The following is a 57,671-nucleotide window of genomic DNA, read 5'->3' on the forward strand; positions in this document are numbered from 1 at the left end:
GGGCGCGCCGCCGCATGCGGGGCGCCGCGCGGGCCGCCGGGGCCGCCGTGCCGCTCGCCGCCGTCGCCGGCCCCGCGTGGGCGGCGCCGGCCCCGACGGCCCCGACGACCCCGACGGCCGGAGCCCCGGGGCGGCTGACGCTGCCCGAGCCCACCGGGCCGCACCCGGTGGGCCAGGTGCGGCTGCACCTCGTCGACCGGTCGCGCCCGGACGCCATCGCCGGGCCGGGGAAGTTCCGCGAGCTGATGGCCACCGTCTGGTACCCGGCGCGGGACGTCGAGCGGTACCCGGTGGCGCCCTGGATGCCGGCCGGCGCGCTCAAGGCGTTCCTCTCCGACGTCGGGGTCGCCCTCGATCCCGCGCTGGCGCCGCTCACTTCGGGCCACACGGGCGCCCCCGTGCGGCGGTCGGGCCGGCGGCTGCCCGTCGTCGTGTACGCGCACGGCGCGCACAGCCACCAGGGCGACCACACGATCATGGTCCAGGAACTCGCGAGCCACGGGTACGCGGTCATCACGGTCGCCCACGCCTACGACTCGTTCACGGAGTTCCCCGACGGCCGGATCGCCGTCCCCATGGGCGGCCCGAACACGCCCACGGCTCCGGGCGACTTCGCCGCCGACCTGCGCTTCCTCCTCGACTGCGCCGAGCAGCTCGCCGCCGGGTGCAATCCGGACGTCGACGGGCGGGAGCTGCCGAAGGGGCTGCTCGGCTCCCTCGACCCGCAGCGCATGGGCGCGTTCGGCTGGTCGAAGGGCGGCACGGCCACCGCGTGCGCCACCCTCACGGACCGGCGCATCCGGGCCGGGCTGAGCCTCGACGGCCCGATGCAGATGCGCCCGGCGTTGAGCGGCGATCTGGACCGGCCGTTCATGATGATGACCGCCGAGTTCACCCGGGCCACCGATCCCACCGCCGAGCAGTTCTGGGAGCACCTGCGCGGCTGGCGGCTCAACATCCAGGCCCAGGGCGCCCTCCACTCCTCCTACGGCGACAGCCAGGCGCTGTACCCGCAGGTGGCGCAGCTGCTCGGCTGGACCCCGCAGCAGCTCCAGGACGTGATCGGCACCCTCGATCCGGACGAGGCCGTACGGATCCAGCAGGCGTACCCGCTCGCGTTCTTCGACGAGCACCTGCGCCACCGCGGCGGGCACCTGCTCGACGGGCCGTCGCGCGACTTCCCGGCGGTGACGTACCTGCCGTGAGGCGGTGGACGGCGGCGCCCCGGACGGGCGCCGCCGTCCTGCGTGTGGCCGTCCGGTGCATCGCCGTCCGGTGCATGGCCGAAAGCCGTGCCTTGATGGGGTCCTGACACTCGATATGGTTAAATTAAGGTAATTTTACGGGGCCAACCGGGTGAATATCACCGGACCCTCGTGAAGGACTCGTACATGCACCGCCACCGTCCCACCCCTTCCCTCCGCCGGACCGCCGCCTCGGCGCTCGCGCTCACCGTCGCCCTCGGCGTCCTGACCGCGACCCCCGCCGTCGCCGAATCCGCCCCAGCCCCCGCGCCCGCACAGCCCGGCGCCACCCCGTACCTCGACGCCGTCGAGGCGACCCTGCGTCAGGTCTCGCCCGGCCTGGACGGATCCGTCTGGCAGCGCACCGCCGGCAACCGGCTCGACGCCCCGGCCGACGACCCGGGCGCCTGGCTGCTCCAGACCCCCGGCTGCTGGGGCGACCCGTCCTGCACCGACCGGCCCGGCACCCGCCGCCTGCTCGACAAGATGCGCGAGAACATCTCCCGCGCCACCCGCACCGTCGACATATCCACCCTCGCGCCCTTCCCGGACGGCGCCTTCCAGGACGCCATCGCGGCCGGCCTCAAGGCCTCCGTCGCCGCCGGGAACCGGCCGCACGTGCGGGTCCTGGCCGGCGCCGCACCGCTGCTGAACATCGGCGCCCTCCCGTCGAAGTACCGGGACGACCTGGTGGCCAGGCTCGGTGACGCCGCGTCGGCCGTCACGCTCGAAGTCGCCTCGATGACCACATCGAAGACGGCCTTCTCCTGGAACCACTCCAAGCTGCTGGTCGTCGACGGACGGACCGTCATCACCGGTGGCATCAACAACTGGAAGAAGGACTACCTCGACACCGGCCACCCGGTCTCGGACGTCGACCTCGCGCTGAACGGGCCAGCCGCCGCCTCCGCCGGCGCCTACCTGGACACCCTGTGGGACTGGACCTGCCGCAACACCGGCACGTTCTCCGCCGCGTGGTTCGCCTCCACCGGCGGCACCCCGTGCACCCCCGACCTGGAGCAGCGGCTCAACCCGGCCGCCGAGGACGCGCCCGCGACCGGCGGCGTCCCGGTGATCGCCGTCGGCGGCCTCGGCGTCGGCATCCGCGCCTCCGACCCGGCCTCGGCGTACCGGCCCGAGGACCTCCCGAACCCCGCCGACGTGAAGTGCGGCCCGGTCGGCCTGCACGACAACACCAACGGGGACCGCGACTACGAGACCGTCAACCCGGAGGAGAACGCCCTGCGGGCGCTCGTCGGCGCCGCCGGCAGCCACATCGAGATCTCCCAGCAGGACCTCAACGGCACCTGCCCGCCCATGCCCCACTACGACGCCCGCCTCTACGACCTGCTGGCCGCCAAGCTGGCCGACGGCGTCAAGGTGCGCATCGTCGTCAGCGACCCGGCCAACCGCGGCGCGGTCGGCAGCGGAGGCTACTCGCAGATCAAGTCGCTGAACGAGATCAGCGACGTCCTCAAGGCCCGCCTGGCCGCCCGCCTCGGCGACCAGGGACAGGCCCGCACCGCCATGTGCCGCAACCTCCAGCTCGCGAGCTTCCGCGCCACCCCGGCCGCGACCTGGGCCGACGGCCACCCGTACGCCCTGCACCACAAGCTGGTCTCGGTCGACGGCTCGGCGCTCTACATCGGCTCCAAGAACCTCTACCCGGCCTGGCTCCAGGACTTCGGGTACGTCGTCGAGGACCGCGCGGCCGCCGGGCAGTTGGACACGCAGCTCCTGTCGCCGCAGTGGCAGTATTCGCAGGCCACCGCGACGGTCGACTACGCGCGCGGGATCTGCAACGCCTGACACCGGGTCAAGGTGACAGCAGCCGGTGCCCCAGCCCCGTCCGGCTGTGGCGCACGGCCCGGCCGCTGCGGACGGTCGTCACCAGCCCGGCCCGGCGCAGCGCGCGGGCGTGTTCGGAGGCGGAGGCGAGGCTGATGCCGAGCTCCGCGGCGAGCTGGCTGGTGGTGGGCTCGCGGTCGGCCAGGCGCAGGACGGCCGCGCGGGTGCGGCCCAGCAGGGCGGCGATCGGGTCGTCCTGCGGGCCGCCGTCCGGCCCGCTCTCCGGGAGCAGCGGCAGCGGGGTGACGGCCGGGTAGACGAGCAGCGTGCCCAGTGGGTACGGGCCGGCCAGCGGGCCGCCGGTCCACTGCGCTGAGGGCATCAGCACGAGACCGGTGCCGCCCGGCCGGACGTCCACCTCACGCTCGACGGGGATCTCCAGGACGCTGCCGCGCCACCGGCTGCCCGGGTGGAGGCCGGCGAGCATCCCGCGCAGGCCGTGTTCGCGCTGGACGCGGGCGCGCCAGGCGAGATCGGTGTCGAAGCCGGTGCGCAGGCGGGGCCAGACGGCGCCGACGAGGTCCGGGTAGGCGGCGCGCATGGCGCGTTCCAGGTACTGCCAGGCGTCCTGGTCCTGGTCGGCGAGGTGGCGCAGCAGGGTGGTGGCGGGCAGCCCGCCCTTGGTCGTGACGCGGGTCAGCTCGCGGCGCACGAGCGTGCCGGTCGAGCTGCGGACGGTCTCCAGGCCCTGGTCGAGGCCGTCGCTCGGCGGGTCGAGGAAGAGCGGACCGGCGCCGCTGGGCGGCACGAGCTGCCGCAGCGGGGCGACGGCGGCCCGGGCCCGGGGCGTGCTCAGCGAGCGGCGCCATCGGGCGAACCCCGGTCCGCCGTCGTGGCGTTGGAGCATCGCGACGGCGAGGCCGAGTTCCAGGAGCGGCGCCGGTCCGTCGGCGAAGCGGACGCCGAGCAGGTCCTCGGCGGTGAAGTGGATCCGCAGCACCGTGCCCCCTCCGCCGTCGTCGCGGCCTGGTCGGTTTCGGCCTCGGCCGAAAGCATCGCGGGCGACGCGTCCGCCGTTCGACGATAGCCACCGCGCCCCCCGCAGGGGAGGGGGCGCGCACCCCTCTCTCGTCCGTGACACGCCAGGAGGCCCGTCATGTCCCTGCCCGCTTTGTCCCTGCCCGTCATGTTCCTGCGCCGGGCCGCCCGACCGTTGGCCGCCGCCGCGGCGCTGGCCGCCGCACTGCTCACCGTGGCCCCGACCGCTCAGGCCCACACGGGCGGTGACGACGGCTGGCAGCCGTACACGAGCGGCGACGAGGACTTCCCGGCCGGCGCGCTCTGCCCGTTCCACCTGCTCATCGGGGTGCTGGTGGAGGGCGAGGAGACCAAGGTCGCCGCCCGCTACCCCGACGGCTCGCCGGCCGAGGTGCTGTGGCGCGGCCCGCTGGTGCTGCGCTACACCAACGTGGACAGCGGGCGCAGCGTCGACCGCGACCAGAGCGGCAAGGCCACCGAGTACAAGCTGCCCGACCACAGCGTCCTGTGGCTGATCCCGAAGGACTCGCACATCTCCGCCCGCGTCCGCGCCGGGAACCCGTACCACGCCCCCGGCGACTTCCTGTTCAGCGGCGGCGTGACGCTGCTGGTCCACCCGGACGGGCAGCCGCAGGTGCTGGTGCAGCACCGGGTGGAGAACCTCTGCGAGACGCTCGCGTGAGCGGCAAGTGGCCTTTCACAGCAAGCGCTTGATGTCCCCTCGGGCCCGGTAGAAGCCGCCGCCGGCGGACTCGCGGACCTCCGCGACGAGGTAGCGCGCCCCGGCCACCCGGACGTCCTTCGGGAACTGCACGCGCCAGGTCGGGTCGTACCCGGCCGACACGACGCGCACCCGCAGCCGGGCGCCGTCCTGCACGCACTCCACCTCCACGCCGCCGAAGCCCGCGCCCGCCGCGACCGTCTCCAGCGCCCGGCCCGGCAGCACGCGCTCGACGTCGGCGCCGCGCACCTCGGCCGTCCGCGGCAGGGTGCCGGCCTCGGCGGCGCCGATGGCGGCCTCGCTCGCGTCCAGGCAGGCCAGCGAGCCGTCGGTGGTCACCAGGTAGAGCCGGCCGTCGCGGTACTGCATGCTGTAGGCCGATCCGCAGCCGGTGGCGAGCTTCCACAGCCGGGTGCCGTCGGCGGCGAAGCAGTACACCGAGGAGTGGTTGTCGCCGGCGAAGACGTACGCGCCGTCCGGCGAGGCCGCGCAGGAGAACACGGCGGCGTCGCACCGGTAGGCCGCGACCTCGGTGCCGTCCGCCTTGCGCAGCCGGTGCACCCAGCCCCGGGAGGTGCCGGCGAACACGTCGTCGGCCACCTGCCAGCCGAACAGGACGGCGCCCTTGGTGTCGGCGTGCCACAGCTGGTCGCCGCCGCGGGAGGCGTAGCGGGCGACGCCGCGCGAGTGGCCGTGGTAGACGCCGTCGGCGTCGCAGCGCACCATCCAGCCGTCGCGGCCCTCGGCCTTGCGGCGCCACTGGAACTCGTCCTCGTGGTCGACCGTGGTCAGCCCGCCGCGCTCGTCGGCGACGCCGAGCACGCCGTCATGGATGTCCAGCCAGTAGATGTCGACGTCCTCGGCGATCTCGTAGGCGACGCGCGGCACCTTGCCGCCGAGGTCGTAGACCTTGCCGTCGTCGCAGCCCGCGTAGATCCACCAGTCGTCCGCGACGATGCACTTGACGCCGTCGGGCAGGCCGAAGCGGCCCGTCACCTCGCCGTCGTGGGTGAGCGTGTAGACGTCGCCGGCCTCGTTGCCGACCCAGGCGTGCTCCTCGCCGACGAAGATGCCGAAGGCGGGCGAGCCCGAGCGGAAGCGCCACAGCAGCGGCGCCTGGCGGGCGGTGGAACGGCTGCTGACGATCTGCCGCCGGGTGGTGGCGCGCCGCTGGCGCACGCCCTGCACGGCCGGGGCGTAGCCCTTGCGGACCTTCTCCCCCACCTTCTTGGCGGCGGCCGCGGCGGCCTTCTCCGGGCTCGGGTAGCTCGTCGCCTTCACCTGCCCGGCGTCGCCGATCCGCCCGTAGCGCACGGTCACGACGCAGTCGGCGACGCGCACCTCGTAGAACTTGTGCGCGGTGCCGGCGTCCTCCGACAGCTCCATGTACGTGACCTGCTCATCCACGGCGACGGGCACGGCGAACACCCCTTTCGGGCAACGGAGTTGGATTCCGTCGGCGGCCCGGACGCTGCGCCCGCCCGCCGACTCCCCAGAATCTAGGCGCTGCCACTGACAACGGGGCCTGACAGCGGGGCCTGACAACGGGTGGTGAGCCGGGGTCAGGCCCGCGGGGTGAGGCCGTCGAGGAGGGCGCGGACCGTCTCCGTCGCGAACTCCTCCGTCGTCGGCGGGAGCAGCACGCCGGGCGGGGCCTCGTCGGCGTAGAAGACCTCCAGGAACGCCCGGTGGAAGCACGCGCCGATGAGGAGCAGCGCCGCCGCGTGCGGGTCGAGCGCGGCCGGGACGCGGCCGAGGCGCTGTTCGGCGGCCAGGTACTCGGCGAGGTGGACGCCGACCTGGTGCGGGCCGGCGTCGCCGAGCTTGCCGCGGTGGGCGGCGAGCAGTTCGGGGCTGGCGAGCAGGGAGCCGGCCATCGGGAACGACCGGCGGTAGAACGGGACGGCCACCCGGACCAGCGTCTCCAGGTGCTCACGGACGGTGCCCTGCCCGGCCTGGTCCGGCAGCTCGGCGACGGCGTCGGCGAGGCGGGGGGCGCGTTCGCGCAGGACCCGGACGAAGATCTCCTCCTTGTCCCGGAAGTGCTTGTACAGCGCCGCCTCCGAGCAGCCCGCCTCGCGCGCGATCTGCTTCGTCGTGGTGCGGGTGAGACCCACGGTGGCGAGCAGCCGGGCGGCGGCGTCGAGCACCCGGGCCCGGGTGAGCGCCCCTCCGGTCAGGGGCTCGGCGCCCTCGTGCGTGCTCTCCGGCGTTCCCTCGCGCGTCATGGGCCCCAGCGTACCTTGACAGGTGGGTGAGCACTCACCCACCATCGAAGGAGAACGTAAGTGAGCACTCACCCACCCACACTCACCCACCCTCGCGCACCCACCCCTGGGAGGGGTCATGAAACTCACCGTCCTCGGCGCCACCGGAGGCATCGGGCGCCACCTCGTCCGCCTGGCCCTGGCCGACGGGCACCGCGTCACCGCCGCCGTCCGGGACCCGGCGCGCCTCCCCCTGCAGCACGAGCGGCTCACCGTCGTCACCGCGGACGCCCTCGACCCCGCCTCGCTGGAGCCGGTGGTCGAGGGCGCCAACGCCGTGCTCTCCGGCATCGGCCAGGCCGGCCGCACCGACCCACTGAAGCCCGCCTCCACGTCCGCGCGTGCGGCGGTCGCGGCCATGACGGCCACCGGGGTCCGCCGCCTGCTCGTGGTGAGCGCCGGCCCGCTCAACCGCGGCGGCACCGGCCAGCCCCTCCTCGCGTCCAAGGTCTTCACGCCACTGCTGTGGGCGGTGCTCCGCGACCTCTACACCGACCTGGAGACGATGGAGCGCCTGCTGCGCAACACCGACCTCGACTGGACGGCCGTCCGGCCGCCGCGGCTGACCGACGCCCCCGGGCGCGGTCGCACCCGGCGCGACGTCGAATCCGGCCCGGCCGCGACCAGCGTCGCCCGGGAGGACGTCGCCCGCGCGATGATCGACATGGTGGCCGCGCGGGAGACCTTCCGGCACGCCGTCGGGGTCGGCGGCTGACGGACCCGAACCCGCTTGTGACGTACCGCCGGGACGCGGTCGGGTGGTGCCCGTGCCCACCGCCGAACTCACGCCCCGCGGCAGGCTGGTGATCACCGGCTGCGGGACGGACGGCCGCGGGCCCGGGCTCGATGCCGCCGAATGCCGCCGAATGCCGCTGGATGCCGCCGGCCGGACCGCGGTGCCCGGCAGGCGTTCACCACCTGATGCCCGCCGCGACCGGCAGGTGGTCGCTGCCGGTGTCCGGCAGCACCCGGGAGCTCGTCGCCGTCACGCCGCGGACCAGGATCTGGTCGATCCGCACCACCGGGAACGAGGCCGGGTAGCTGAAACCGAAGCCGTCCCCGGCGGTCTCCTGGGCCGAGCGCATCCGGGCGGTGAGGCCGGCGAACGCGCGGTCGTCCAGGCTGCCGTTCAGGTCCCCCAGCAGCAGCGTCCGCTCGCTCGCGTCGGCGGCGACGGCCCGGCCGATCGCCTGCACGCCGATGTCACGCGAGGCCGTCCAGAAGCCCGACGAGGGGAGGACCCGGACGGACCCCAGGTGTGCCACGTACACGGTCAGCGGCCCGCGGTCCGTGGCCACCGTGGTGCGCAGCGCCCGGTTCTCGGCCGCTTTGCCGTCCACCGGCCGGGTGTCCGCCAGCGGCCCGTAGTCCATGACGTCGATCGGCTGGGCGTCGCCCAGCGGCAGCCTGCTCCAGAGGCCGACGGTGCCCCGGACCACGTGGTACGGGTACGCCGCCGCGAGCCCCTTCTCGTACGCGTCCGTGGACTGCGGGGTCAGCTCCACCAGGGCCAGCAGGTCGGCGCCGGAGGCGGCCAGGCGACGTGCGGTGCCGCCCGGGTCGGGGTTGTCGGCGTCCACGTTCTGCTCGGCCACGGTGAGGTCGCCGCCCGGGCGGGACTTGTCGGCGAGCACTCCGCCGAAGAGGGTGAGCCACGCCGTGACCGGCAGCAGCAGCGCCACCACGGCGGCGGCCGATCGGCGCCACAGCGCCGCGACCAGCAGCAGCGGGACGAACAGGCCGAACCACGGCAGGAGGTTCTCCACCAGGCTGCCGAGGTGCCAGACGCCGTTCGGGATCTGCGCGTGCAGCAGCAGGACCAGGCCCAGCAGCAGCGCCAGCGCCGTGAGGACCGGGCCGCGCTTCCACGGCTCCGGCCGGGAGGCGGCGCGGAGCGCCCGGTGCAGCGGCGTGCGCCGTGCGGTCGGCTCCTCCGTTCGCGTGCGCTCACCGGCGGTCGTCGTCACGTCCTGCTTGAGGTTCATTCCGCCAGTCAACGGGCGTCGGCGTTGCCGGGGCGTATGCGATTTCCGATACGCGGACGATATGTGCGGGCTCGTAGCATCGGGGGATGCGCGTGTTGATCGTCGAGGACGAGCTCTACCTGGCCGAGGCCATCAGGGACGGCCTGCGGCTGGAGGCGATCGCGGCCGACATCGCGGGTGACGGCGACACCGCGCTGGAGCTGCTCGGCGTCAACGCCTACGACATCGCCGTCCTCGACCGCGACGTCCCCGGGCCGTCCGGTGACGAGATCGCCAGGCGCATCGTCGCCTCCGGCAGCGGCATGCCGATCCTGATGCTCACCGCGGCCGACCGGCTCGACGACAAGGCCTCCGGGTTCGAACTCGGCGCCGACGACTACCTCACCAAGCCCTTCGAACTCCGGGAGCTCGCCCTCCGGCTCCGGGCCCTGGACCGCAGACGCGGCCACAACCGGCCCCCGGTGCTGGAGCTCGCCGGCCTGCGGGTGGACCCGTTCCGGCGCGAGGTCTACCGGGACGGCCGCTTCGTCGCGCTGACCAGGAAGCAGTTCGCCGTGCTCGAAGTCCTGGTCGCCGCGCAGGGCGGTGCGGTCAGCGCCGAGGAACTGCTGGAACGGGCCTGGGACGAGCACACCGACCCGTTCACGAACGCCGTGCGCATCACCGTCTCCGCCCTGCGCAAGCGCCTCGGCGAGCCGTGGATCATCGCCACCGTGCCGGGCGTCGGCTACCGCATCGACGCCACGGGAAGCACTGGAGCCGACCGTGGTTAGGGCCCCCGGACCGAGCGTCCGCCTGAAACTGGCCCTCAGCTACGCCGGGTTCCTGATGGTCGCCGCCGTCCTGCTGCTCGCCGCGGTCTGGCTCTTCCTGCTGCGGTACGTCCCCGACCGGGCGTTCCTCATCCCCGGCTCCACCGACACCCCGACCAACAACGGGGTGTTCCCCGTCCGGTCGAACCTCCTGCACGTCTTCGCCCCGAGGGCGGCCGTCGTACTGGCGTTCCTGCTGGTGTTCGGCCTGGTCGGCGGCTGGCTCCTGGCCGGCCGGGTGCTCGCCCCGCTGAACCGCGTCACCGAGGCCACCCGGCTGGCCGCGACCGGATCCCTCCGGCACCGGATCCGACTGCCGGGCCGCGCGGACGAGTTCCGGGAACTCGCCGACGCCTTCGACACCATGCTGGCCCGGCTCGAAGCCCACGTCGACGAACAGCGTAGGTTCGCCGCCAACGCCTCGCACGAGCTGCGCACCCCGCTGGCGACCACCAAGGCGCTCCTCGACGTCGCCCGCACCGACCCCGACCCGGACGTCGCCGGGATCGTCGACCGCCTCCACGCCGTCAACACCCGGGCGATCGAGCTCACCGAGGCGCTGCTCCTGCTCAGCCGGGCCGACCAGCGCTCCTTCACCCGGGAGCCCGTCGACCTGTCCCTCCTGGCGGAGGAGGCGGCCGAGACGCTCCTGCCGCTCGCCGAACGGCACGGCATCACCCTGGAAACCTCCGGCACCGTCGCCCCCACGACCGGATCGCCGGCACTGCTGCTACAGCTGACCGTGAACCTCGTGCACAACGCCATCGTCCACAACCTGCCCGAGGGGGGAACGGTACGCATCGACACTCGGACCCGCCCGGGCGTCGTGCTGCTCACCGTCGACAACACCGGCGAGCAGCTCTCCCCGCACCTGGTCGCGACCCTCACCGAGCCGTTCCAGCGCGGCACCGGCCGCGTCCGCACCGACCACGCGGGCGTCGGCCTCGGCCTGGCGATCGTCCACTCCATCACCCGCGCGCACGACGGAACGCTCACCCTCACCCCGCGCCCCGGGGGCGGCCTGCACATCACGGTGGAACTGCCCGCGGCGGCCGCCTGACGGAAACGGCCGGTCGTCATCCAAAGGGATGACACCGCTGATTCGCATAGATGATGGCTCGTCAGAACTTGCATCGGCAGGCGGATTCGGGGGGCCAGGCCCCGAATCTAGTCTCAACGGCATGAACCGATACCGCCGCGCAGCCGCCGTCACCGCCCTCGTCCTCGCTCTTCCGCTCCCGCTGGCCGGGGCCGCCATGGCCTCGCCCGCGCAGCCCGTCGCCACCTCCGCGCCCGCCTCCGCGAGCGCTGCCTTCCACGGTGAACTCCCCCGCCCCACCGGGCCGTTCGCGGCCGGCGAGGAGGTGCTGCACCTGACCGACCCGGACCGCACCGATCCGTGGGTGCCCGCGGCCGGGCCGCGGCAGCTGACGGTGTCGATGTTCTACCCGGCCCGGCCCGGCACCGGGGAGGCCGCCCCGTACATGACCCCCGGCGAGGCGCAGAACTTCCTCGCGACGCGGGTGCCGCCGGGCACCGGTCTGCGGCCGCAGGACCTCGTCGACACCAAGACCTACGCGTACACCGGCGCGAAGGCCGCGGGCGGGAAGCACCCGCTGGTGGTGCTCTCCCCCGGCTTCGAGAACCCCCACGCCACGCTGACCGGCCTGGCGGCCGACCTGGCGAGCCGCGGGTACGTCGTGGCCCTGGTCGGCCACACCTACGAGGACTCCGGCGAGACGCTCGCCGACGGCAGCACCCCGGGGTGCGCGCTGTGCGACAGCGGGGCACCCGACTCGCTCCCCGACAGCCGGGCGAAGGACGTGTCGTTCGTCCTGGACCGGCTCACCGGGCACCACCCGGTCTGGCGCCTCGCGCACCTGATCGACCGCGACCGCATCGGCATGGCCGGGCACTCGATCGGCGGCGCGTCGACGCTGAACGCGATGGCCGCGGACGAGCGGATCCTCGCCGGGGTGAACATGGACGGATCCTTCTTCCCGCCGGTCCCGACCGACAAGCTCGACGGACGCGCGTTCCTCCTGCTCGGCAAGCAGAGCGACCACTCCGCCGGCAGCGGCGACCCGTCGTGGGGGCAGGCCTGGGCGGGCTGGGACGGCTACAAGCCCTGGCTGGCCGTCGCCGGCACCACGCACGCGAGCTTCACGGACGTCCCGGTCCTGGCCGCCGAGGCCGGCCTCCCGCTCCCTCCCGGCACGACCACCTCACCCGAGCGCGGGATGCAGCTGACGCGGGAGTACGTCGGCGCCTTCTTCGACCAGACCCTGAAGGGCCTCCACGAGCCCCTGCTCGACGGCCCGTCGGCGGCGAACCCGGAGGTGTCCTTCCAGCACCCCTGACCGGCACCCCTGACCGGAGGCTGTCTCCGCCCCTCGGCGGAAACAGCCTCCGCTCCGCGCCCCGAGCGTTGCGATCAGGCCAGCGTCGGGCGGACCGCCAGGAAGCGGTCGACCGTGCGCTCCAGGTCCTCCGGCGTGGCGCAGTCCAGGATCGCCCAGCCGATCCGCTCCTGCGAGGAGTGCGGCGGCCCCACCACCGCGCCCGGTTCGGCGTTGACGCCGCCGCGCACCACGCCGGGCCAGGCCAGCCACTCGTGCTCGCCGGCCGACTTCAGCACGCCGGTCCGGTCGGCCGTCACGAAGCAGCTGCCCGCGTGGTGCATGGCGACGTCGGAGGGCGGCTGGAACGTGCCGCCCCGGGCGAGGGTGAGCACGTCGGCGAACAGGTCGGTGCCGGCCACGATCGACGTCGCCTCCATGCAGTGGTCGCCGGGGGCCCGGACCGCGACCTCCATGATCACCAGGTCGGTACCCCTGGTCCGGAACTCGACGAACATGATCCCGGTCCGCATCCGGATCGCGTCCGCCACCGCCTGGCCGAGCGCGTCGGCGGCGCGGCCGAGCTCCGGGTCGGTCCGCTGGTGCCCGGCGAAGTGCGCGAGCTCGACGAAGTCCGGTGCGTTGGTGGTGAGTTTGCGGGTCAGGCTGCCGAAGCAGACCCGGCCGTCGACCGCCAGCCCCTCCCAGTTGTACTCCTGGCCCTCGACGTAGTCCTCCACCAGCAGGGCGCCCTCGGTGTCCCGCCGGGCGACCGCGTCGGCCCACTCCGCCGGGGTCGCGACCCGCTCGACGCCCTCGCTGCCCGCCCGGTCGAGCGCCTTGACCACGACCGGCAGACGGCCGGCCGCCCACTCGGTGGCGGCCGACAGCCGCGGGGTCTTGAGGTGCTCGGGGTTGGCCAGACCGGCGGCCGCGAACCGGAAGCGCTGCTGGCTCTTGTCCCGGGAGATGGCCGCCGCGTCCAGGCCGGGACCGGGCAGGCGGTGCTGTTCCTGGGCCATCGCCGCGGCCAGCACGTGCACCTCGGAGGAGGCCACCACGCCCTCCGGACGCACCCGGCGGACCAGTTCGGCGGTGGGCCGGATCCAGCCGTCGTCCCGTCCGGTCGCCGCCGGGTCGACCTCGGCGGTGGCGGTGATGCAGTCGTACCGCTCGCGCAGTTCGGCGGCCCGCGCGGCGGTCTCCACGAGGGCGATCTCCAGGCCGAGCCGCTCCGCCGCGCGCAGGTAGCCTTCGAGGATCGGGGCGGCCCCGACCAGGACGATGCTCATCGGACACCTTCGGTGAGTGAGGCCGCCAGGGCGCGGCGGTCGGTCTTGCCATTGGGGTTGAGCGGCAGCGCGTCGAGGTGGGTGAAGCCGCGCGGCACCATGTACGGGGGCAGGTCGCCGAGCAGCGAGCGCAGCGCCACCGGATCCTGCTCCCCGCCCGTGTAGCAGGCCTCCAGGCCCAGCTCGTCGTGGGCGTCGGGCAGCGCCAGCACCACCGCGTCGGTGACGCCCGGCAGTGCGCGCAGGGCCGCCTCCACCTCGCCGAGTTCGATGCGGTGGCCGCGGATCTTGACCTGCTGGTCCAGCCGGCCGAGGTGGACCAGGCCGTGGCCGCTCACCGCGACCCGGTCCCCGGTCCGGTAGTAGAGCTCCGGGCCCACCGTCTCCTCCTGGTGGATCACCGCCCGGGTCCCGTCGAAGGAGACGAAGCGCCCGGGGTTGTCGGAGGGCTGGAGGTAGCCGGGAAATCGCTGCGACCCGCGAATGCACAACTCGCCCTCCTGCGCCGGGAGTCCGTCCTCGTCCAGGACCAGGAAGTCCAGGTGGGGGTAGGGCTCGCCGATGGGGACGGTGCCGTTCGCCGGGGACGGCCACTCCTCGGGCCGGGTGGGCAGCCGGTACTCGGTGCAGATCACGGTGGTCTCGGTCGGACCGTACAGGTTCTCCAGCAGGCTGCCGGGCGCGGCCCGGCGCCACAGGTCGATCTGCTGCACGGTCAGCCGCTCGCCGCAGAATCCGCTCCAGCGCAGGCTGGGCATGCTGTCCGGGGCCAGGTCGCGCAGCCGGTGCGCGTAGTTGATGATCGACGGCACCGAGAACCAGTGGGTGATCCGCTGCCGGGCGATGAAGCGGGCGGGGCGCACCAGTTCGCTGCGGGTCGGCACGACCAGGGTCGCGCCGGAGCCCCAGGCCGAGAACATGTCCCACACCGACGGGTCGAAGGTGAGGTCGAAGGTCTGCGACAGCCGGCAGCCGGGGCCCAGTTCGTACCGCGGGATGACGTGGTCCAGCAGCGCCGAGACGTTGCGCTGCAGCACCGGCACCCCCTTGGGCGTGCCGGTCGAGCCGGAGGTGAACAGGATGTAGGCGATGTCGTCCGGCCCGGCCGCCCCCACCGGCGCCTGGTCCGCGGGGTCCGCCGGCGCGTCGGCGAGCACCACCGGCACCGGCAGGCCCGGCGCCGGCGCCTCGCTCAGCACGACGTCCAGCCGGGCCAGTTCGGCGACGGCGGCGAGCCGGTCGGCGGAGAAGCCGGGGTTGAGCGGGACGGCGGTGGCGCCGAGCCGGTGGACCGCCAGGTAGCCGGCGTACGCGGCGACGCTGCGGTTGGCCAGCACGCCGACCCGGCGCGGCGTACGGCCGGCGCACCCGGCCACCAGCCGGACGGCCGCCAGCCGGGCCTGCTCGGCGAGTTCGGCGTAGCCGAGCCGACGGTCGCCGACCTCCAGCGCGCTGAGCTCGGGATGGCGCCGCGCGGTCGCGGTGAACCGCTCGTAGAGCGTGGGCTGGTCGGCCATGTCAGTCCTCCAGGGCGGTGACGTCGGCATGCGTGACATCGGCGTCCGGGACACCGGTGTCGGTGACGTAGGCGTTGTAGTAGACCGGGGTGCCGAGGAAGGAGGAGGTGAACACCCCGCCCACCTGCGAGCCGTGCAGCGCGAGGTGCACGTAGGAGAACAGCGGCACGACCGGCACGTGGTCGCGCATGAGCAGCTCGTCCAGGGCCGCCCACTCGCCGGCGGCCGGTTCGGCGGGCAGCCGGCCGATGCGCTCGATCTCGGCGTCGACCGCCGGATCGGCGAGGTAGCTGGTGTTGTCGTTGCCGCTCGGGCCGATGGTCCGCCCGTCGAAGGCGCCGAGCAGGGTGGAGGCTCCGGGCCAGTCGGCGGCCAGGCACATCATGTAGAGGTCGTACGGGTTGCCGCGGGTCTTCAGGGCGCCGTTGTGCGAGGGCCGGTCGATCTCCACCACTTCGGTGCGGAACCCGGCCCGGTCCAGGCTGTCCGCGAGCGCGCGGCTGCCGGCCAGGAAGTAGTCGCCGTCCCGGCTGAGCAGCCTCAGCTCGGGCGTCCGGCCCGCGAGCAGCTCCGCGGCGGCCGCGGGGTCGCCGTTCGGGCCGCCGGGGTTCGGGTCGGGGTAGTCGCGGTGGCCGATGGTGGCGGCGGGCAGGATGGTGTGCACCGGTTCGCCCTGGGTGTCGCCCACCATGACGGCGCGGACGCCGACGCGGTCCACCGCGCGGGCGACGGCCCGGCGCACGTCGGGGTCGGTGACCCGGGCGGTGTTGATCACCAGGTACCAGATCAGCGGGGTCGGGTCGCGGCGCAGCCGGCCGGCCAGGGACGGGTCGGCGAGCAGCTGCGCACCGACCGCCTGCGGGGCGTTGTTCTCGGCCACCGCCCGGGCGTCGTGGCCCCGTTCGTCCCTGACCCGCAGGTTCTGCTCGCCGCTCCCGACGCCGAGCTCGATCTCGATCCGGTCGGGGTGGTCGTGCCGGACGGGATCGGTGGCCGGGTCCCAGTGCGGGTTGCGCTCCAGGGTGATCCGCTTGTCGGGGACGTGTTCGGCGATCCGGTACGGGCCGCTGGCGACCGGGGCGAGGTCGTAGTCCGCGCCGGTGTCGGCGTCGCGCGGGACGGGCGCGGTGACCGCCTGGGAGGCGGCGAACGGCAGGTCGGGGTGCGGCTCGCGGAAGCGGAACACGAGGGTGTGGGAGTCCGGCGTCTCCAGGCCGGGCACGTCGGCGGGGCCGGCCGCGTACGGGCCCGGGTAGTCGCCGTTCTCGCCGAGCCAGGTGCGCAGGTAGGTCGGGCCGTCGGAGACCTCCGGCGCGAACGAGCGGGCGATCCCGTACGCGACGTCGGCGGCGGTGACCTCGCGGCCGTCCTCGAACCGGACGCCCCGTTTGAGGGTGAACTCCCAGGTGCGGCCGTCGCCGTCGACGTCGCGGCCGGGCGTCTCGGCGAGGTCGCCGACCAGCACCCGGCCGCCGGCGCCGTCCTCGCGGAACATGGTCAGGGTGCGGAAGAGCAGGTGTCCGACGGCCATCGACTGGAGGGTGTAGCTGCGCTGCGGGTCCAGGTGGTCGTAGGCGGCGTCGCGCAGGATGTGCAGGGTGCCGCCGCGGCGGGCGCCGGGCTGGGCGGGGGCCGGGCCCCGGGAGGCGGCCGGGTCGCGGGCGATGGCGTCGGAGGTCATGCGGGTATCTCCAGCGCGGGGGCGGTGGTGTGGAAGGCGCCGCCGGAGAACACCAGCGGCTGCGCGGCGGGCGGGCGGCCGATCGCCTGGACCGCGCCGACGACGATCGCGTGGTCGCCGGCCGGGTGGACGGCGTGGACCGTGCAGTCGAACCAGCCGGCGCCGTCGAGCAGCACCGGGCTGCCGGTGGCCGGCCCCGGCGCCCAGGCGTCGTCGGCGAAGGCGGCCGCGCCGAGCGGCCGCCGGGGGTCGGCGAAGCGGCGCGCGGTGGCCTGCTGCCCGGCGCCGAGCACGGTGACCGCGAAGGCGCCGGTGGCGAGCAGGTGTTCGCGGATCCGGGCCTTGTGGCCGACGCAGACCAGGACGAGCAGCGGGTCGAGCGAGACGGTGGCGAAGGAGTTCGCGGTCATGCCGAACGGCCCGTCGGCCGACCGGGTGGCCACCACGGTCACGCCGGTGGCGAAGCGGCCCGCCACGCTGCGGAACGCGTCCGGGTCCGGCGCGGTCCGGTTCATCCGGCGCTCCGCTGCCGGAGCCGGTCCAGGTGTTCCAGGCCCGCGAGGACGGTCTCGTCCGGGATGCCGAAGTCGATCAGGCAGGCCAGTTCGTCGACGCCGGCGGCCCTGGCCCGCTCCACGACCGCGGACGCCTGCTCGACCGTGCCGAACAGGCCGCTGGAGTCGTAGTAGGTGTCGAAGGAGCGGCGGACCAGGAAGTCCACGTCCGACTCGCGGAGCTTGTCGACGTCGAAGCCCTGGAGCAGGCTGGTCGCGGAGCGGGCGATCAGCCGGAAGGAGCTCTTCAGGTACTGCGTGAACGGCTCGCGGACGGTCTCGCGGACCTGCTCCGGGTCCTCGCCGAGGAAGCTGTGCAGCATCAGCACGACGTGTCCGGGCCGGCCGTCGTGGCCGGGCCGGGCGGCCAGCGCCTTGCGATAGACGGCGATCTTCTCGGCGAGCTGGTCGAAGTCCTGGCCCAGCAGGTGGGTCAGGACGCCCGCACCGGCCCGCCCGGCGGCCTCGAAGGTCTGCGGCCCGCCGGCGCTGGTGACCCAGACCGGCAGTTCGGGCTGGACCGGCCGCGGGAAGGCCCGCACCTCGGCCGGGTTCCCGGCGCCGTCCACCACCGGCAGCGGCTCGCCGCGCCACAGCGCCCGCAGGGCGTCGACGGTGTCCAGCACGGCCTGCTTGCGCTCCGGGTAGCCCTCGGGCCGCAGCGCGAAGTCCACCGCGTTCCAGCCGGAGGCCAGGGAGATGCCGGCCCGGCCGTTCGACAGGTTGTCGACCACCGCCCATTCCTCGGCGATCCGCAGCGGGTGGTGCAGCGGGGCGACGACGCTGCCGGCCCGGACGCCGATCCGCTCGGTCACCGCGGCGACGGCGGCGCCGGTCACCGAGGGGTTCGGGTAGGGCGCGCCGAACGGGTGGAAGTGCCGCTCCGGGGTCCACACGGCCGCGAAGCCGTGGGTGTCGGCGAACCGGGCCCCGTCCAGCAGGAGGCGGTACCTCCCGCGGGACGGGTCGTCCGAGCCGTCGGCGAAGTAGAAGAGACTGAAGTCCATGGGGCTTCCTCGGGGTTGTGCGAACGGCTAGCGGACGGCGAGCGGTCGGAGGTCCGTCCACACCTCGGCCACGTGCGCCAGGCACGCGGCCCGGTCGCCCCGGAAGCCGGTCTCGCGCCAGCCCGCCGGGACGGGGACGAGGACGGGCCAGACCGAGTACTGCTCCTGGTCGTTGACGACGACGGTGTGCACCGGCTGGTACTCCTGCACGGCAATGCCTTTCGGTTGGAACTCAGTGGGAACGGAGTTCGTCGGAGATCGGGTCGGGCAGGCGGTGTTTGATCCGCACCAGCGAGGAGGTGCCGAGCGGGATCAGAGCCAGGCAGAACCCGAGGGTGGTGATCAGGACGGTGGTGCGCAGGCCGAGGAGCGAGCCGAGCCCGCCGCCGACCAGCGCGCCCACCGGGGCGATGCCCATGGCCACGAACCGGTTGGTGGCCGCCACCCGGCCCTGCAGCGAGTCCGGCGTGATGGACTGGCGGATCGTCACCATGGTCACGTTGTTGGCCACGCCGAACGAGGCGAAGACGAAGTTGACGGCCATCAGCGCGCCGGTCTCCACCGGTCCGCTGCCGCGCACCAGGGCGATCAGCGGCATGACGAGGTTGGCCACGCACGCGGTGAGCAGCATGGTCCGGCCGTAGCCGAGCTTCTTCGGCAGCCGGCCGGCGAACACCGCGCCCACCAGGAAGCCGGGGCCGAGCGCCGCCATCACGAGGCCGATCTCGCCCGCGCTCAGCCCCAGGGTGTGCGGCATGTACTGGACGAAGACCACCTCGAAGGCGGTGAAGGACAGGTTGAAGGTGGAGGCCATCAGCGTCATGGTGCGCAGCGGCTCGTTGCGGAACACCAGGCGCAGCCCCTCCCGCACCTGGCGCAGGGTGCCGGCGGCCCCGCCGTCGCCGGTCGGCTCGGCGGGCTGCTCCCGGTGCCGGATCAGCCAGATGTTCAGGACCGACAGCAGGTAGGAGACGGACGCGGCGGCCACCGCGAGCGGTGCGCTCAGCCACTGCACCAGCACGCCGCCGATCGCCGGGCCGCCGATGGTCGCGGCCGACTGGCTGCTGCCCAGCGCCGAGTTGCCGGCCGCCAGGTCCTCGCGGTCGACCAGCCGGGGCAGGTAGGCCTGCGCGGCCACGTCGAACAGGACGGTGCAGCAGCCGGCCAGGAAGCCGAGCACGTACAGCCAGCCGATGCCGAGCCGGTGCATCGCGTACAGCACCGGGACCAGGCCGAGGATCAGGGCCCGGCCCAGGTCGGCGGCGGCCATCAGGTTGCGCCGGCGGACCCGGTCGACCAGCACGCCGGCGAACAGCGAGACCAGCAGGTAGGGCAGTCTGACCGTGGTGGACAGCAGGCCGACCTGCTGGGAGCTCGCGGCCAGCGCGAGCACGGCCGTCAGCGGCAGCGCGAACTCGCTGATCTGGGCGGCGAACAGGGAGGCCGACTGGCCGATCCACAGTTTGGTGAAGTCGGCGTTGCGCCACAGGCTGGGGCGGGGTGCGGCCTCCTCCTCCCCGGAACCGGGTGCGGCCTCGGCGGCGGCGGTCGACATGGTGGGGCTCCTCAGGGTGCGGTGGTGGGTTCGGCGCCCCGGCCGGCCGGACGGGCGCGGACCGGCCGTGCGGCCGGCCGGGGGGCGGGTCAGACGGAGACGTCTCCGGCGGGCTCGCCGGCGAGCGCGGCCTCGATGCGGGCGGCCAGCTTGGGCACGTTGGGCCGCTCCAGCATCGAGAAGTGGTTGCCGGGCGACACGTCGATCAGCAGCCGGCCGTCGACCCGGCGGGTCCAGCCGAAGTCCCAGCCGCTGAACATCTCGTGCTCGGCGCGGATCAGCAGCATGTCGCCGCGGAACGGCTCGCGCGGGGTGTCCCGGTAGCGGATGAGCGCGCGGGCGTGGCGCTGGTACAGCCGGACCAGCCGGCGCAGGTCCTCGACGCTGGCCGCGTCCTCGCGCTCGTCGGCGGTGCCCTTGGTCAGCTTGAGCACGAAGCGCAGCCGGGCCTCCGGGTCCAGCGCCTCCAGCTCGGCTTCGGTGGTGGGCAGTTTGTGGGCGAAGGCACCCATGATGGCGGCCGACTCGGAGACGGTGTAGCGCGGCGGCACCGGGTCGTCGATGCTGGCGCTGACCACCACGAGGGCGGCCACCTCCTGCCCGGCCCGCTGGAGCTGACGGGCCATCTCGTAGGAGACCATGCCGCCCATGCACCAGCCGCCGAGGTGGTACGGCCCCTCGGGCTGGACGGCCCGCAGGTGCTCCAGGTAGAGCGCGGCGATCTCCTCGACGGTGTCCGGGCGCGGCACGTCCGGACCGGCGTACTCCGGGGCCTGCACTCCGTGGAAGGGCTGCGCCTCGTCGAGCTCGTCGACCAGGTCCGCGTAGCTGAACACGGCGCCGCCCAGCGGGTGGACGAAGAACAGCGGCGGCCGGCCGCCGGTGGAGCGGAACGGCACCACCACGCCGCGGTCGGCGGCGAGTTCGCCGTCCACGATCCGGGCGAGCTTCTCCACGGTGCCGCCCTCGAAGAGCGCCGCGACCGGCACGTCGACGTCGGTGATGTCCGGCAGTCGCATCACCACGCGCAGCGCGGAGATCGAGTTGCCGCCCAGGTCGAGGAAGTTGTCGGTGACGCCGACCTTCTCGATCCCGAGCACGTCGGCCCAGATCGCGGCCAGCGCGCGCTCGGTGTCGGTGCGCGGTTCGACGAACTCCCCGGCGGTGGTCTCCTCGCGGCCCGGGGCGGGGAGCCGGTTGCGGTCCACCTTGCCGTTCGGGGTGAGCGGGAAGGCGTCGAGCACCACGAAGGCGCTCGGCACCATGTACTCGGGCAGCGCGGCGGCGACCGCGGCGCGCAGGTCGGCCGTGGCCGGGGCGGCGCCGTCCGCCGCGGTGAGGTAGGCCACGAGCCGCGGGTCGCCCGCGCGGTCCTCGCGGGCGGCCACCACGACCCGGCCGACGCCGGGCTGCCGGGCCAGCACCGTCTCGATCTCGCCCAGCTCGATCCGGAAGCCGCGCAGCTTGACCTGGTGGTCCGAGCGGCCGAGGAACTCCAGTTCGCCGGAGGGCAGTCGACGCACCACGTCGCCGGTGCGGTACATCCGGGCGCCGTCGCCCGCGAACGGGTCCGGCAGGAAGCGGTCGGCGGTCAGGTCCGGCCGGCCGAGGTAGCCGCGGGCCAGGCCGTCGCCGCCGAGGTGGAGGTCGCCCGGCACGCCGTCCGGGACGAGGCCGAGGTGCTCGTCCAGCACGTGCACCCGGGTGTTGGCGATCGGGCGGCCGAGTCCGACCGGCCGGTCCGGGGCCACGCGCTGCAGGCAGGACCAGATGGTGGTCTCGGTCGGGCCGTAGGCGTTCCAGACCACCGGGAAGCGGGCGGTCAGTTCACCGGCCAGGTCGGCGGGCAGGGCCTCGCCGCCGGAGATCACCCGCAGCCCCTCGTCCGGCCGCAGCCCGGCCTCGACCAGGAGGCGCCAGCTGGAGGGGGTGGCCTGCATCAGGGTCGGGCGGGTGCGCTCCAGGTGCTCGCGCAGCCGGGGCCCGTCCACCGCGATGTCCGGGGCGAGGACGAGCTCGGCGCCGGCCAGCAGCGGCAGGTACACCTCCAGGCCCGCGATGTCGAAGGAGAGGGAGGTGACCGCCAGCAGCCGGTCCTGCTCGGTGATCGCGAGGTCCCGCTCGAAGGACTGCAGCAGGTTGAGCAGCGCGCCGTGCGGGATCTGCACGCCCTTGGGCCGGCCGGTGGAGCCGGAGGTGTAGATGACGTACGCGAGGCGGTCCGCGGTGGCCAGCGGCGGCGGGCACTCGGCCGGGTAGCCGTCCCCGGCGGCGGCGTCCACGGCCACCACCCGGGCCCCGGCCGGGTCCAGCGCGTCCTCCAGCCCGGGGTCGCAGAGCAGCACGGCCGCACCGGCGTCGTCGAGCATGTACTCCAGGCGGTCCTGCGGGTAGTTCGGGTCCAGCGGCACGTACGCGCCGCCGGCCTTGAGCACGGCGAGCAGGCTGACGACGAGTTCGGCCGACCGGGCCTGGTGGACGCCGACCAGCACGTCCGGGCCGACGCCGAGTTCGCGCAGCCGCCAGGCGAGCCGGTTGGCGCGGGCCTCCAGTTCGGCGTAGGACAGCTCGGCCCGGTCGGTGCGCAGCGCCACCGCGTCGGCGCGGCGGGCGGCGGTGGCGGACAGCAGCTCCGGCAGGGTGTGTACGGAGCGCTCGGCCGCGGTGTCGTTCAGGGCGCGGACCAGCCGGTCGGTCTGTTCCGGGCCGAGCAGCGCGGCGGACTGGGCCGGGGCGTCCGGGTCCGCCACCAGCGCGGCCAGCGCGGCCGCGTAGTAGCCGCCGATTTCGGCGATCCGGCGCCCGGAGAACTGCGCCTCGTCGAAGTTGATCCGCAGCCGGACCTCCTCGGTGACCGGGTCGGTGCCGAAGTTCGCGGTGAACGGGAAGTTCGTCTGCTCGAAGAACTCGCTCCCGGCGATCTCGATCCGGGTGAGGGCGAGGTCGTAGCCGCGGAAGTTGCGGTGGTCGACGACGGTCTCGAACAGCTCGGGCCGTTCCAGGTCCCGCAGCAGCTGGGCCATCGGGTAGCGGCGGTGCGCGAGCGACTCGCTCTCCTGGCGGTGGATCTGCCGGGCCAGGTCGAGCCAGCTCACGCCGGCCGTCTCGGCGACCAGCGGCAGGGTGTTGAGGAACAGGCCCACCACCTGGTCCCCGTCGGCGGTCTCGGGGCGGCCGTTGCTGACCCGGCCGGTCACCACCCGGGTCCGGCCGGACAGCAGCGCCAGCACGCGGGCGTGCGCGGCGAACATGACCGCCTTGACCGGCACCCTGGCCCGGGCCGCGACCGCGCGCAGCCCGTCCGTGAGCCCGTCCGGCAACGGCACCTCGTGCACCCGGGCCGACCGGCCGGCGGCCAGGCCCGGCTCGTCGAAGCGGGGCAGGCCGGTGAACTCGGTGCCGGCCAGGGTCCGCGTCCAGTGGTCGCGGGCGACGGGGTCGGCCAGCGCCTCCTGTTCGAGCAGGACGAAGTCCCGGAAACGGGTGACCGGCGCGGCCGGGGCGGCAACGTCACCGGCACCGGCACCGGCACCGGCGAGCCTGGCGTCGTACCCGGTCAGCAGCTGCGAGATGACCAGCGACAGGCTCCAGCCGTCCAGGATCGCGTGGTGGAAGCTCAGGTTGAGCCGGAAGTCCCGGTCGGCGAACAGCTGGACGTGCAGCCGCAGCAGCGGGGCGGCGGCCAGGTCGAAGGGCGTGGCCTTCTCCTGCGCGGTCCACTCCGCGACCCGGCGCCGCTGCTCCTCCTCGGCGAGGCCGCGCAGGTCCTCGACGGTGAGGGGGGTCGGCACGGCGGAGTGCACCAACTGCATCGGCTGGCTGAAGTTCGCCAGGTCGATGGCGCTGCGCAGGACGTCGGAGCGCTCGATCACTCCGGCCAGCACCTCGCGCAGGGCGTCCTCGTCGAACGGGCCGGTCAGGCGGATCGCGGAGATGTCGTGGTAGGTGGGACTGTCCCGGTCCCGCATGCTGTGGTACAGCATTCCGGACTGGAGCCTGGTCAGCGGGTAGGCGTCGACGATCTCGCCGGGGTTCGGCATGTCGATCCTTTCGGTAGTTCGGTGAGTGGCCTGTCACTTGGCGCGCAGGCGGGCCAGGTCCTCCGGCGAGAGCAGCCCGAAGGCCGTCGCCCGGCGCTGCGGTCCGCCGGTCTCCGTGCGGGAGTCCAGCCAGCCGGCCACGGCCTCGACGGTCTGGTGGGTGAACAGCTCGGTCAGCGGGATGTCCAGGCCCTGTTCCCGGGCCTGTCCGACCACCCGCACGGCGTGCATCGAGTCGCCGCCGAGCTCGAAGAAGTTGTCCGTGACGCCGATCCGCGCCAGCCGCAGCACCCGCTGCCAGAGTTCGGCGAGCTGCCGCTCCACCGGGGTGCGGGGCGCGACGTACGCCTCCGGGGCCGCGCCGCGGTCCGGAGCGGGCAGGGCGCGGCGGTCCAGCTTGCCGTTCGGGCTGAGCGGCAGGGCGTCCAGCGGGACGAAGGCGCTCGGCAGCATGTGCTCGGGCAGCGTGCGGCCCAGTCCGGCCCGCAGGGCGCTCCGGTCGGGTGCCGGTCCGTCGCCCGGCGTGAGGTAGGCGACGATCCGCCGGTCGCCCGGCTCGTCCTCACGGACGATGACCGCGACCTGGCCGACGCCCGGCTGCGCGGCCAGCGCCGCCTCGATCTCGCCGAGTTCGATGCGGAAGCCGCGCACCTTGACCTGGTGGTCGATCCGGCCCAGGTACTCGACGGTGCCGTCCGGCTGCCAGCGGGCCAGGTCGCCGGTGCGGTAGAGCCGGTCGCCGGGCGCGCCGTACGGGTCGGGGACGAAGCGGTCGGCGGTCAGGTCCGGCCGGCCGCCGTAGGCGCGGGCCAGTTGGACGCCGCCGAGGTACAGCTCGCCGGGCACCCCGAGCGGGGCCGGGGCCAGCCAGCGGTCGAGCACGTACACCCGGGTGTTGGCGATCGGCGCACCGATCGGCAGGCTCGGGCGGTCCCAGTCCGGCCGGCTGGACCAGCGGGTCACGTCGACCGAGGCCTCGGTGGGGCCGTACAGGTTCTCCAGCCTCGTCCCGGGCAGGGCCTGGTGGAAGCGCCGGGCCGTCCCGGCGGGCAGCGCCTCGCCGCTGCACGCCACCATCCGCAGCGACCCGCAGCGCTCGGCGGGCGCGGCGGACAGGAAGGTCTCCAGCATCGGCGGCACGAAGTGGCACACCGTCACCCGCTCGTCCTGGATCAGCCGCGCGAGGTGGTCCGGGTCGCGGTGGCCGCCGGGGCGGGCCAGCACCAGCCGGGCGCCGGTGAACAGTGGCCAGAACAGCTCCCACACGGAGACGTCGAAGCTGATCGGGGTCTTCTGGAGCACGGTGTCGTCCGGGCCGAGCCGGTAGGCGTCCTGCATCCACAGCAGCCGGTTGACGATGCCCCGGTGCGGCACCTGGACGCCCTTGGGGCGGCCGGTGGAGCCCGAGGTGTAGATGACGTACGCCAGGTGGTCGGGGCCGGCCGTCGGCTCGGGCGCGTGGTCGGGCAGGTCGGCGGCGGTGTGCGGGCCGACCGCGACGACGGTGCGGCCCGCGGCGGCGATCGCGGGCGCGCCGGAGTCGGTCAGCAGCACCGGCGCCTGCGCGTCGGCGAGCATGAACTCCAGCCGGTCCGCCGGGTATCCGGGGTCCAGCGGCAGGTAGGCGCCGCCGGCCTTGTGCACCGCGAGCAGGGCGACCATGAGCTCGACCGACCGCTCCATCAGCACGCCGACCACCACGTCCGGGCCGACGCCGTGTCCGCGCAGCAGGCGGGCCAGGCGGTTGGCCCGCCGGTGCAGTTCGGCGTAGCTCAGTTCCCGGCCCTCGCAGCGCACCGCGATCCGCCCGGCGGCCGGGCCGGTGCCCGGTCCGGCCTGCTCGGCGAGCAGCGAGGTGAGGGTCCGCTCCAGCGGCCAGTGGGCGTCGGTGGCGTTCCACTCGTGCAGCACCCGGTGGCGCTCGGCGGGCGGGAGCAGGTCGGCGGTGGCCGTGCACGCGGCGGGGTCGGCGGCCATGGCGGCCAGCGCCGCGGTGAAGCGGCCGGCCAGCCGCTCGACGGTGGCGGCGTCGAACAGGTCGGTGTCGTAGTCGAGCCAGCCGAGGATCTCGCCGCCGGTGTCCAGCATCCGCAGGTTCAGGTCGAACTGGGCGTTCGCCTCGGAGACCTCCACCAGCTCGCTGGTCACGCCCGGGGCCTCGAACGAGCCGAGCCGCACGTTCTGCAGCGCGAACAGCGCCTGCACGAGCGGGCTGCGGGCGAGGTCGCGCTCCGGTGCCAGCTCGCCGACCAGCCGGCCGAAGGGCACGCCCTGGTGGGCGAACGCCGCCAGGGCGTCCTCGGTGACCCGGCCCAGCAGTTCGCCGAAGGACGGCGCGCCGCGCAGGTCGAGCCGGACCGGGACGGTGTTCAGGAAGCAGCCGACCAGGTCCTCGAACTCGGCGCGCTCCCGGTTGGCGACCGGGGTGCCGACCAACAGCCGTTCCTGCCCGCTGTGGCGGGACAGCACCACGGCGAAGGCGGTCAGCAGGGTCAGGTACAGGGTGCTGCCGGACTCCCGGGCGAGCCGGCGCAGCCGGTCGGCGGTGTCCGGGTCGACGGCCAGCCGGTGGCGCGCGCCGCGGTGCGCCTGGACGGCGGGCCGGGGGCGGTCGGTGGGCAGCTCCAGCACGGTCGGGACGTCCGCCAGGTGGTCCGTCCACCAGTCCAAGAGCTCCGTCAGCGGCTCTCCGGCCAGCTCGGCGCGCTGCCAGCGGGCCACGTCGGCGAACTGCAGCCCGTCGCCGAACCCGGCCTCCCGGCCCTCGCACGCGGCCCGGTAGGCCTGCGACAGGCCGTCGAGGAGGACGCCGAACGACCAGCCGTCGAAGGCGATGTGATGGATCGTCAGCACCAGCAGGTGCTCGTCCTCGGCGGTGTGCAGCACCAGGGCCCGCAGCAGCGGACCGGCGGCCAGGTCGAACGGGCGCTTGGTCTCCCGCATCGCCTCCGCGAGGGCCGCCCCGGGGGCGGGCTCCAGGTACCGGACGGTCACCGAGGCGTCGGCCACCGCCTGCTGGACGGGCTCCCCGTCGACGACGGCGACCCGCATCCGCAGCACCGCGTGCCGGCGCAGCACGGCGTCCACCGCCGACTGGAGCGCGGTCCGGTCCAGCGGGCCGCGCACCCGCAGCACCAGCGGCATGTTGTAGGCGGCATCGCCGGGGCGCAGCTGGTCCTCCAGCCACAGCCGCTCCTGGGTCCACGACAGCGGCGCAGGCTCGGACTCCCCGCTCCTGGGGACCGGCCGCTCGGGCCCCGCCCCGGTGTGCCGCCCGACCAGCCGGGCCAGCCCGGCGACCGTCGGGTGGGCGAAGAGCTCGCGCAGCGACAGTCGCACGCCGAACCGCTGCCGCAGGCGCACCAGCACCCGGCTCAGGAGCAGCGAGTGCCCGCCGAGCGCGAAGAAGTCGTCCCGGCTGCCGATCCGCTCCCGGCCCAGGACCTCCCGCCACACTTCGGCGATCCGCTCCTCCCGTTCGCCCGCCGGGGCCACATACGCGGCGACCGCCGCCTCCTCGCGGCCGAGGGCGCGCAGCGCCGCCCGGTCGGCCTTGCGGTTCGCGGTGAGCGGGAGCTCGTCGAGCACCACCCAGCCGGACGGCACCTTGTACTCGGGCAGCCGGGCGGCGAGCGCCGCGCGCAGCCGTCCCAGGTCCGGGCGGGTGCCGCCGGTCGCGAGGTAGGCGGTCAGCCGGTGGCCGCCGCGCTGCTCGGGCGTGGCCAGCACCACGGCCCCGCGCACGCCGTCCTGCCCGGCGAGGGCCGCCTCGATCTCGGCCGGCTCGACCCGGAAGCCGCGCACCTTGACCTGGTGGTCGGCCCGGCCGAGGTGGTCGACCAGCCCGTCCGGGCGCAGCCGGCCGAGGTCGCCGGTGCGGTAGACCGGGTCGGGCCGGTGCCCGCTCAGCGGGTTGTCGCCGTAGCCGTCCGTGGTCAGCGGGTCGGCGTAGCGCGCCAGGTGCGGGGTGCGCACGACCAGCTCGCCCACCTCGCCGAGGCCGGCCGGGCGGTCGCCGGCCAGCACCAGCAGCTGCACCTCGTCGATCCCGGGACCGAGCGGGATCCGGCCCTCCCCCTCCGGGGCGGCCTGTCCGGCCCGCCGGGCCACGTGGACCGACACGGCCTGCGGGGTCTCGGTCGCCCCGTACAGGTTGAGCAGGTCCGCGGCGGGGGCGAGGGCCGCCCACTCCCGGACGGTGCGCCGGGTCAGCGCGTCGCCGCCGAAGCCGACCAGCCGCAGCGCGGGCCAGCCCGGTCCGGCCGCGGCGGCCAGCGCATCGGCCAGTGCGGGGGTCAGGTGGGCGACGGTGATCCGCTCGCGGTGCAGCTCCTCGGCCAGGGCCGGGACGTCCCGCAGGTCCGCCGCCGGGAACACGGCGGTCGCGCCGGCCCACAGCGGCGCCAGCACGTCGCGCAGGAACGGGTCGTGGCCGAGCCCGGAGAGCACCGAGAAGCGGTCGCCCGGGGTGATCGCGTACGCGTCGGCGTACCAGTGCAGGAAGTGGGCCAGCGGGCCGTGGCCGCCGACGATCCGGCGGGGGCGGCCGGTGGTACCGGAGGTGAAGGCGACGTAGGCGGGGTCGTCCGCGGTGGCGGCGCGGCGGGCGGCGGGCGGCGCGTCGGGGTCGTCCGCCACGGCGAGCACGGGAACGGCGCGGGCCTGGTCGGGCAGCTCGCCCGGGCCGGTGGCCAGCCAGGCCTTTGGCTGCAACTCCTCGGCCCGCAGGGCGAGTTCGGCTGCCGGGTAGTCGGCGTCCAGGACCGCGAAGGCGGCTCCGGCCCGCCAGACCGCGAGCAGCGCCACCGCGGTGGCCGGGTCGCGCGTGGCGTGCACGGCCACCACGTCGCCGGCGCCGACGCCGACTCCGGCCAGCCGCCCGGCCAGGCGCTCGACCCGGTCGGCCAGCTCCCGGTAGGTCAGCGCGCCGGAGGGTCCGGCCAGGGCCGTCCGCTCCGGGCTCCGTTCGGCGTGCCCGGCCAGCCGCTCCAGCAGCGGACCGGGGTGGGTCGCCGTCAGCTCAGCCGTCGCGTCGGGGGCGAGGGCCGCGGCCCGGCCGGTGGCGAGCGCGAGCTCCCCGGTGCGGCGGGCCGGGTCGGCCGTGGCCTGCCGCAGCACCAGCGCGATCTGCTCCAGCAGGTCGGCGATCCGCTCGGCCCGGTACAGCCCGGCGTCGTACACCGCCTCCAGGGCCAGCCGCCCGCCCTCGGTGGAGACGTACAGCGTCAGGTCGAACTTGTTGTCGATCTCCGGGAAGGGCAGCTGCTCGACCGCGCACCCGGCCAGGGCGAGCGGGGCGGCCGGCGGGAGGACGTTGAAGAACACCTGGATCAGTTGGGTGCGGCCGAGGTCACGCTCGGGGGCCAGTTCGCCCACCAGCCGCTGGAACGGCACCCGCTGGTGGGCCAGGGCCTCCAGCGCACTGGCGCGGACCCGGCCGAGCAGGTCACCGAACGACGGGCCGCCGGACAGGTCCAGCCGCACCGGCAGGGTGGTCAGGTAGCAGCCCAGCGCGTTGTGGTCGCCGGCCCGGCGGGTGGAGACCGGGGAGCCGACCAGCAGCCGCTCCTGGCCGCTCTGGCGGGCCAGTACCACGCCGAAGGCCGACAGCACCGTCATGTAGAGGGTGGCGCCGTGGGCCCGGCCCAGCTCGCGCACTCCGTCGCTCAGCCCGGCGTCGAGCAGCAGCCGCGCCTGGGCCCCGCTGCGGCCGCGGACGGCGGGCCGCGGCAGGTCCGCGGGCAGCTCCAGCACCCTCGGCGTCTCCGCCAGGTACGCGCGCCACCACTCCAGCAGCCCGTCCACGGTCTCCGGGGTCAGCTGCTCGCGCTCGGCGCGGACGGCGTCGCCGAACCGGCGGCGCAACGGCGGCAGCGCCGGCGCCTCCCCCGCCCGCGCGGCGCCGTACGCCGCCGACAGCTCCTCGAAGAACGGCCCGAACGACCAGCCGTCGAAGACCAGGTGGTGGAAGGTCAGGACGAGCAGGTGCTCCTGCTCGCCGGTCCGCACCGCGAGCGCCCGCAGCAGCGGACCGGCGACCAGGTCGAACGGGCGCTCGGCCTCCCGCTGGGCGAGCCGCAGCCCGGCCGCGGCCGGATCGGGCAGCGCGCGCACGTCCTCGGTGGCGACCGGGACCGGCGCTTCGGGCAGCACCCGCTGGACGGGCGTGCCGTCCGGCTCGGCGAACACCGTCCGCAGCGCCGTGTGCCGGGCCACCACGGCGTCCACGGCGTGCTGCAGCGCGGCCACGTCGAGCGGGCCGGACACCCGCGAGATCACCGGCATGTGATAGGCGGAGCCGCCGGGCCGCAGCTGCTCCTCGAACCAGATCCGCTCCTGGGTGAACGAGAGCGGCAGCGGTCCGGCGGCCTCGGCGGGAGCCGGAGGGAGGAAGGTGTCGGTCATGGGAGGTCCTTGGTGAGGTCCTTGGCGAGCAGCAGGGTCAGCTCGGATTCGAGGAGGTCGGTCAGCAGGCCGAGGACGGCGGGCGGCAGCAGGCCGGCCGGGGCCTGGAGGCTGCCGACGAGGTCGTCGCCGTCCTCCCACAGCTCGCAGACCAGTTCGCCCTGCGCGCCCAGCGGAGGGGCGGGTCGCGGCCGGAGGGTCGAACCCCCGAGCCGTACGGTCGGGTTGACCCGCTGGAACACCAGCATGGTCTGGAACAGCGGACTGCGGCCGCCGGGCGGGCGGGGCACCAGCGCGGCGATCTCGTCGGTGGGCAGCGCGGCGTGCTCGAACACCTCCAGCAGCCGTTCGCCGATCAGCCCGGTCAGTTCGGGCCCGGAGGCGCCCGGCGTCCCGGCGATCCGGACCGGCAGACTGTTGGCCAGGAAGCCGATGGTGCGCTCGTGGGCGGCGGCGCGGTCGGCCACCACGACGCCGACGGCGAAGTCGAGCCGGCCGCTCCAGCCGGACAGCGCCCGCCACCAGGCGGCCAGCGGCACCGCCAGGGCCGGACGGCGCAGCCGGGCCGCCGCCGCGCGCAGCAGGGCGGCCGAACCGGGCGGCAGCACGACCGGGCGCTCGACCACCGGAGCGGTCCACAGCCCCTTCATGGTCACCGGCCTGGCCCCCGGCAGGTCCAGCGGTTCCAGGCCCGCCAGCTCGGCCCGCCAGAAGGCCCGGTGCCGCTCGGCGTCGCCGACCGGGCCGGTCGGCGCGGCCGGGGCGGGCCGCGGCCGGACGCCGGACCAGGCCGCCGCCAGGTCGGCAAGCAGCACCTGCTCCGAGTGCCCGTCGTAGACCGTGTGGTGCACCGCCAGCACCAGCGTGTGCCGCTCGGCGCCGTGCGACAGCAGACCCGCGGCGAGCAGCGGGCCGTTCACCAGGTCGTGCACCCGGGCCGCCAGTTCGGCGGTCAGGGCCGGCAGGGCGGCGGTCTCGTCGCCCGAGCGCCGCAGCAGCGGCGGCAGGGCGGGTTCGGCGGCCACCGCGCGGTGCGGGCGGCCGCGCAGCTGCGGGAAGGTGGTGCGCAGCGCCGGGTGGGCGGCGGCCACGGCGGCCAGCGCCCGTTCCAGCCGGTCGCCGTCGACCGGCCCGGTGATCTCGATCCGGCTCACCGCGACGTGCCCGGGTGCGCCCGGCGCCAGCCGTTCGGCGATCCAGAAGCGGCGCTCCCCGGCGGAGAGTTCGGTCGGCCCGCCGTCGCCGGCCGGTCCGGTGGGCCCGACGGGTCCGGGTGGACGGCGGCGGGCTTCCCGCTCCAGGGCGTCCACCGTGCCGTGCCGGTAGACGTCGCCCGCCGAGAGCTCGGTGTCCAGCAGGCGGGACAGCCGGGCGGCGATCCTCAGCACCTGGAGCGAGTTGACGCCGTCGGCCAGGAGGTCGTCGTCCCCGGCGAGTGCGGGGTCGCCGAGGATCCGTCGCACCTCGCTCAGCGCGGGTGATCCGTCCGCCGCCGGTGCCGGTGCCGCCTCGGGCGGTTCTCCGACGAGCAGCCGCTCCAGGGCCCGCAGGTCGGCCTTGCCGGTCGGGCCCAGCGGCACCGACGCCAGTCGGACGAACCGGTCGGGCCGCAGGTGCGCCGCCAGCACGGCCGCGCTCGCGCCGCGCACCCGCTCGTCGGTGAGCGTCCGGCCCGGCTCGACGGTGTAGCCGCAGACGGTGCTCGTGACCGTCCCCTCCGCCGTCCGGACGGGGACCAGGAAGCACTCCTGCACCCCGGCCACCGCGGCGACCGCGCGCTCTACCTCGCCCGGCTCGATCCGGTACCCGCGCAGCTTGAACTGGCGATCGGCGCGCCCGACGTAGGACAGCCGGCCGTCCGGTGCCATCCGCACCAGGTCCCCGGTCCGGTACACCCGCTCCGGTCCCCGGCCGGGGACGTCGAGGACGCCGAACCGACGGGCCTCCTCCTCCGGACGGTCGAGGTAGCCCAGCGCCAGCCCGTCGCCGCCGACCCACAGTTCACCGACCCGGCCGCGCGGCAGCGGCGCGCCGTCGTCCCCCACCACGGCCAGCAGGGTGTTGCGCACCGCGCGGCCGACCGGAACGCCGTCCGGCTCGGCCAGTTCGGCCGCGGTGACGTCCTGGGCGGTGACGAAGACCATCGACTCCACCGGGCCGTACCCGTTGGTCAGCCGGGCCCGCGGGCAGGCGGCCAGGAACGCGGCCAGGTGCGGCGGCGACACGCGCTCGCCGCCGGTCATCAGGTGCCGGACGCCAGCGAACGCCCCGGGCTCCTCGTCCAGGATCAGGTTGGCCAGCGAGCTGGTCAGCCAGAGCGTGTTGACGCCGTCCTCGCGCACCAGCCGGCGCAGCTCGGCCGGGGTGAGCAGGCCGTCCCTGGCCTCGACCGCGCAACCGCCGTTGAGCAGCGGCCCGAACGTCTCCAGCGCGCCCGCGTCCCAGTACGGAGCGGCCAGCAGCGGCATCACGGTGTCCGGGCCGAAGTCGGCGTAGCCGCCGTCGACGAAGGTGCGGATCATCGCGCGGTGCGGGATCACCACGCCCTTGGGGCGGCCGGTGGAACCCGAGGTGAAGAAGACGCACGCGGGGTCCTCCGCGCCGACCCGGGGCGCCGCGAAGTCCCGCCGTGTGCACGGCGGTTCGCCGTCCGACAGCTTCACGACCGGCAGCGCGAGGGTGCTTCCCTCCCCGGTGGCGTCGAGCACGAAGCGGGCACCCAGGTCCTCGGCCACGTCCGCGAGCCGTCCGGCGGGCCACCGGGGATCGACGGCGGCGAACGCCGCGCCCGCCAGCAGCACGCCGAGCGCCGCGACCGCGAAGGCCTCCCCCGGCCGGGCCGACACCGGCACGAACTCACCGGGCCGCAGGCCGAGTTCGACCAGGCGGGAGGCAACCTCCCGGGCCCGGCCGACCAGGCCCCGGTAGGTGGTGGTCCGGCCGCCGGCCCGCAGCGCGGGGGCGTCCGGCGTCCGGTCCGCCCAGGCCAGCACCGCGCCGTGCGCGGTGCCGTGCGGCGGGACGGCCGCGGCCGGACCGAACGTCAGCGACGGTTCCACGACCGGTCAGCTCTCCGCGCGGGCGGCGTTCACCGCGTCGGCCAGCGAGTCCGGAGTGGAGTCCAGCACGGCGAGGAAGTCCAGCTCGACGCCCCACTCCTCCTCGATCCGGGCGATCAGCGTCACGGCGTGGAAGGAGTCGCCGCCGTGGCCGATGAACGACCCGTCGCCCGGGACGTCGACCCCGAGCGCCTCCGCCACCATCGCCCGAACCGCAGCCGCGTCGACACGGTCGGCCGAAATGTTCGGCTGGGACATCTGAACCTGCCTCCAGAAAATTCCGATTACCACTTGTGGACATGACAGCAAGCCCTTTCCCGGGAATTGGGGAACGGTTATTGCTGCGAAATATTGGAGTGATGCGAGTCAATTTCGGGCGGCGCCCCGGGAGAGGGGGGACGAAACCCGCGTAGAGCCCGCTGGACGGGGCCCGTCCGTATCCGTCGGATCAGGCCGCACGGGCCTATCCCCAGCCGGTGTCGCCGTTGCCACCAGCCTGCGCTACAACGGAAGTCGACGGCTCCCGGCCCGGCAGATGACCGGTCCCGGCGGCCGCCGCGAGGGTCGCGACGAGGGCTGCCGCGACCACGGCCGCGCCGGTCCGGAGGATTCCGCGGATTTTCTTGGAGAACTGCACGATGTGCCCCCGTGGGATGGATGCCTGCGCCGCCGGGGATCGCCCGTCGAACGCCGTTGACATCAGCATCGGGAATTCGGAGCTTGGCAGTCCAGTCACCGAGCCCGCATGATGATGCTTTACATCAAGCTGCACGTGGGAGAAAGAGTGGACAAGGTGTCAAAAACGGACATCGTGACCAGGTTCCAGGCGCTGCAGGCCGAGGAGATCCAGGTCTACGGGTGGGCGGTGGACCGGGGCGTGCTGCGGATCCCGGACGCGGCGGTGGGGCTCGGACTGCCCCAGGAACGCGTCGCCCGGGCGGTCGAGTCGCTGGCGGCCGTCCCCCTGGTCCGGCCGCTCGATCCGCTCGATCCCGCCGGGCCGCTCCGACCACCGGGCGGGCCGGCGGACGGACCCGAGGACGGATCGGAGGACAGACCGGACGGCAGACCGGCGGACAGACCGGCGATGGAGCGAGCCTGGAAGGCCGTCGACCCGCAGCAGGCCAGCGCGGAGGTGGCCGCGGCCGAGTCCCGCTTCCGCCGCGGGCTGTCCGGCGTCCTCTCCGTCTGGGACGTGGTGGACTCGGTGAACGCCATGTACGACGCGGGCGTCGACGACGTCGACCGGGGCGCTCCGCTGCAGCCCGTCGAGGCGCTCGGCGAGGTGATCGCGATGCTCGACGAGGCCGGCGCCACCTGCGAGTCCGAGGTGATGACCGCCCAGCCGGGCGGCGGCCGCCCGCCCGGAGAGCTGGAGCGCTCGATCGCCCGCGACCTCGCCATGATCGGGCGCGGCGTCCGCATGCGCACCCTCTACCAGCACCCCGCGCGCCACAACGCCCCCACCCAGGCCTACGTCGAACGGGTCACGGCGGCGGGCGCCCAGGTCCGCACCCTGCCCGAGCTCCTGGGGCGGATGATCGCCTTCGACCGCCGGGTGGCCTTCATCTCCCACCACCGGACCAGCGGCGGCGCGGTGGTCATCCGGGACCCCTCCACCGTCGGCTTCCTGTGCGACGCCTTCGACCGCAACTGGCAGATGGCGACCCCGTACCATCCGGCCCCGCTGGACGGCGGCCTGCGGGACGACCTCAAGGGCACCATCCTCGGCATGCTCAGCGAGGGCCTGCGGGACGAGACGATCGCCCGGCGGCTCGGCGTCTCGCTGCGCACCTGCCGCAAGTACATCGCGGACATCTTCGCGCAGTTGGGCGCCGAGAGCCGCTTCCAGGCGGGCTACCTCACCGGCGCCCAGCGCCGGCTCGGCACCGGGCCGGACGAGTCCCCCGGCGTCTTCTGAACCGGCTCGGCCGCGCTACCGCAGCGCCTCGCTCATCCTGGCTCATCCAGGTCAATCAACTGTTCGGCCCCGTAGGGGACCACGCGCGCCGTCCACCGCTCGCGCCGCATTGCGGGGGCACGTCGCCCGGCTGATCACTCTCCGCGCCGACGGCCTCCGGCCGGCCACCCGCACCCCCGGCCACGTCCGGCTCGCTGCGCCGGACCGGGTCGACGCCCATCGGCTCACACAGTTCCTCAACGAGGCCAGCCGGCCCCGGGAGCGGGCGCTCGAACCGGCCACCGGGCAGGGGCGGACGACCAAGCAGGTGGACCGGTCAGGGCCGCCGTCAGGCCTGCTTCAGGCGCCCCAGGAGGTCGTGGTCCGTGCGCCCGCCGATCCGGTCGCGGTGGTCGCGGTGGTCGGGCGCGACGGGGCCGCGGGCCGGAGGAAGTCCGAGCCGGCCGTCGAGGTGGTCGTGCGGGCGCCCGTGCCCGGCGTGGTGGCGGCCGGTCCGCCCGCCGTGGTGGGCCGTGCGGCGCCCGCCGGGGCGGCCGTCGGGTCGGCGGTCGCGGTACGACGCGCGGCGGGCAGGCCGGGCGTGGCGGCCGGAGTGCGCCCGCCCGGTTCGATCCGCTCGATCCGCAGCACGAGGTTGCGGTCCTGGCGGTCGCCGGCCCGGTCGCGGTTGCGGCTGTGCACCTGCTGCGTCTGCACGCCCCGGACCTCCTGCCAACGGCCCTGGACCGCGCGGATGTTGGGACTCCACTCGCCCTCGTGGCAGTGCTCCAGGTCCAGCTGCCAGCTCGCGGCGTCGACCACGTGGACGGCGCCGACCGCCGCCGGGACCAGGACCGGCGCGGCGCCCCGCACGGTCACCACCGCCCGCTGCTGCCACGGGCCCTCCACCGCCGTCACCGTGATCCGGCTCGGCCCCTGGTACCAGGCCATGGTCGTCCTCCCGCGTCCGTCCTCGCGCCGGTCGCCGACCGGCCTCAGCAGATACCACGGGCGGCGGGCCCTCCAGGGTTCGACCGGGCTCGACCGGGCTCCGCCGGATTCGACCGGCCGGGGGTCACTCGTCCACCGGCACCTGACGGACCCGGACGTCCCCGCAGACGACGAAACCCGCGGGCACACCACCGCTGAGCAGATGGAGCCGCAGGTAGCGAGCAGACGCCGGGCCCGGCACGTCGACCAGCGCCTCGATCTCCGGGTCGGAATCCGCCTCCCGGATCTCCAGGTCCTGGTAGCCCGACCGCGTCTTCATGGCCAGGACACTGACGAACTCGACCTCCGTGGCCGTGTCCCTCCCCTGCTTCCAGAAGCTGCGGAACAGCAGCGTCCGGTGCGAAACGCGGTACGACCAGACCTGCATGTCCTCGTGCAGGTCCAACGGCAGCGGACTCGTCGTCATGCCGGTTCTCCTCTCCCGGGCGCGGTACTGCGCCGCCGAGTTGCGTACTAGCCGGCGTACTGCCGCCGGAGGGCGTCGAGGTGCTTCGCCCCGCGCTCGGCCTCGTCCAGGTGACCGAGGTCCAGGGCTGCCGTGGCGCGGCCGTAGACGTAGAAGACGTCCTCGCGCTCCTCGGCGGACAGCGTCCGCAGCCGGCGCAGCACGTCGAAGTCGACGTCCAGGGAGAGTTGGACGGCCGCCAGGCGGTCGCGGGCCGTGACGGGCAGCCGGGTGCGCAGCACGTCCTTGAGGTGGTCGCGGATGCGGCGATCCGCTTCCTCGGGCCGGCGGACGGCGGGCCGGTGCGGATGGTCCCCCAGCTCGTCGGCCCAGGTGGCGAGAACGCCGTGGATCGCCTGCAACGCCGCCACGTCCCCGGGGTCGGTGGCGAACACCTCCCCGGCCAGCCTGGCCGCCTCCCGGGCACGCCCCTCGACGTCCGTGCAGGCCGCGACGAATCCGGCGAGCGTTCCGCACCTCCACCGCAACTCGGCGGCCTGCCAGGCTTGTTCCATGTCCACGTCGGCACCCTATCGGGCGGCCGGCCGGGGTTGTCGACCGCTTTTGGGCGGCGGGCCGGCCGGGCCGTCGTCGACGAGCACGAAGGCAACCGAGGGCGCCGCCGGCTCGCCGGTCCGGCCGCGCCATGCCGCGAACGGTCTGCTACCCCGGTATCCGGGCGCCCAATGCCCGGATGAACCAGTCGAAGGCCGGCGCCAGGCTTTCCGGGGCCGACCAGCCGTTGATCACGGCGAGCAGCTGAAGGTACCGCTCCCTGCGAGGGTCGTTCACGGTCTCCAGGCGGGTCGACAGCCGGCGCCGGAGGTCGACGTCGTCGGGGAGCCCCACGGCGTCCGCGTACTGGGCCATGACTGCCGCAACGACCCGATCGGCCTGGGGCGAGCCCGGGTCGATGCCGGCTGCCAGGGCCGGGCCGACCTGGTCGAGGGCCGCTGCGGCAGGGTCACGGCGCGGGCACGTGGTGCCGACCTGGGCGTGATCGGCCACGTAGTGCTCGACCGTGCGCCGCGTGCCGGCGCGGAAGTCCGGGTCCTGGGACAGCTCGGCCAGCTCCACCCACGCCTCGACCTGCTCGGCCTCCGGGTTGTCGGGCAGCTCGGGCGTCATCGACCGCGTGATCCCCGCGAGTCCGGGGTTGGCGTCCAGCAGTCCGCTGAAGGCGGTGTCGAGGAAATCGCCGATCAGCCGTCGACGTTCGTCCTCGGAGAGCTTGGCCAGCTTGTGCATGAAATCCATCTCCTCAGGGGTGGACCCGCGCCTGGCCACCGCCGTCAGCACCGCGCGCCGCAGGCGCAGCGTCCGGATCTGCACCGCCAGTGCTTCGGCGTGCGCCGCGGCGACCTCGGGAAGGGAGATCTCCCGGTCCACGACCTTCCGGATGGCAGGGAGGTCCAGTCCCAGGTCGCGCAGTGTCCGCACGAGGTCCAGACGTGCGACGGCGTCGATGCCGTAGAGGCGGTAGCCGGCCGGGCTACGGTCGGTCGGCGGCACGATCCCGCAGTCGGAGTAGAACCGGATGGCCTTGACCGTCAGACCGGTCCGCCGGGCCAGATCACCGATCGGGTAGAGCGTGTCGCCGTCCATGCCCTCACCCTCCCACCTCCCCCTACAGGAGACTCAAGCCCACCCGCCTGCCGGCGGCAGACCACCCGTCAGTCACACAGAGGCTTCACTCGAAGCGGTGGTTTGCCCTCTCAGAGGAGTGGCCGGGCAGCTCGCTGCGCTGGGGTGGGTACGGACTCGCCGTTCGCACCAGCAGCGGCCCTCTCACCTCAAGGAGTGTGGATGCCCAGTCAGAACCCGCCAGGGGTCTTCGTGACGGAGCTCCCCAGCGGAGTACGCACGATCACCGGGGCGAGCACATCGGTCCCGGCGTTCCTCGGTTACACGAAGGCCTCCGCCAACGACGATCCGAGCGCGGCCCCCGAGCCGTTCACCGACGCCGAGCGTGTCGTCCCGCAGAAGATCCGCAGCTGGCAGGAGTTCGCCGCCCGCTACAGCGTCCAGGGAATCGCCAAGGAGCTCGCGGACGCGACCGAACCGGCCGCGATCCACACGCTGCAACGGTGCCTGCCCCTGGCCGAAGCGGTCTACGGGTTCTTCGCCAACGGCGGGAGCACCTGCTACGTGGTCGGCTTCACCAGCCCGCAGAGCGCCGTCTCACCCGAGGAGCTCAAGGGGAACACGGACGCCCGCACCGGCCTCGCCGCCCTGGAGACCGTTCCCGAGGTCACCATGGTCGCCGTCCCCAGCCTCTGGGACATGACCGCGGACGCCTCCGCCGAGAAGGAGGCGCCGACGCCCGACCATGCCGAGGGCGTCGGCAGGATGGCCCAGGTCGTCAAGCACTGCACCGAGCAGCGCAACCGGCTGGCGATCCTCGACCCGCCGCCCGGCCTGACCCCGGCCGAGGCGGCGGCCTTCGCCGACACGCTCGGCTCGCGCGACTCCGACGACGCCGCCTTCACCGCCCTGTACTACCCGTGGATCACGGTCCCGGGCGTCGACGCCGTCGAGCGCACCGTGCCGCCCTGCGGCCACGTGGCGGGTGTCTGGGCCCGCACCGACGCCGAACGCGGCGTCTTCAAGGCCCCCGCCAACCAGAACCTCCGCGGCGCACTCAAACTCCAGACCGTCCTCACGGACGACCAGCACGGGGAGCTGAACGCGAAGGGCGTCAACTGCCTGCGGCTCTTCCCGGACCGGGGCCTGCTCGTATGGGGCGCTCGTACCAGGTCGACCACACGCGACTGGCGCTACCTCAACGTCCGCCGCCTCGTGTCCTACCTCGCCGACTCCGTCCACCAGTCCTCGACCTGGGCGGTGTTCGAGCCCAATGACGAACGGCTGTGGGCGACACTGCGGCACTCCGTGTCCTCCTTCCTCACCGACCAGTGGCGGCAGGGCGCCCTCGTGGGACGCACGCCGGACGAGGCGTTCTATGTGATCTGCGACGACACCAACAACACACCCAAGACCATCGACGACGGCAAGGTCATCTGCGACATCGGCGTCGCACCCGTGCGCCCCGCCGAGTTCGTCCACTTCACCATCACCCAGATCGCGGGACAGTCCGGAGAGGCCCCCAAGGCCACCTGACGGCACACCTGTCCGCCCCGCCGTTGCGCGGCTCGCGGCTCGCGGCTCCCGGCTCCCGGCTCCCGGCCCGAGCAGGAAGGCGGACCGGCCGACTTCCTGCTCCGGTGGCCGGCCGGAGGCTCCTCGGCGGCCGGGCAGTATGGCGCGCGATCGTGAACGCCGCCGGATTCGGCCGCCGGGCCCGTGGCGGGTACCGTGACTGGATGCCGATTCCCCGTTCGTGGCGAGGGAGTTGGCAGAGCTGATCGCCGAGGCGGGCGCCCGGAGGAAGCCGTGGACCTCCTGGGCCCCGCCCGTTCCTGGCACCGCCGCACCTTGGCGGGGCTACTCCTGGAGCTCGGGCGGATCGACGAAGCGGTGGCCCTGTTCCGGCTGCGGTAACCGGCCGCTCCCGCCCGGCCGCGTGCCCGGACCCGGCGTCGCCGCCGGCGTCCGGCGTCCGCTCTCGGCCTCGGCTTCGACGCCGAGGCCGACGTCGGGACGACGGGCCGGCCGTCGCCACCGGTTCCGGAACGCCCGGAGGACCGCGACGACGGCAGCCGTGGCGAGGCCCGCGAGGAACTCGGGCAACGCGGCTCGCAACAGGTCGCTCATCGGGCCGTCCTCGCGGCCGCGGCGGTGCGCTCGGCGTGGAGGGCGCCCCGGCGCCGGAGCTTTCGGCGCACCCGGTCGCCGTACGAGGGCGGCAGGCCCGCTTCGACGGCCGCCTGGAGCCAGCTCCCGCCGTCCCGCGCGAGCCGGACGGCGACGGCGGCCTCGTCGGCGGTCAGGCCGCGCAGGACCGCTCCGATCCGCTCGTCGTCGAACTCGTGCCGCAGGACCACGTCCTCGGCGCTGCGGTGGTCGGTGAGCGCGTCCTCCAGGGTCACGCCCGCGCCGATCGTGACGCTGGTCAGCCGGGTGGGGCCGTTCCTCGTCCCCCGGTTCCACAACGGCAGCCACCGTTTGCGTTCCTCCTTCGCGCAACGGTCGAGGAGCGCCACCAGCTCGGGATCGCTGCGGCAGTCCCCGAGGCCGTCCACCCAATCGCCCAGGAGCGCGTCGATCACTCCCTCTCGCCACTCCTCCGGCCGCGCCCTGCCGAGCACCCTGCGGGTGAAGTCGTCCACGCCTTCGAGGTCTCCCACGAGGGCCGCGAAGCGGGCGGCCAGGGCCGCGACGAGAGCCGCCCGGGCGGGCGGCGGTGGCGGGGAGCCGAGGTGCCTGATCGACCTGGCCAGACCGATCAGCAGGACAGCGACCGAAGCGGGCGGCACCTCGGCGAGTGCGGTGTCCAGACCGGCCGTCGTCATGGCGTCCGCCACGTCGTCGAACCCGAAGATCCGAAGCATCTGCGCGGGCCGGTTCCTGGTGATGTACAGCAGCTTGATGATCAGGTGCGGGTCTGCCCGGTCCGCGCCGGGCACGACCAGCACCGACTGGCAGCGCTCCCGCCCGCGCCGGTCGGCCCCTCGGTAGTTCACGTCGGTCAGGAACTGCCGGGGCAGCCCCGGGCCCGGCCGGAACTCGATGCACACACCGTCGATGCACACGGCGATGACTCTCCTCTGCGACTCGTACGAGCAGGCTCTACTTCCGGGGACGGGAGCACGGCACAACGGCAAAGAATCCGGAGGATCGGGACGTGATCTGCGTCACGTCGGACGAATGGGCGCCCGCACCCGGCCGGGGCGGCACCGGTCCGCGGCTCCGGCCGGGCGCCGGCGACCGGCCGGTGGTGAACCGCCGGGCGGGCGCGGGCCGTATAGCTGGGCGGGGCACCGACCGGGTGGGTCCCGACGAACGATCAGGGGAGGCGTACGCCGATGGCCGAGGTGGAACCTCACCGGACCTCCGCCCGGGCCGGGCGTACGCACCGGCCGACGGACGTGGTCCGCGCCGTCGCCGGAGCGCCCTTCCCGCCCCACCGGCAGACGGACGCCGGCCGGCGCGCCGCCGGAACGCCGATCACGTGCCGGCGCCCGGCGCCCGCGATACCGCCCGCCGGCCGGGTGGCGCGATGAGTGCGCCGCAGTCCGGGGCCTCGTCCGCACCGGCTCTGCGCCGCCGGTTCGGCCGTCGTGGGGCGCCGTCCGCTCCACCGCCCGTACCGGCCGGGCGGCGGGGGCCGTCGCGGTCGATCCTGCGGCCGTTCGGGCCGCACTACGTCATCGCCCCGCGTGAGGTGGGCGACGACGAGCTGGCGGCGGCGATGGGCAGCCTGCGGCCGGTGCCGGACGCCCTCGTCGTCGTGGCGGCGGCGGCCGACGCCGCGCCGGTGCTGCGCGAGCAGATGGCCGAGCTCGGGCTGATCGCCCGGACCCGGGGCGCTGCCCGGCTGATCCTCGCCGCCTCCGGTCTCGCCGCGCTGGGCCCGGGTGGGCGGCGCCCCGCCGAGGTGGTCGCCGACAAGGCCGGACTGCCGGTCGTGGCCCCGGACGGTCTGGTGTCCATCCAGCCCGACGGCACCCTCAAGGTGACCGCGCCCGAGGGTGCCACCGAGCCCGCCGCGTGGTGGAGTTGCCCGCCGGGCGGCCGTCCGCGGCGGCTGCGGGAGACCGTCGAGGCGGCGACCGCCGTCGGACCCGGCCAGGCGCCGCCCGAACCCGAGCCGACGACGTGGCCGGCGCCGGCCGGTCCGGCGTGGGGCGCCACCGGGCCGGCCGCGTGGCCGCCGCCCGCCGTCCCCGTCCCCACCCCCGTCCCCACCCGTACGGTCGCCGCGGCGCGCCCGACCACGCTGCCCGCCTCGGTCGTCGTCCAGCGCCTCGCCAACGGCTTCTGGCTCAGCCACGCGACGGCCCGCCCGGAGGCCGGGATGCCGTTCCTGGAGCAGCTCGCGACACCGCCCGGCACGACGCCGCTGCTCGTCGGCACGCCCACCCAACCCGTCCTGACCCCCGAGGAGTTCGCCGACGCCGCGCTGTCCCTGCCGACCGGCTCCGACCAGCTCCTCGTGAGCGCGCCGTGGGCGGACCCGGGAGCGCTCGCCGCCCTGTCCGGCACGCTCGCCGAGCGGCTCGGCCGGCCCGTGCACGCCGCGGTCGGCCTCCCGGTCGCGGGCGACGGCGCGTTCACCACCCGGGTGCTCGACCACCGCGGCGCCACCACCTGGGAGCCGTACCTGATCCGGCTGACCTCCGGCAGCCGTCACGACACCGTCAGCACCGCCTGGCGCAACGGCGGCGCCGGGTGGGACACCGTCGGCCCCGGACTGTTCCGCGCCTTCCCGTTCTGGTGCCTGGAGGCCGTGCCGGCCGGGCTCTGGCTGCGCCCCGAGCCGCCGTACGCGTGGGCGCCACGCTTCCTGCGCCCGGACCCGGCCCGCCCGCTGCTCGTGGTGGGCGAGCAGGCCCGACTGATCCCGCACGACGTGTGGGAGCAACTGTCCGCCCTGCTGGACCAGTTGCCCGGTGACGGCGCACGGGGTTTCGGGCTGCTGCTACACGGCCTGGTCGACACGGCGTCCGAGAGCAGCGCCCGGTTCTTCGCACGGATGCACGGCCTGGTGTGGCTCAACCCGCCCGCCCGCACGCAGAACGGTCTCCCGGCTCCGGCTCTCCCCACGACGTACGCGGTGGGCGGCGGCCTCGGCACGCCGAGCGGGCCGAGCAGGCCGGGTACCCCGAGCGCGCCGAACGTTCCGGAACGCTTCGCCCTGCCGGCGCACCGGAACGAGGGGTTCGTGACGGGACGGGTCACACCCGCCGATCCGGAGCTCGCTCCCCCGGCCGCCCCGCCCGCCGGACTCGCCACGAGCAGTGGCGCGGCGCCGGCGAGCCGGCCGGCCACCGCCGCGAGCCCATTGACGGCGGAGGCGACGGCGAGCGCCACCGCTCCGGCCGGGTCTCCCGCCACCGAGCGCCCGGCCGAACGGCCCACCGCCTCCACCGAACCCGCCGCCCCCACCGAGCCCGCCGCAGCCCCGACGCCTGAACCGCCCGTGGCCCCGGAGCCGGAGGAGCCCGCGGAGCCGGAGGTGGCAGAGGCGCCCGAGGTGGCAGGGACGCCCAAGGTGGCAGAGGCCGCAGAGGTGCCGGAGCAGCCCGAAGCACCCGCCCAGCCGATCGCCCTCACGGCCCGCTACTTCACCCCCGCCGACGTCCCGCCGCTCGCCCCCGTGAGCAGCGCCGCCGACCGGGACGCCTTCCGCTCGCTCCTCGGCGACCACTACCAGCGCGGCGCCGGCCGGGTCGAACCGGCCGTCACCCGCCTGCCGGGCCTGCGCTCGACCGGCCGGGACGACCTCAAGCCCGACCTGGTCGCCGTGCTGCTGCACCACGAGGGCGCCGACGTGCCCGCCGGCCCGGCCGCGCTGGTCGCCGGGGCCCGCAGCGGCGCGCCCGGCCCGCTCGCGCCCTACCTCGCCTGCCTGGCGTCGGGCCTGCGCCGCCTGCCGAGCCACCACGGCGCGGTGCTGCTCGGCGCCGACGTCCCGCCCGAGATCCTCGACGCCTACCCTCCGGGACTGGTCCTCGTCGAGCCGGCGCCGGTCACCGGCGTCTCGTCACCCGCGGCCGACCTCGGCACGCCGGTGGAGTTCGCCGTGTGGTCGACAACCGGGCGCCGGACGGCCGTGTTCGCCGCCGACGGCGAGGTACCGCAGGTCGTCTTCTCCCCCGGCACCACCTTCACCGTCCTCGACACCGTCCCCGGCGACGGCACGACCCGCCCCGCCCGCGTCCTGCTGCGCGAGACCACCAGCACGCCCCCGGCCACCGCCGACGCCGCACGCGACCGCAGTGCCCGGGACCGCCTGCGGGCCTGGCTGGAGCGCCGCGACGGCACGGCCCCGGCCGACCGCCGCCCGGTCACCGGACCGGAACGCTTCCGCCTGACGCCCGGCACCGCCCTGCCCGCCCGCCCCGGCGCCGGCCCGTGACCTGCCCGGCTCCGGCGGACGGCCCGGTCCTCGGCCGCCGGGCCCGGCGCTGACGAGCGCCTGGACGCAGGGCAGGTCATCGCCGGTCCCCGTCGAGTTCAGCGCGCAGCAGCGGTGATCACCCCGATATCGCCCCTGGAACGTCTGGAACTCCCCTGGAACGTCCCTCGGGTGGGCGTCACCTGCCCACGGCGTAGCCCTGCATGCCGCGCGGGTTGGCGGCCGCCGACAGGACGCCGGTCTCGGGGTCGCGGGCGACGGCGCACAGGCGGCCCTCCGACCACGGGCCCCCGACGGTGACGTCGTGGCCGCGCCGGCGCAGGCCCTCGATGACGTCCGGGCCGAGGCGGGACTCGACGAAGAGGCTGCCGGGCCGGCCGGCGCGCGGATAGAAGGAGCTCGGGAAGCTCTCGGTGTGCCAGTTCGGCTCGTCGATCGCGCCCTGGAGGTCGAGCCCGCCGCGCATCGGCGGGCGCAGGGCGAGGGCGAGGAGGAAGTGCAGGCTCCACTGGTCCTGCTGGTCGCCGCCCGGTGTGCCGAAAGCGAGGACGGGCCGGTCGCCGCGCAGGGCGAGGGACGGCGAGAGGGTGGTGCGCGGACGGCGGCCGGGGGTGAGGGAGTTGGGCAGTCCGGGGGTGAGGGCGGCCATCTGGAGGCGGGTGCCGAGCGGGAAGCCGAGTCCCGGGACGACGGGGTTGGACTGGAGCCAGCCGCCGCTCGGGGTGGCGGAGACGAGGTTGCCCCAGCGGTCCACGACGTCCACGTGGCAGGTGTCGCCGCGGGTGCCGCCGTCCCTGGCGACGGTGGGCTCGCCGGAGCCGGGCGCCGCCTCGGCGGGGGCGTACTCGGCGAGCCTGGGCGCACGGCCCTCGGGGCTGCCGGGCCGCAGGTCGTAGGACGCCCGGCCGCCGATCAGGGCACGGCGGTCGTCGTTGTACCCGGGCGACAGGAGCGCCTTGAGCGGCACCTCGGCGGCGTCGCCGAACGCGTCGCCGTACCAGGCCTCGCGGTCGGCCATGGCGAGCTTGGTGCCCTCCACGAGTGTGTGGACGTACTCGGCCCCGTCCAGCGTCCCGAAGTCGTCCGGCAGCAGGGCGAGTTGCTGGAGGAACACCGGGCCCTGGCTCCACGGTCCCGGCTTGGCGACCGTCCACCCGTTCCAGGTGTGCGTGACCGGCTCCTCGTAGTGCGCTTCGAAGGCCGCGAGGTCGTCGCCGGTCAGGGTGCCCGCGTGGCGCTCTCCGGAGGTGTCCAGCGCGGGACGGGCCGCGAAGCCGGCCAGTGCCTCGGCGATGAAGCCCTCCCGCCAGACCCGGCGCGCCGCGTCGATCTGCGCCTCGCGCCCGCTCCCGGCGGCCTCGGCCTCGGCGACCAGGCGCCGCCAGGTCGCGGCGAGCGGCGGGTTGGTGAGCAGCGCGCCGGGGCGCGGCGCGTGCCCGCCGGGCAGGTAGAGCTCCGCCGAGCTCGTCCACTCCCGTTCGAAGAGCTCCCGGACGGTCTCGACGGTCGCCCCGATCCGCTCGACCGCCGGGTGCCCGTGCTCGGCGTACCCGATGGCGAACCGCAGGACCTCCGCCAGCCGCTTGGTGCCGTGGTCGCGCAGCAGGAGCAGCCAGGCGTCGAACGCCCCGGGCACGGCGGCCGCCAGCGGTCCCGTCCCCGGGACGAGGGACAGGCCGAGCGAGCGGTAGTGCCCGATGCTCGCCCCGGCGGGCGCGGGCCCCTGCCCGCACAGCACCCGCACCGGCCCGTCCGCGGGCGCGAGGATGATCGGCACCTCGCCCGCGGGCCCGTTCAGGTGCGGTTCGACGACGTGCAGCGTGAACGCGGCGGCCACGGCCGCGTCGAACGCGTTCCCGCCGTCCTCCAGCACCGCCTGGCCGGCCGCCGACGCCAGCCAGTGCGTCGACGAGACCATCCCGAACGTCCCCTGCAAGGTCGGTCGAGTCGTGAACACCGGTACCCCTCCCATCCTGAAGCCCCCGCCGTCTCCGGTTGGCACCCATCGTGTCCACTGCCGACCGTCCTGTCACCACCGCCACCGCCCGGAGCCGCGCTGCTCCGGAGGGTGAGGATCGTCACTGGTTCGCTCCATGGGCCCGCAGGGTGGGTAGGTGTACGTTCCAGCGACCACCGGGCGGGGATCCCGACTCCCCCTCGATCGCAGTTGCTCCGGTCCGCAGCGCCTCCGGCGAAGAGAGGTACCAGACATGTCTGCACAGGTGCCGGTCCACCACCATCCACCCCAGCGCGTCGGTGTGGTCGCCGAGTCGAGCGTCGGGGAGACCCGCGTCGCGGCGACGCCACCGACGGTGCGGCAGTTGCTCGGGCTCGGCTACGAGGTCGTCGTCGAGTCGGGGGCCGGGACGGCCTCCGGCTTCACCGACGCGGCGTACGCCGAGGCCGGCGCGCGCATCGGCGACGCCTGGGCGGCCGAGGTCGTCCTGAAGGTCAACCCGCCGTCGGGCGACGAGATCGCCCGGTTGGGTGAGGACGCGACCCTCGTCGCCCTGCTCGCACCGGCGCAGCGCCCCGAACTGCTGAAGGCGCTGTCGGCACGCGGCGTCACCGCGCTGGCGCTGGACGCGGTCCCGCGGATCTCCCGGGCGCAGTCGATGGACGTGCTCAGCTCGATGGCCAACATCGCCGGGTACCGGGCGGTGATCGAGGCGGCCCACGTGTTCGGGCGGTTCTTCACCGGGCAGGTCACCGCCGCGGGCAAGGTGCCGCCGGCCAAGGTCCTGGTGGCGGGCGCCGGTGTGGCCGGGCTGGCCGCGATCGGTGCGGCGTCCAGCCTCGGCGCGATCGTCCGGGCGACCGATCCGCGGCCCGAAGTCGCCGACCAGGTTAGGTCGTTGGGCGGCGAGTACCTGGCCGTGGAGGTCGCCCAGGAGGCGGGCTCGGACGGCTACGCCAGGGCGACGTCGGCCGAGTACGACCGGGCCGCCGCCGCGCTCTACCACGAGCAGGCGCGGGACGTGGACATCGTCGTCACGACCGCGCTGATCCCCGGCAGGCCGGCGCCCCGGCTGCTCACGGCCGAGGACGTGGCGGCGATGCGGCCGGGCAGCGTCATCGTCGACATGGCCGCGGCGCAGGGCGGCAACGTCGAGGGCACCGTGCCCGGACGCGCCGTGGTCACCGACAACGGGGTCACCATCATCGGCTACACCGACCTGACGGCCCGGCTGCCCGCCCAGGCCTCGCAGCTGTTCGGCACCAACCTGGTGAACCTGCTGAAGCTGCTGACGCCGGGCGGGGACGGGCGGCTGGCCGTCGACTTCGACGACGTGGTGCAGCGGGCGGTGACGGTCGTCCGGGCGGGCGAGGTCACCTGGCCGCCGCCGCCCGTGGCCGTGTCGGCCGCCACCGTCGGCACAGCCACCACCGCCGCTGCCACCGGCCAAGCGGCTGCCGCGCAGATCGGCCCGAAGCCGTCCCGGCTCACCCCGCCGCTGCGCTTCGGGCTGATCGGCCTCGGGATGCTGGCGACCTTCCTCCTGATCGCCTTCGCGCCGGCCCAACTGGCCCGGAACTTCACGGTGTTCGCACTTGCCGTGGTCATCGGCTACTACGTCATCGGCAAGGTCCACCACGCCCTGCACACCCCACTGATGTCGGTGACGAACGCGATCTCCGGGATCGTGGTGATCGGTGCCCTGCTCCAGATCGGGCACGAGAGCCGGCTCGTGACGGCGCTGTCCTTCGTGGCGGTCCTGCTGACGAGCGTGAACGTCTTCGGCGGCTTCGCCGTCACCCGCCGCATGCTGTCGATGTTCTCGATCTCCCCCACCTCCCAGCCGTCCCAGTCGTCCCCGTCGTCCCAGCCGTCCTCCGAAAGGCGTTGAGTCCGATGACTTCCACGACGGCCTCCCACGCCGCGGACCTGGTCGCCGCGCTGCTGTTCGTCCTCAGCCTGGCCGGGCTGTCCCAGCACCGGACCTCCCGGGCAGGCGTCGTCTACGGCATCGCCGGCATGGCCCTCGCCCTGGTCGCCACCGTCGTGCTGGCGGCGCGGGACGTCTCCGCCGGCGCGGTCGCGCTGATCGTCCTCGCGATGGTGCTCGGCGGGGCGGCGGGCCTGTGGCGGGCGCGGCGGGTCGAGATGACGCAGATGCCCGAGCTCATCGCCGTGCTGCACAGCTTCGTCGGCCTCGCCGCCGTCCTGGTCGGCTGGAACGGCTACCTGGAGGTCGAGTCCCACGGGTCCGCCCAGACCCGGGTGGCCGGGGACCTGCTGGGCATCCACCACGCCGAGGTCTTCATCGGCGTGTTCATCGGCGCGGTCACGTTCACCGGCTCGATCGTGGCCTTCCTGAAGCTGTCCGCCAGGATCGCCTCGCGCCCGCTGGTGCTGCCGGGCAAGAACGCGCTCAACGTGGGCGCGCTGGCCGCGTTCGCGGTGCTGACGGCCTGGTTCACGGCCAGCCCGGGTCTCGGCCTCATGATCGCGGTCACCGTCCTGGCGCTCGCCCTGGGCTGGCACCTCGTCGCCTCGATCGGCGGCGGCGACATGCCCGTCGTCGTCTCCATGCTGAACAGCTACTCGGGCTGGGCAGCGGCGGCGGCCGGGTTCCTGCTCGACAACGACCTGCTGATCGTCACCGGGGCCCTGGTCGGGTCCTCCGGCGCCTACCTGTCGTACATCATGTGCAAGGCCATGAACCGCTCGTTCCTGTCGGTCATCGCGGGCGGGTTCGGCATCGAGGCTCCGTCGGGCTCCGCGCAGGAGCAGGGCGAGCACCGCGAGATCCGCGCGGAGGAGGCCGCCGGGCTGCTCGCCGCGGCCCGGTCCGTGGTCATCACGCCCGGCTACGGCATGGCGGTGGCCCAGGCGCAGCACCCGGTGGCGGAGCTGACCCGGCGGCTGCGCGAGCGCGGGATCGGGGTGCGGTTCGGCGTGCACCCGGTGGCGGGCCGTCTGCCCGGGCACATGAACGTCCTGCTGGCCGAGGCGAAGGTGCCGTACGACATCGTCCTGGAGATGGACGAGATCAACGACGACCTCGCCGCGACCTCGGTCGTCCTCGTCATCGGCGCCAACGACACCGTCAACCCGGCCGCCACCGACGATCCGTCCAGCCCGATCGCCGGCATGCCCGTGCTGCGGGTGTGGGAGGCGGAGCAGGTGATCGTCTTCAAGCGGTCGATGGCCTCCGGCTACGCCGGCGTGCAGAACCCGCTGTTCTTCCGGGAGAACACCGGCATGCTGTTCGGCGACGCCCGGCAGAGCGTGGAGGCGATCCTCCGGGCCCTGCCCGAGGGCCACGGCGGTCCGGCCGCCGCCGTCCGCCAGACGACGGCGGCGGGTTAGCGAACGGCGGGTCGGCGGACGCGGCCGGTCGACGGACGCGACGGACCGCCCGGGCACCGGGCCCGGACGGTCCGCCCACCGGCCCACCGGCCCGCCCTCGGGCCCGCCCGCCCACCGCACGAACCGCCCGCTCAGCCCTTCGTCAGCAGCCGCCGGACGTTCTCGGCCTTCGGGGAGCCGAGTTCCTCGTAGAGGGCGAGGCTGCGGCGCCACGCCTCGGCGGCGGCCGCGGCCTGGCCGAGGTGCCGGCGGATGATGCCGAGCTGTTCCAGCGCGGACGCGGTGCCGTCGCGGTCGCCGATGTCCTCGCGGATCGCCACGGCCTGCCCGGCCAGGTCCAGGGCCCTCGCGAAGTCGCCGGTGTCCTGGAGGACTTGGGCGGTGACGTGCAGGGCGTGGCCCTCGCCGTAGCGGGAGCCGAGCGCCTGGAAGGCGGCCAGCGCGAGGCGGCAGTTGACGAGTGCGGGGTCGGACCGGCCGAGGACACGGTAGGCGGGGATCAGGTTGAGGAGGCAGACGGCCTCGCCGTAGCGGTCGCCGGCGGTGCGGAAGGCGTCGGCGGCGCGGGTGAGGTGGCCGATGGCCGTCTCGTAGTCCTGGAGCTGGCGGTGGCTGACGCCCAGGTTGGCCTCGATCATGGCGGTGGCCTCCGGGTCGCCGTCGCCGAGGAGGCCGTCGGCGTGCCGGTAGCGGGTGATGGCCTCGCGGTAGTCGCCCTGGGCGTGGGCGAGGGTGCCGGCCTGGACGAGCATGAGGGCCTCGCCGGTGCGGTCCGCCGAGCGGCGGGCGTGGTCGAGGGCGAGCCCGGTGGCGTTGTTCCAGTCCCCCCAGTACTTGCGCAGGGTGAAGAACGGCCAGAGGCTGTGGGCGAGTTGCCAGCACAGCGGGTCGTCGTCCCGGCCGGCGGCGTGCCGCACGAGGTCGACGAGGTTGGCGCGTTCGGTCTCGTACCAGGCCATGGCCGCCTCGGCGCCGTCGAAGTCCGGCTGCGGCAGGCCGGGCGGGGGCGGTGCGGCGGGGGCGAGGCGGGCGTGCGGCACGAGGAGCATCCCGGCCCGGCGGGAGGCGTGCAGGTACCAGAGCGCGAGGCGCCGTTCGGCGGCGAGGCGCCCGGCCGGGGCGTCCTCATTGCGGGCGCGCTCCTGGGCGTAGAGCCGGATGAGGTCGTGGAAGCCGTAGCGGCCGGACTCGGGCGCCTGGAGCAGGTGGTGGGCGGTCAGTTCGGCGAGGAGCCGTTCGCTGGGCGCCGGGTCGCGGTCCAGCAGCGCGGCGGCGGCCGGCACCCCGACCGACCGGCCGGGCACCAGGGCCAGCAGCCGGAACGCGGCGGCCTGGTCGGGGGCGAGGTGGGCGTAGCTGGCCTCGAAACTGACCCGCACCGCGCGGTCGCCGACCCGGAGTTCGTCCAGCCGTCCGCGCGCGTCGGCGAGCCGCTCGGCCAGCATCCGCACCGTGCGGCCGGGTTCGGTGACGAGCCGGCTGCCCGTGATGCGCAGCGCGAGCGGCAGGCCGGCGCAGTGGGCGAGCAGTTCGGTGGTCGCGTCCGGTTCCGAGGACAGCACGGCGGGGTCGGCGATGCGGCCGAGCAGGTCCCTGGCCTCGGTGTCGGTGAACGCGGCGAGCTCGATCCGCTCCACGCAGTCGAGTTCGGGCAGCCGGCTGCGGCTGGTGAGCAGCACCGCGCAGCCGCTGCTGGCCGGGAGCACGGGCCGGATCTGGGCGCCGTCGAGCACGTCGTCGAGCACGATCAGGACGCGCCGGCCGGTCAGCAGGCTCCGGTAGAGGGCGGCGCGTTCGTCGAGTACCGGGGGGACGTCGGTGGGGCTCACGCCGAGCGCCCGCAGGAGGCGCGCGGCGACCTCGGCGGCGGGTACGGGCGCCTGGTCGGCGCCGCGCAGGTTGGCGAACAGCTGGCCGTCGGGGTAGCGGTCCCGGTGCGCGTGTGCGGCGTGCACGGCGAGGCTGGTCTTGCCGATCCCGCCGGGGCCGGTGACCACGAGCACCGGGGTCCGCCCGGCGGTGCCGTCGCGGCCGAGCGCGTGCCGGACGGCTTCCAGTGCTGCCGTGCGGCTGGTGAAGTCCGCTAGGTCCGCCGGGAGTTGAGCGGGAGCCCGGACGGCTGCCGGGCGTGGCGCGCCGGTCTCGACGTCGGCACCGGCGTTGGCGCCGGCGTTGGCGCCGGCGTTGGCGCCGGCGTTGGCGCCGGCGTCCGTCCGGGGCCCGGCCGGCTCCGCACGGGCCGGCTCCGCCCGGGCCGCGGCGATCAGTTCGGCCCGGTCGCCGTCTGCCAGCCCCAGCGCGTCGGCGAGCGCGGCGACCGACTTCAGCCGGGGGTTGCGCCGGCCCGCCTCCAGCATGCCGATCGCGTGCGTGGAGACGCCCGACCGTTCGGCGAGGCCCTCCTGGGTCCACCCGAGGCGCAGCCGGTATTCGCGCACCATGTCCCCGAAACGCACGACAACCCCCATCGCCCCCGCCGAGATGCCGCCGCCAACTATGGCATGTTCCATGCCAGGGCGTGGCGCGGGGAACGCAGGCCGAACGCAGGGGTTACGCCATGGACCGCCGACCCCGCCGGGCCAAGACTCGTGTCCGCCCGGATGCCGGTACCCGGCGGTACGCGAAGGATCCCAAGGACCCCTCGGGCCCGCAAGACCTGCGGCACCCGCCGTGCCCGTGGCGTCCGGGGCAGCACCGCACACCGAGGACCAGGAAGACCAGGAAGTCCAGGAGATCCAGGAAGACCAGGGGGAATCGTGAAACGCATCAAGTCCGCGCTGGCGGCGGGTGTCGCCGGCGTGGTCGGGCTCGCGGGCCTCGCGCTGGCCCAGCCGGCCGGCGCGGCGACGCCGGCCACGCAGCGGGTGCTCGCCGAACTCGGGCGCGTCCAGGGCCTGTTGCCCGCCACCGGGCACGCTTCGGCCAGGGCCGAGGCGGCGGCCGAGCAGTCACGGGCAGCCGAGCAGTCACGGGCGGCCGGGCAGTCGCAGGCGCCCGCCCGGATCGCACTGAAGGGCGCCAAGGGCGCGGCCTCGCAGGTCCGTTCGCAGGTGGCGGTGTCGCCCGACGCGCTGCCGGACACCGACAGCGCCGTCATCACCGACACCACCGCCGTCTCGCACGTCTTCGTGCTCCGCACCGCGCGCGCCGCGACCGACGTGAGCTTCACCGTCGACGGCTTCGACGGCCGGCTGGTCGCCGATCCGCTCGGCGGCGTCCTGCTGGTCGACCGGACGACCGGCCGGGCCGACAGCCGGATCAGCGCGCCGTGGGCGTACGACGCCAACGGCCGTGCGCTGCCGACCAGTTATACGGTCGACGGTGACACCGTCACCCAGCACGTCGACACCCGCGGCGCCGCGTTCCCGGTCGTGGCCGACCCGCACTACACCTGGGGCTGGATCACCGGCACGGTGTACTTCAACCGCAACGAGACCTCGCACATGGCCTCCGACGCGGGCTTCACCGCGGCCATGTTCGCGTTCGCCCCGCCGCCGTTCAACCTGATCGGCGCCATGGTCGCCGGGAACATCTCCCGGGTGGCGTGGAACGCCGACAGCGACCACAAGTGCGTGAAGGTCAAGTCCCTGGCGCCGGTCTTCCCGGCGTCCGAGTACTCCGGGGGGTACTGCCGGTGATCACCAGGACGAAAGCACCGAACTCCCTCGCACGGAGGGCACTCCGGGCAGCAGTGGTCGCCGTCTCGATGCTGCTGACGCTGGCCTTCGCCGGGATCGCGACCCCCGCGACGGCGGTCACCGGCGGCGGACCGGCCACGACGGGGCAGTACCCGTGGATGGTCCACTTCCAGGACACCAGCAAGTACCCGCTCTTCAGCTACAGCTGCGGCGGCGTCCTGATCGCGCCGGACAAGGTCCTGACGGCCGGGCACTGCGGCCGGGAGTACCAGAGCAAGATCGACCACTCCGCGGTCGTGCAGGGGCAGACGAACATCCTCCAGGGCGGCACCGCCTACCGCATCGCCCGGATCGACATCAGCCCCCAGTTCTACCCCGACCAGGAGACCGGTCCCTGGAAGACGTACGACATCCACCAGGGCGACGTCGCCGTGGTGACGCTGCAGAACTCGATGGTCGGCGTGCCGACGATCCCGTTCGCGCACATCCCGGCCGACGAGACCCTCAGCGGGCAGGGCCTGATCCTCGGCTGGTCACTGGAGAACGTCGACAGCCACGGCGACCCCCGGGAGCGGCTCCGCTCGTCGATGGTCCCGATCCTGCCGGACTCGGCCTGCACCCGCCCCTACGGCGGCATGTACCGGGTCGGCCAGATGATCTGCGCCGGCGACGCCAAGCACGACGCCTGCAACGGCGACAGCGGCGGTCCGCTGATCCGCAACGGCTGGGTCATCGGGATCATCTCCGGCGGCGGCAACAACGGCTGCGACCAGGCCGGCTACCCCGGCACCTACACCCGGGTCGCCGCGTTCTCCAACTGGATCCAGCAGATGAAGGAGGACCGCGACCACGCGCCCTTCTACGTCAACGGCAAGTGCATGGACGGGGACGTCGCCAACGGCGACCACGTCCCGGGGATGAAGGTCCAGCTCTGGGACTGCAACGGCTGGCGCAACCAGTTCTGGTACACGCTGAAGGACCACATCTTCAACGACCGCAACAACTACTGCATGAGCGCCGACATCAGCCACGGGAGCTACAACGGGATGCCGGTGCTTCTCCAGCCCTGCCACACCTGGACCGCCCCGAACGAGACCTGGATCATCGACGGCTACACGATCAAGAGCGCCTACAACAACAAGTGCCTCGACGCGGACATATCCGGCGGCTACCACAACGGGATGAAGGTCCAGCTGTGGGACTGCAACGGATGGACCAACCAGCAGTTCTGGTGACCCCTCACGGACGCCCGGCCCGCCGTCGCCCCTGCGCGACGGCGGGCCGGGCCGCGTTGACGGACCGTCAGGACGCGCGCTGCGCCCGGGCGAGCCGGTCGGCCTCGCTGCGGCGGGCCGGGGCGAGCACGTCCACCGGGGTGCCCGCACCCTCGCCGGGACGGGCGCCCCAGCCGCGCAGGCGGTCGGCCAACTGCCGCACCCGGCGGTCCTCCGGGCCGGGGACGAGGTAGAACAGCGACTCGTCCACCTCGGCGTCGTCCCCGCCCCAGCGCACGACGCCCTCGCACTCGGCGAGGATGTCCCGCAGCACCAGCTCCTGGTGGGCGAAGAGCCCGCCCTTCGCCGAGGCGCCGGGGCGGATGCGCACGGCGGTGCCGGAGGCGAGGTTCGACTCCGCGGCGCCCGCGCGCAGGCCGCCGATCGCCTGCCAGCCGAGCAGGTCGCCGCTCGGGAGCTCCTCCACCTCGTAGTGGAAGCGCCGGATCACGTGGACGAGGATCTCCTCCGCGTCACCGATCCGGATGTCGACGGTGAGGCCCGTGCCGGCCACCGGGCGGGTCCAGACCGTGGAGACGTGGTTCGCCTCCTTCTCGATCGTCCAGCCGTTGGCACTGGTCGGGAGCTTCTTCGCCGGGACGCCCGGCTCGGCCGTCCCCTTCGACGGCGCCGCCGAGGCGGTGCCGGGGAGCAGCGCGCCCAGGGCCGTGGCCGCGCCGACGACGGCGGCACCCTTGACCGCGGCCCGCCGCGTGAATCCGATCTGCACGTCTTCCATTTCCTTGTGTCCCCCTATGTCTTCCGTCTTCCGGTACGCCGTCTGCTACAGAACGACGATCAGCACGAGCGTGGGCACGAGCAGCAGCAGCGCGCTGACCGGCCAGTACGCCCGGCCCGAGCCCGGGGCCGTCCGCCGCCGCACGGCCCGGTTGGCGAGCCACCACAGCAGCGTGAACACCCCCACCACCGGGACCAGGACCAGCAGCATCGGCAGGACGCCGTCGTTCTCGGTCGGCTCCCGCGTGGTCCAACCCAGGGCGGCGAGCGGCCAGTTGGCGGCGAAGTACCAGAGCAGCCAGACCGGCACGACGGCGGGCAGCCCCAGCAGCAGGTTCAGGGCGGCGGCGGCCGGCGAGTACGTGCGCATGTGCTCGTGCCCCGGGCTCACTTGCTGCGCGACAGCAGGTTGTAGTTCTCCAGCACGTTGTACAGCCCGATCAGCTCGCGGCCGTACTGCTGCGCCGCGTCGCCGAGGCCGTTGTAGCGGGCGAGCAGTGCCTGGGTGTCGGCCTGGCCGGTGGTCAGTCCGGGCCGGGCGATGCCGAGCTGGCGGGAGTTGTAGATCGTCAGGTAGGTGACCGAGCGGATGTTGTAGGCCGGGTCCTGGAGGTTGTCCCAGACCTCCCGCAGGTTGGCCTCGGTGAGCTTCGTCCCGTTGATCAGGCCCTCGCTCAGGCAGTGGTTGCGGGCCTCGATGGCGATCCGGGCGAAGATCTGGCCCCAGCCGGTGCTGCAGTCGTCCTTGAGGCCGTTGCGGACGGCGGCGTCGGCGGCCACGTCGAGCGCGTTGAGCTTGCGCAGCTCCCACAGCACGGGGGCCTGGATCAGCGCCTTGCGCAGCTTGAACTCGCGGGCGAGCGCGGTGAACAGCCAGTCGGCGCTGAGCACGAGGTCGAAGGCCTTGGTGGTGGAGACGCCGCCGAGGGTGGCCCAGTCCTTGTCCGTCCAGCCGTCGCCGCCGGTCTCCGGCACGCCGATCGAGGTGAGGTAGCCCTGCACGTCGCGCAGCATGGCGTCGCGGTAGGCGGTCTTGTCGAGGTCGGTGTCGAGCCCGGCGACGGTGCCGGCGCCGGGGTCGAAGTCGCCCTGGCCGGTGTCCCGGCCGGAGGCGATGTCGGTGTCGATCTCGATGGCCGACGCGCCGCTGCCCACCGTGACGGTGGCGATCTGGTCGAACGCCCAGTTGCTCGGCATCGGGTAGCCGAGGTTGCCGGAGAAGCCGCTGGACATGTCGGAGACGAAGCTGGTCCGGGCGAAGCCCGCGTCGGCCACCCGCTGGCACACGTTGCGCGGCCCGTAGACGCCGACCTGGTAGGACGAGTTCTCGCTCACGGTGTGGTGCACGCCGCGGAAGTGCGGGATGACATAGCTGCTGACCTCGCCGTCCATGGCGTCGTAGTCGACCGCGAAGTAGATCGTCGTGCCGGCCTTGAAGCCGTGGAAGCGCGCCCACTCGATCGCGCGGAACGCGTCGCTGGTGCCCTGGTTGTAGCTGAAGTAGTCGGCCGACCGGCTCCACGTCTGGTAGATCGGGAAGCAGCGCAGCCCGTACTGCCTGATGGTGTCCAGCTCGCCGGGCTGGATCTGCTTCTCCGGCAGGCTCGTGGTCGACGGGTTGGACAGGTACCGGCCGACGTACTGGTAGCCGGCGTCCTTGAGGGCCTGCGCGCGGGCCGGGGTGATCTTGGTGACGCCGTCGCAGGCGCTGCCGCGCCGGCTCTGGTCGCCGTAGGAGACGAGCAGCGAGGCCCAGGTCTGGAAGTCGCCGACGCCGGTGACCGGCAGCTTGACGAAGGACTGGAACGCCTCGACCCCGCTCTTCACGGCGGCCGTGAAGTCGCCGAACGCGACGTCCCGCCGGTTGAGGACCATCGCCGCCGTGAACAGCATCGGCCAGGTGCCGGTGGCGCCGGCCGAGACGGTGTGGCTCTTGAGCCCCGCCTGGGTGCCGGGCCCGAACGCGCCGTTGGCGGTGCCGTCGGCCATGCCGATCTCGTACTGGATCGCGAAGAGCATCGACTTGGCGACGTCCCGCGAGTGGTGCCCGTCGCAGGGGATCACGA

At 74.5% G+C, this 57,671-nt stretch carries 41 protein-coding genes (1 of these 41 running past the window's edge); 14 read left to right on the forward strand and 27 right to left on the reverse strand.

Translation table 11 applies throughout. The features are described from left to right. A partial coding sequence (locus tag ACFVU9_RS27625; protein WP_387597848.1) for an alpha/beta hydrolase family protein occupies nucleotides 1-1,205 on the forward strand: 1,205 nt, incomplete at its 5' end. A gap of 186 nt (nucleotides 1,206-1,391) precedes the next feature. After that, a complete protein-coding gene (locus tag ACFVU9_RS27630; RefSeq protein ID WP_387597851.1) occupies nucleotides 1,392-3,053 on the forward strand; it encodes a phospholipase in 1,662 nt (553 codons plus the stop codon). 7 nt (nucleotides 3,054-3,060) lie between these two features. Here the strand turns inward: ACFVU9_RS27630 and ACFVU9_RS27635 are convergent, their stop codons facing one another. Beyond that, nucleotides 3,061-4,032, reverse strand: a complete 972-nt coding sequence (locus ACFVU9_RS27635) for an ArsR/SmtB family transcription factor (protein WP_380508003.1) — start codon at nucleotides 4,030-4,032, stop codon at nucleotides 3,061-3,063. Between the two features lie 156 nt (nucleotides 4,033-4,188). Between ACFVU9_RS27635 and ACFVU9_RS27640 the strand changes: the two genes are divergently transcribed. Beyond that, the gene (locus ACFVU9_RS27640; RefSeq protein WP_387597854.1) at nucleotides 4,189-4,752 is read left to right on the forward strand and encodes a hypothetical protein; all 564 of its coding nucleotides are present in this window, start codon (nucleotides 4,189-4,191) and stop codon (nucleotides 4,750-4,752) included. Between the two features lie 15 nt (nucleotides 4,753-4,767). On the opposite strand, the gene ACFVU9_RS27645 is transcribed toward ACFVU9_RS27640, so the two are convergent. Together ACFVU9_RS27645 and ACFVU9_RS27650 are read right to left on the reverse strand one after the other, a co-directional pair. Next, nucleotides 4,768-6,210, reverse strand: coding sequence for a WGR domain-containing protein (locus ACFVU9_RS27645; protein ID WP_387597857.1), 1,443 nt, complete (start codon nucleotides 6,208-6,210; stop codon nucleotides 4,768-4,770). Nucleotides 6,211-6,353: 143 nt separating this feature from the next. Next, entirely contained in the window at nucleotides 6,354-7,019 is a 666-nt protein-coding gene (locus tag ACFVU9_RS27650) for a TetR/AcrR family transcriptional regulator (RefSeq protein ID WP_380441448.1), read from the reverse strand. 118 nt (nucleotides 7,020-7,137) lie between these two features. Between ACFVU9_RS27650 and ACFVU9_RS27655 the strand changes: the two genes are divergently transcribed. Further along, nucleotides 7,138-7,773: an NAD(P)-dependent oxidoreductase gene (locus ACFVU9_RS27655; RefSeq protein WP_387597860.1), complete on the forward strand. Its 636-nt coding sequence runs from the start codon at nucleotides 7,138-7,140 to the stop codon at nucleotides 7,771-7,773. 196 nt (nucleotides 7,774-7,969) lie between these two features. Here the strand turns inward: ACFVU9_RS27655 and ACFVU9_RS27660 are convergent, their stop codons facing one another. After that, the gene (locus tag ACFVU9_RS27660; RefSeq protein WP_380507997.1) at nucleotides 7,970-9,043 is read right to left on the reverse strand and encodes an endonuclease/exonuclease/phosphatase family protein; all 1,074 of its coding nucleotides are present in this window, start codon (nucleotides 9,041-9,043) and stop codon (nucleotides 7,970-7,972) included. An 86-nt stretch (nucleotides 9,044-9,129) separates the two neighbouring features. Between ACFVU9_RS27660 and ACFVU9_RS27665 the strand changes: the two genes are divergently transcribed. The 3 genes from ACFVU9_RS27665 (at nucleotide 9,130) to ACFVU9_RS27675 (ending at nucleotide 12,215) form a co-directional block, all read left to right on the forward strand. Beyond that, nucleotides 9,130-9,816, forward strand: coding sequence for a response regulator transcription factor (locus tag ACFVU9_RS27665; RefSeq protein ID WP_380507994.1), 687 nt, complete (start codon nucleotides 9,130-9,132; stop codon nucleotides 9,814-9,816). Then, complete coding sequence (locus ACFVU9_RS27670; protein WP_387597864.1) at nucleotides 9,809-10,915, forward strand: sensor histidine kinase; 1,107 nt, start codon at nucleotides 9,809-9,811, stop codon at nucleotides 10,913-10,915. The genes ACFVU9_RS27665 and ACFVU9_RS27670 overlap by 8 nt, the downstream gene beginning before the upstream one ends. A gap of 121 nt (nucleotides 10,916-11,036) precedes the next feature. Further along, entirely contained in the window at nucleotides 11,037-12,215 is a 1,179-nt protein-coding gene (locus ACFVU9_RS27675; protein WP_387597867.1) for an alpha/beta hydrolase family protein, read from the forward strand. A 74-nt stretch (nucleotides 12,216-12,289) separates the two neighbouring features. Here the strand turns inward: ACFVU9_RS27675 and ACFVU9_RS27680 are convergent, their stop codons facing one another. The 12 genes from ACFVU9_RS27680 to ACFVU9_RS27735 all read right to left on the reverse strand — a co-directional run bounded on the left by ACFVU9_RS27680 (nucleotide 12,290) and on the right by ACFVU9_RS27735 (nucleotide 34,076). Further along, complete coding sequence (locus ACFVU9_RS27680) at nucleotides 12,290-13,486, reverse strand: ATP-grasp domain-containing protein (RefSeq protein ID WP_380441461.1); 1,197 nt, start codon at nucleotides 13,484-13,486, stop codon at nucleotides 12,290-12,292. Further along, nucleotides 13,483-15,003, reverse strand: coding sequence for an AMP-binding protein (locus ACFVU9_RS27685; protein WP_380507983.1), 1,521 nt, complete (start codon nucleotides 15,001-15,003; stop codon nucleotides 13,483-13,485). Before ACFVU9_RS27685 ends, ACFVU9_RS27680 begins: the two co-directional genes overlap by 4 nt. 1 nt (nucleotide 15,004) lies before the next feature. Next, nucleotides 15,005-16,684: an ABC transporter substrate-binding protein gene (locus ACFVU9_RS27690; protein ID WP_387597870.1), complete on the reverse strand. Its 1,680-nt coding sequence runs from the start codon at nucleotides 16,682-16,684 to the stop codon at nucleotides 15,005-15,007. After that, on the reverse strand, nucleotides 16,681-17,199 hold the full coding sequence (locus ACFVU9_RS27695) for a flavin reductase family protein (RefSeq protein ID WP_380441467.1): 519 nt from the start codon (nucleotides 17,197-17,199) through the stop codon (nucleotides 16,681-16,683). The genes ACFVU9_RS27690 and ACFVU9_RS27695 overlap by 4 nt, the downstream gene beginning before the upstream one ends. Then, nucleotides 17,196-18,245, reverse strand: a complete 1,050-nt coding sequence (locus ACFVU9_RS27700) for an LLM class flavin-dependent oxidoreductase (protein ID WP_380441468.1) — start codon at nucleotides 18,243-18,245, stop codon at nucleotides 17,196-17,198. Before ACFVU9_RS27700 ends, ACFVU9_RS27695 begins: the two co-directional genes overlap by 4 nt. 27 nt (nucleotides 18,246-18,272) lie before the next feature. Further along, nucleotides 18,273-18,455 (reverse strand): MbtH family protein, encoded by a 183-nt coding sequence (locus ACFVU9_RS27705; RefSeq protein WP_380441470.1) that lies wholly within the window; start codon nucleotides 18,453-18,455, stop codon nucleotides 18,273-18,275. Between the two features lie 22 nt (nucleotides 18,456-18,477). Beyond that, nucleotides 18,478-19,800 (reverse strand): MFS transporter, encoded by a 1,323-nt coding sequence (locus ACFVU9_RS27710; RefSeq protein ID WP_380441472.1) that lies wholly within the window; start codon nucleotides 19,798-19,800, stop codon nucleotides 18,478-18,480. Nucleotides 19,801-19,889: 89 nt separating this feature from the next. Then, a complete protein-coding gene (locus ACFVU9_RS27715; protein WP_387597875.1) occupies nucleotides 19,890-23,840 on the reverse strand; it encodes an amino acid adenylation domain-containing protein in 3,951 nt (1,316 codons plus the stop codon). 33 nt (nucleotides 23,841-23,873) lie between these two features. After that, nucleotides 23,874-30,245, reverse strand: coding sequence for an amino acid adenylation domain-containing protein (locus ACFVU9_RS27720; RefSeq protein ID WP_387597878.1), 6,372 nt, complete (start codon nucleotides 30,243-30,245; stop codon nucleotides 23,874-23,876). Beyond that, entirely contained in the window at nucleotides 30,242-33,304 is a 3,063-nt protein-coding gene (locus ACFVU9_RS27725) for an amino acid adenylation domain-containing protein (RefSeq protein ID WP_387597879.1), read from the reverse strand. The genes ACFVU9_RS27720 and ACFVU9_RS27725 overlap by 4 nt, the downstream gene beginning before the upstream one ends. 6 nt (nucleotides 33,305-33,310) lie before the next feature. Continuing rightward, nucleotides 33,311-33,562: an acyl carrier protein gene (locus tag ACFVU9_RS27730; protein ID WP_387597882.1), complete on the reverse strand. Its 252-nt coding sequence runs from the start codon at nucleotides 33,560-33,562 to the stop codon at nucleotides 33,311-33,313. 205 nt (nucleotides 33,563-33,767) lie between these two features. Beyond that, nucleotides 33,768-34,076, reverse strand: coding sequence for a hypothetical protein (locus ACFVU9_RS27735; protein WP_387597885.1), 309 nt, complete (start codon nucleotides 34,074-34,076; stop codon nucleotides 33,768-33,770). Nucleotides 34,077-34,115: 39 nt separating this feature from the next. On the opposite strand from ACFVU9_RS27735, the gene ACFVU9_RS27740 reads away from it, so the two are divergent. Next, nucleotides 34,116-35,225, forward strand: coding sequence for a LuxR C-terminal-related transcriptional regulator (locus tag ACFVU9_RS27740; RefSeq protein ID WP_380495682.1), 1,110 nt, complete (start codon nucleotides 34,116-34,118; stop codon nucleotides 35,223-35,225). A gap of 339 nt (nucleotides 35,226-35,564) precedes the next feature. Here the strand turns inward: ACFVU9_RS27740 and ACFVU9_RS27745 are convergent, their stop codons facing one another. The 4 genes from ACFVU9_RS27745 to ACFVU9_RS27760 form a co-directional block, all read right to left on the reverse strand. Beyond that, nucleotides 35,565-36,155, reverse strand: a complete 591-nt coding sequence (locus ACFVU9_RS27745) for a hypothetical protein (RefSeq protein ID WP_387597887.1) — start codon at nucleotides 36,153-36,155, stop codon at nucleotides 35,565-35,567. Between the two features lie 124 nt (nucleotides 36,156-36,279). Beyond that, a complete protein-coding gene (locus tag ACFVU9_RS27750; protein WP_380441486.1) occupies nucleotides 36,280-36,621 on the reverse strand; it encodes a hypothetical protein in 342 nt (113 codons plus the stop codon). A 47-nt stretch (nucleotides 36,622-36,668) separates the two neighbouring features. Further along, entirely contained in the window at nucleotides 36,669-37,181 is a 513-nt protein-coding gene (locus tag ACFVU9_RS27755) for a hypothetical protein (RefSeq protein ID WP_380507961.1), read from the reverse strand. A 142-nt stretch (nucleotides 37,182-37,323) separates the two neighbouring features. Next, nucleotides 37,324-38,265: a MerR family transcriptional regulator gene (locus ACFVU9_RS27760; protein WP_387597890.1), complete on the reverse strand. Its 942-nt coding sequence runs from the start codon at nucleotides 38,263-38,265 to the stop codon at nucleotides 37,324-37,326. A gap of 201 nt (nucleotides 38,266-38,466) precedes the next feature. Between ACFVU9_RS27760 and ACFVU9_RS27765 the strand changes: the two genes are divergently transcribed. Beyond that, nucleotides 38,467-39,780 carry a phage tail sheath family protein gene (locus ACFVU9_RS27765; RefSeq protein WP_387597893.1) on the forward strand — a complete coding sequence of 438 codons (1,314 nt, stop codon included), beginning with the start codon at nucleotides 38,467-38,469 and terminating at the stop codon, nucleotides 39,778-39,780. A gap of 324 nt (nucleotides 39,781-40,104) precedes the next feature. Here ACFVU9_RS27765 and ACFVU9_RS27770 read toward each other — a convergent pair whose 3' ends face one another. After that, nucleotides 40,105-40,374, reverse strand: a complete 270-nt coding sequence (locus ACFVU9_RS27770; RefSeq protein WP_387597896.1) for a hypothetical protein — start codon at nucleotides 40,372-40,374, stop codon at nucleotides 40,105-40,107. After that, nucleotides 40,371-41,312, reverse strand: coding sequence for a hypothetical protein (locus ACFVU9_RS27775; RefSeq protein ID WP_387597898.1), 942 nt, complete (start codon nucleotides 41,310-41,312; stop codon nucleotides 40,371-40,373). The genes ACFVU9_RS27770 and ACFVU9_RS27775 overlap by 4 nt, the downstream gene beginning before the upstream one ends. A 467-nt stretch (nucleotides 41,313-41,779) precedes the next feature. Between ACFVU9_RS27775 and ACFVU9_RS27780 the strand changes: the two genes are divergently transcribed. Further along, nucleotides 41,780-44,641, forward strand: coding sequence for a hypothetical protein (locus tag ACFVU9_RS27780; RefSeq protein ID WP_387597901.1), 2,862 nt, complete (start codon nucleotides 41,780-41,782; stop codon nucleotides 44,639-44,641). 178 nt (nucleotides 44,642-44,819) lie between these two features. Here ACFVU9_RS27780 and ACFVU9_RS27785 read toward each other — a convergent pair whose 3' ends face one another. Further along, complete coding sequence (locus tag ACFVU9_RS27785) at nucleotides 44,820-46,598, reverse strand: gamma-glutamyltransferase family protein (RefSeq protein WP_387597904.1); 1,779 nt, start codon at nucleotides 46,596-46,598, stop codon at nucleotides 44,820-44,822. Nucleotides 46,599-46,851: 253 nt separating this feature from the next. On the opposite strand from ACFVU9_RS27785, the gene ACFVU9_RS27790 reads away from it, so the two are divergent. Then, a complete protein-coding gene (locus ACFVU9_RS27790; RefSeq protein ID WP_387597907.1) occupies nucleotides 46,852-48,489 on the forward strand; it encodes a Re/Si-specific NAD(P)(+) transhydrogenase subunit alpha in 1,638 nt (545 codons plus the stop codon). Between the two features lie 5 nt (nucleotides 48,490-48,494). Then, nucleotides 48,495-49,955, forward strand: coding sequence for a Re/Si-specific NAD(P)(+) transhydrogenase subunit beta (gene pntB, locus ACFVU9_RS27795; protein ID WP_380509208.1), 1,461 nt, complete (start codon nucleotides 48,495-48,497; stop codon nucleotides 49,953-49,955). A gap of 131 nt (nucleotides 49,956-50,086) precedes the next feature. Here pntB and ACFVU9_RS27800 read toward each other — a convergent pair whose 3' ends face one another. Next, entirely contained in the window at nucleotides 50,087-52,411 is a 2,325-nt protein-coding gene (locus ACFVU9_RS27800) for an ATP-binding protein (RefSeq protein WP_387597910.1), read from the reverse strand. Between the two features lie 300 nt (nucleotides 52,412-52,711). Between ACFVU9_RS27800 and ACFVU9_RS27805 the strand changes: the two genes are divergently transcribed. Both ACFVU9_RS27805 and ACFVU9_RS27810 read left to right on the forward strand, forming a co-directional pair. Next, nucleotides 52,712-53,593, forward strand: coding sequence for a hypothetical protein (locus tag ACFVU9_RS27805; protein ID WP_387597913.1), 882 nt, complete (start codon nucleotides 52,712-52,714; stop codon nucleotides 53,591-53,593). 68 nt (nucleotides 53,594-53,661) lie between these two features. Next, nucleotides 53,662-54,828: a trypsin-like serine protease gene (locus tag ACFVU9_RS27810; protein ID WP_380441510.1), complete on the forward strand. Its 1,167-nt coding sequence runs from the start codon at nucleotides 53,662-53,664 to the stop codon at nucleotides 54,826-54,828. Nucleotides 54,829-54,895: 67 nt separating this feature from the next. Here ACFVU9_RS27810 and ACFVU9_RS27815 read toward each other — a convergent pair whose 3' ends face one another. The 3 genes in view from ACFVU9_RS27815 to ACFVU9_RS27825 are tightly spaced (at most 54 nt apart) and all read right to left on the reverse strand, a layout consistent with a single transcriptional unit that may run on beyond the window. Then, complete coding sequence (locus tag ACFVU9_RS27815) at nucleotides 54,896-55,597, reverse strand: hypothetical protein (RefSeq protein ID WP_387597917.1); 702 nt, start codon at nucleotides 55,595-55,597, stop codon at nucleotides 54,896-54,898. 54 nt (nucleotides 55,598-55,651) lie between these two features. Next, nucleotides 55,652-55,975 carry a hypothetical protein gene (locus ACFVU9_RS27820; protein ID WP_380441514.1) on the reverse strand — a complete coding sequence of 108 codons (324 nt, stop codon included), beginning with the start codon at nucleotides 55,973-55,975 and terminating at the stop codon, nucleotides 55,652-55,654. Between the two features lie 17 nt (nucleotides 55,976-55,992). After that, on the reverse strand, nucleotides 55,993-57,671 hold the 3' portion of the coding sequence (locus tag ACFVU9_RS27825; RefSeq protein WP_380441517.1) for a glycoside hydrolase domain-containing protein. 520 nt of this gene lie beyond the right edge of the window; the window shows 1,679 of its 2,199 coding nt (coding positions 521-2,199); its start codon lies beyond the right edge, outside the window; the stop codon is at nucleotides 55,993-55,995.

The sequence above is a fragment of the Kitasatospora sp. NPDC057936 genome (genome assembly GCF_042887525.1).
Taxonomy (GTDB): Bacteria; Actinomycetota; Actinomycetes; order Streptomycetales; family Streptomycetaceae; genus Kitasatospora.

Coding starts and splice junctions, on each gene's coding strand:
- ACFVU9_RS27630 (WP_387597851.1), top strand. CDS start 1,392: ATGCACCGCCACCGTCCCACCCCTTCCCTCCGCCGGACCGCCGCCTCG.
- ACFVU9_RS27640 (WP_387597854.1), top strand. CDS start 4,189: ATGTCCCTGCCCGCTTTGTCCCTGCCCGTCATGTTCCTGCGCCGGGCC.
- ACFVU9_RS27650 (WP_380441448.1), bottom strand. CDS start 7,019: ATGACGCGCGAGGGAACGCCGGAGAGCACGCACGAGGGCGCCGAGCCC.
- ACFVU9_RS27655 (WP_387597860.1), top strand. CDS start 7,138: ATGAAACTCACCGTCCTCGGCGCCACCGGAGGCATCGGGCGCCACCTC.
- ACFVU9_RS27660 (WP_380507997.1), bottom strand. CDS start 9,043: ATGAACCTCAAGCAGGACGTGACGACGACCGCCGGTGAGCGCACGCGA.
- ACFVU9_RS27665 (WP_380507994.1), top strand. CDS start 9,130: ATGCGCGTGTTGATCGTCGAGGACGAGCTCTACCTGGCCGAGGCCATC.
- ACFVU9_RS27675 (WP_387597867.1), top strand. CDS start 11,037: ATGAACCGATACCGCCGCGCAGCCGCCGTCACCGCCCTCGTCCTCGCT.
- ACFVU9_RS27680 (WP_380441461.1), bottom strand. CDS start 13,486: ATGAGCATCGTCCTGGTCGGGGCCGCCCCGATCCTCGAAGGCTACCTG.
- ACFVU9_RS27685 (WP_380507983.1), bottom strand. CDS start 15,003: ATGGCCGACCAGCCCACGCTCTACGAGCGGTTCACCGCGACCGCGCGG.
- ACFVU9_RS27690 (WP_387597870.1), bottom strand. CDS start 16,684: ATGACCTCCGACGCCATCGCCCGCGACCCGGCCGCCTCCCGGGGCCCG.
- ACFVU9_RS27695 (WP_380441467.1), bottom strand. CDS start 17,199: ATGAACCGGACCGCGCCGGACCCGGACGCGTTCCGCAGCGTGGCGGGC.
- ACFVU9_RS27700 (WP_380441468.1), bottom strand. CDS start 18,245: ATGGACTTCAGTCTCTTCTACTTCGCCGACGGCTCGGACGACCCGTCC.
- ACFVU9_RS27710 (WP_380441472.1), bottom strand. CDS start 19,800: ATGTCGACCGCCGCCGCCGAGGCCGCACCCGGTTCCGGGGAGGAGGAG.
- ACFVU9_RS27715 (WP_387597875.1), bottom strand. CDS start 23,840: ATGCCGAACCCCGGCGAGATCGTCGACGCCTACCCGCTGACCAGGCTC.
- ACFVU9_RS27720 (WP_387597878.1), bottom strand. CDS start 30,245: ATGACCGACACCTTCCTCCCTCCGGCTCCCGCCGAGGCCGCCGGACCG.
- ACFVU9_RS27730 (WP_387597882.1), bottom strand. CDS start 33,562: ATGTCCCAGCCGAACATTTCGGCCGACCGTGTCGACGCGGCTGCGGTT.
- ACFVU9_RS27745 (WP_387597887.1), bottom strand. CDS start 36,155: ATGGCCTGGTACCAGGGGCCGAGCCGGATCACGGTGACGGCGGTGGAG.
- ACFVU9_RS27750 (WP_380441486.1), bottom strand. CDS start 36,621: ATGACGACGAGTCCGCTGCCGTTGGACCTGCACGAGGACATGCAGGTC.
- ACFVU9_RS27760 (WP_387597890.1), bottom strand. CDS start 38,265: ATGGACGGCGACACGCTCTACCCGATCGGTGATCTGGCCCGGCGGACC.
- ACFVU9_RS27765 (WP_387597893.1), top strand. CDS start 38,467: ATGCCCAGTCAGAACCCGCCAGGGGTCTTCGTGACGGAGCTCCCCAGC.
- ACFVU9_RS27770 (WP_387597896.1), bottom strand. CDS start 40,374: ATGAGCGACCTGTTGCGAGCCGCGTTGCCCGAGTTCCTCGCGGGCCTC.
- ACFVU9_RS27780 (WP_387597901.1), top strand. CDS start 41,780: ATGAGTGCGCCGCAGTCCGGGGCCTCGTCCGCACCGGCTCTGCGCCGC.
- ACFVU9_RS27790 (WP_387597907.1), top strand. CDS start 46,852: ATGTCTGCACAGGTGCCGGTCCACCACCATCCACCCCAGCGCGTCGGT.
- pntB (WP_380509208.1), top strand. CDS start 48,495: ATGACTTCCACGACGGCCTCCCACGCCGCGGACCTGGTCGCCGCGCTG.
- ACFVU9_RS27810 (WP_380441510.1), top strand. CDS start 53,662: ATGCTGCTGACGCTGGCCTTCGCCGGGATCGCGACCCCCGCGACGGCG.
- ACFVU9_RS27820 (WP_380441514.1), bottom strand. CDS start 55,975: ATGCGCACGTACTCGCCGGCCGCCGCCGCCCTGAACCTGCTGCTGGGG.